The following is a 57,671-nucleotide window of genomic DNA, read 5'->3' as shown; positions in this document are numbered from 1 at the left end:
GTGCCAAGATTATCGAAACGGCTATTGCCCGCTATAATGAGCGCCGTGAGCAGATGGGAGAGACTAATGCCGCTCAGCTAGAGCGCCACTTTATGCTACAAAGCTTAGATCGGCACTGGAAAGAGCATTTGACGCAGATGGATCAACTGCGCAAAGGTATCCACCTGCGCGGCTATGCACAAAAAAACCCAGAACAAGAGTACAAACGTGAGTCGTTTGAGCTATTTCAAATGATGCTCGGCGCTATCAAGTCTGAAACGGTTCAAGATCTGTCACGCGTGCATATTCCAACTAAGGAAGAGATGGAGGCCCTTGAGGCACAGCAGCGCGCTGAAGCTGAACATATGCAAATGCACTTTGAGCATGATGACGTCGATGGCTTGACGGGAGAGACTCATGAAGGCCCGAAAATAGCAGCACGTAATCAAGCTCAGCGCTCACGCAGTCAGATGCAGGTCAATCTAGGTGGCGGCGCAGCCGGTATTGCATCTACAGGTGCTAACCATACCGCAGAGAGCCAACCATCGGCTGAGGGATCGGATAATCCATATGCCAAAATGAATATCAGCCGAAACGCTCCATGTCCTTGCGGCTCTGGCCTGAAATACAAGCAGTGCCATGGCAAGATTTAATTGATAAATTTACAGTTGATAATCAAGCAGATAAGTAGTGAATGATATTATGGCAGTAGCTTGGCGGCTAAGGCTATCCACAGATCGCCCCTTTCACCATTGTCTGATATAAGCATCCAGTCTTTTACAATATATAGTAGTATCGATATAGATAGTATCTAGGCGACAACTGAATAGTAATAGGATAATAACGCTGGCCAAAATTTATTGTGCTAATATGTTTATATCAATATATTAACTGTTTTAACCGTATTAATTGGAGATAAACGATGTCGTTACAGCAATCACGAGCTTCTTTAATGATGATGGGACTGCTTAGCGCAGTGGTCGGACTATCAGCTTGCCAAAAACAGTCAGAGCCTGAACCGACATTGAATGAAAAGATTGAAGCAGACCAAGATATTGCAATGTCAGCTGAGCCAGCTGAGCCTAATGATCCAGCCATCAATGACCCAAGTGCCACCGAAGTAGCGCAAGATACGGTAGCCAATGTTGAGACGCCGGTAGCTGAAGTTGCTTATGTTTGTAACCCTGAGCTTAAGTTAAATGCATTGTATAACGATGATGCGGATAGTGTTACGCTGACCACGCCAGAAGGTGAGATAACGCTTCAGCCATCAGGGGAGGGTGCTTATGAGGCTGCCACAACAATCGATGGTAAGGAAGGTATTACTCAGTGGCGAGTCGCGCATGGGCAAGAGCAGCGTGCTTCTGGGGTTCTACGTACTACCACGGGTGAGGGCAGCGATGTCACAGCTTATGAGTGTAATGCCTCTGGTAGCTAAACCTTAACCTTTCTCATGGAATCTAACTGAGCAGACACTACTCAATTAGAAATCAAAAAAGCAGCGTTTATACGCTGCTTTTTTTATCGATTAAGACCTTAGTAAGAACAAAACTACAGCTCTTTTTACTCTTTATGATCTAAAAAGCCTTCTTCTTTCACATCCAGCTCTTCGTATTTAAGCTCTACTGCGATATTGTCAGTATGGGTATGAACAGACTTTTCGACATCAATTTGCTGTACGGCGTAAGTCTCTTTAGCGATAGTGGCAACTTGACGCGACAGCACAATCTCTACTGGCTCATTGCCCACTTCGACTCTATTGCCATTAATGTTGACGACAGCCACGCTACCTAGGGCCGGCTCTACATGACGCAAGATATCTTTTTCATCGTATGCACCCGTCAATAGTGCTTCACTCTCCGCATCTTCGAAGAAAGTCTGAATAGTCAAGACTTCTTCGACCAGCTCAATAGGCACTTCGATGGTCTTAGTTCTTTGATGTTTGGTGACGGTGACTTTACCGACATCTAGACGCTCTTTATTAACCACAGCGCGCTCTTCTAGTAGCTCTAGGCGACCTACTTGCTCACGTTTTGGGTCAATCTCTAGATTAGTGGCTACCTGATTTGCCTCATCAGTAGAAGTGGTTGTGGTTGTGGTTTGGTTATTGATAGAGATGTCATCCGCTGAAAACAGTTTGTTAGGGGTGTTGTTTGGATCGTTGCTTTGGCTCACGAGAATCATCCTGTAATAAGTGATAATGAAGGGAAATGTGACTTATAAACTATCATAAAAAAAGGTCAGAGACTGGCTCTGACCTTCTTAATTGAGCCAAAAGACTCAATGCTTACTTAACGCATGAGCTTATGACTCAAGATTAAGCATTAAGCTTACTACTTACCACGAGCGCGGCGAACGTCATCAGCAGTGATACCTTCGCGGTCTACGATGTTACCTTCACGGTCAACAACGTTACCATCACGGTCAATATCAAGCTCTTCACGCTGGATAGTTTCGTTAATAGTCTCAGTGTGACGCTCAGTAGTCTTACCAACGTTCACTTCTTCAGTAACGTAAGTTTCTTTACCAACGCGAGCACGTTCAGCTTCTAGCTCAACTTCAATCGCAGCACCATTGTCATCACCAATGCGGCGGTCAGTTGGGCGGTCAACATTAGTACGTTCGATATGAGCATGCTCTTCTTCAAGCTCAACTTCAACGTTGCGCTCTTCAGTAACGACATGTTTGCCAACTTTTACAAGGCCGGCTACGATGCGGTCTTTATTAACAGTCAGACGCTCTTCTAGTAGCTCAAGAGTGTTTGGTGCGTCATAGTGTGTATCTGCAATTTCGACACGCTCTTCAGTAGGAACGGTATCCGCAACAAATGCTTGACGGTCTTTTTCATACTGCTCTTTATAGCTGTACTGATAGTCATGGTCATACTCTTCCATGGCTTCAGCTTGAGATTTAGTTAAGCTATCAAAGAATACGTCGTCGCCTACGATGCGAGCAAGGCCAGCAGGTACTAGAACTTCTTTAGAGCTAAACCAGCCACCAGCATCAACGATCAAATAACGAATACGGCCAGTGGTGTCTTCTACTAGAGCGCCTTCAATTTTACCGATTTTTTCTTCGTTAGCGCCGTAAGCAGTTTTACCTGTTGGGTCATAATAATCATCACCAATGAGGTCACGGTGAGTAGCTTGGATATCCTGTAAGCGAATTAATTGACTCATTCTTGTCATCCTTTTGTAGTTAGTGAAATAATTTAATTACCGTTAATAAAAGCACTATATAGGATTATTTAATAATTTACTTATTAGACTTATACCTATTCAGTCGTGAATATAGCGTCCTAAAAAACAACTTTTATATTTATCAAATTGATAATTTTTAAGTCTCTTAACAGTTGTTAATTAATAAGTTTTAATAATTCCTATGTGCAATCTAGCCTCATCAACTTAAGAGTATACTAGCACTCTGAGCTTGGCTTGCATATAGAATGCGAGTATCAAAATGTGCGTTACTCGTAAACCCGTGTTAATGGGTGTAAGTGATATAACATGCCGTAGAAGAAACTTAACCTTTCGTTACAGCACTTGTCATTAAGGCGTCACTATTGCTAATAATGCACCAAAATACTGCATCATTTAAAGTTAGGTTCAATTATGATTTAAGTATAAACAACAAATAAACTCTAATTAGATAGTGATTTCTAATTACTCACTTTAGGCAATATTGCCTTTAATTTACCAAAGATTCATAGCGTTGACGAGATTGAAGAGTCATTAAGAGGGTAGGAGTTCTTAGCAGTGTTGCTTATCAAAATATAGAGCTGAATAAGATAAGACTAAGGCAACATAGCGACTGCCTTAATTATGGCCGCTCACTGTGTAGCGAAGCTAGAATGGTCTACTTAAAATGATCATTGCCCTCTAATAAGCTAGACGGAATAACTGTACAGTCGATTCTCCTAACTGCGATTTTTAAAGGTGTAAGCTGTCTCATACTGTATGCATAGATAGGTAAAGGATAAATAAAAATAAGCGAGAAGTGAGAGCGTATAGTGAGAGGGGGGAGGTATCGAGGAAAATATCTACTAAGCAGAGTAAATACCTTACGGCGACCTTTTAGCAGCGTTAATTAAAAGTAGCGAGTTACAAGGACTCTGTCTCGCCCCTAAAAAATACTATAAAAAAACGCTCAATAATGAGCGTTTAGGCGTTAAATACACAATAATGAGTACTGTAACCTCAGCTAGTCTATACCCCACTATGTCTATAACGTCTCTATAGTAGAGCTAGATTGGCAGCGGCTTACAAGGCACAAGGTCTGCTTCTAGTGCTTTTGGCTGGATAGCCCAAGTACTAAGGCAATTCAATAGCAACCGCGACGGCTTCACCGCCACCGATGCATAAAGAGGCCACGCCTTTTTTACCACCAGTACGCTTGAGCGAATTAATCAAAGTCACTAGAATTCGTGCGCCAGAGCAGCCTACTGGATGACCTAAGGCACATGCACCCCCTTCAATGTTGACCTTATCGTGAGGAATGTTCATATCGTCCATAGCGATCATGGTTACCATAGCAAAAGCTTCGTTAATCTCCCATAGATCGACGTCTTCTACAGACCAGCCAGCTCTTTTTAGTACCTTTTCCATCGCTCCAACGGGCGCTAGTGTAAATTCGCTAGGGTGGCGTGAGTTTGAAGCTGTAGCAATGATTTTGGCCTGGTAAGACAAACCTTGCTCAGCGGCTTGGGATTCTTTCATGACTACGACGGCTGCAGCGCCATCAGAGATTGAGCTGGCATTGGCAGCGGTAATAGTGCCTTCTTTGGCAAAAGCAGGGCGCAATTTAGGGATTCGCTCGGCATTGGCATTGGCAGGCTGCTCATCAGTATCGACGACGGTATCGCCTTTACGGCCACTGACAGTTACTGGAACAATCTCATCTGCAAAGTGACCTTCTTTGATTGCGGTTAAAGCACGGTTTAGTGACTCAATGGCAAAATCATCCATTTGCTCACGGCTATAACCTCTGTCGTCTGCTTTTTCTTGAGCGAACTGCCCCATGAGCTTACCAGTATCAGCATCTTCTAGACCATCTAAGAACATATGATCTTTGACTTCTTTATGTCCCATTCGGTAGCCATTACGAGCGCCTGGCAAGATATAAGGAGCATTGGTCATCGACTCCATACCACCGGCTACTGCAATATCAAAACTACCCGCTTTAATGCCATTATAGGCTTGCATGACAGCTTTAAGACCTGAGCCGCAAAGCTTATTAATAGTGACTGCGCCAGTTGAGTCTGGTAGACCAGCTTTACGCATTGCTTGACGCGCAGGACCTTGACCCACACCGGCTGTTAGAATACAGCCCATAATGACTTCATCCACTTGCTCAGGCTTCACGCCTGAGCGCTCTACAGCGGCTTTGATAGCCGCCGCGCCAAGCTCAGTAGTGGTTGCATCTTTAAGTGCACCTTGGAATCCGCCCATAGGGGTTCGGGCACCATTTAAAATTACAATCGAATCATTTGACATAGTGAATTCCTTTTATGCGAGTCTATAAAGCAGTAACGTCTAGATAGTAGCTGTTAAATCTGCTAACTAACTCTCTACTGACTAACTATACGTCACTGAAGTAGTTGAATAATAAATAAAAATAGCTTGACGAAGATATAACGTTAGCCAAGCTCATCAAGGCGTATCCGTACAACCTTATCAGTAATAGCTTCTAGTTGCTCTATTTTATCAATTGCTAAATTCATCTGGCTCTCTACCACCGGAAGGGTCAAGATGATGACAGGTACCTGACCGACTTTACGCACAGGCTTTTGTAAGATAGCGTCGATATTAATTCCGGCTTCACTAAGAATTCGGGTGATATCAGCCAATACTCCTGGGGTATCTAAAGCATGCAAGCGGAGATAATAGCCAGTCACCATCTGCTCTGCTGCTAGTACTGGAGTATCAGATAGCTCATCGGGTACAAAGGCTAGATGCGGCACATGGTGACCTTGACCATTGGCACTAAGCACTCGCACGAGATCCATAACATCGGCCATAACTGCTGAAGCCGTAGCGCCAGCACCGGCTCCATCGCCATAATATAGTGTCTGACCTAGCGGATGGGAGTTGACCAAAACGGCGTTTTTAACCCCATTAACATTGGCCAGTAACTTATCTTGAGGAATCAAAGTAGGGTGAACACGCAGTTCAATACCTTCAGCATCATTACTCTGATTGCCGTTGTGACTACGACGAACAGCGAAGCCTAAGTGCTTAATCCGGTAGCCAAGCTCTTCGGCATATTCAACATCTTGCAGAGTAATATCGGTGATGCCTTCGCAATATACTTTATCAAACTGTAGTGGAATTCCAAAAGCGATAGAGGCAAGTAGAGCGAGCTTATGCGCGGCATCAATACCTTCAACATCAAAGGTAGGATCTGCTTCAGCGTAGCCAAGAGCTTGTGCCTCTGCGAGTACCTCAGTAAAAGGTCGACCTTTATCCCGCATCTCTGACATGATGAAGTTGCCTGTCCCGTTGATAATACCGGCCAGCCAGTCAACCGTATTAGCTGCTAAAGCCTCGCGCATGACCTTAATGATCGGAATACCACCGGCAACTGCAGCCTCGTATGCCACATGCACATTGCGCGCTTCAGCCGCTGCAAAAATCTCATTGCCATGCTCAGCCAATAAAGCTTTGTTGGCAGTGACCACATGCTTACCATGGTCGATCGCGTGCAAGATAACGTCTTTGGCTAGGGTCGTACCACCAATGACTTCAATGACAATATCGACATCGTCACTTGCGGCAATGGCCATTAAATCACTGCTTTGGGTAATATTAGGATCAATATCTTCACGGTGACGCCGCGTACCCACTTGACTGATACAGATGTTATAACCACTGCGGCGTTTTAGCTCAGCTAGGTTATCATTAATAAGGTTGACGACGCCGGTGCCGACAGTGCCAAGTCCAAGTATAGCTAGATTGATAGAGTTGCTCACAGTATCCTCAGGAATAAATAAAATAGATCAAGTTAAAGAAATCCAATAGCGTCACTTAGCTCTACATCACAGTATCCAACAACAAATAGCCAGAAGCTAGAATATATCAGACAATGACGCTATGCTCACCCTAAAAGTTAAAACACTTGTAAGTATAAATATCCTCGCTCAGAGTAGAGCGGGTGGTATCTTTATCACAAAATGTGAACGTTAAGAAATACCTAGGGCTGCTGCCATCTGCTCGGGCGGCAGGTAACCACCGATTTGTTGACCATTTTGATCAAAAATAGCTGGCGTACCACGCACGCCAAGGCTCATGCCCAACTGCCATTCAGACTGTACGGGGTTTGGACAATTGGCCGCCGTTATATTAGCCCCAGCTTTGGCCGCGGTTAATGCTGATTGACGATCTTCACTACACCAGATAGCCTCCATTTTAGGAAAGGTCTCCTCACTTCGAGGCCAAGCTAGGTAGCGAACTTCAATACCAAGGTTATTGGTCTCGTCAATATCTTGGTGCAGTTTACGACAATAGCCACAATCTGCATCCGTAAAGGCATAAACGACGCCTTTGGTCTGTCCCTTTGCAGGAAATATCACCATATCTTTTTCATCGACAGCCGCCAGCTTTTCTTTAGCGCTCTGGGCAATCAGCTTGGCACTAATATCGATAGGTTCGCCATCACCAACTTGGATGATCTGACCTTGAATGATGTGCTTGCCCTCAGCATCGGTAAAGAATGAAGGTAGTCCATCTGCACTTACCCAATAGATGCCTGGCATAGCAGTCGGTACCGCGGAGGTAATCGTCTCATCAATGCCAGATGCTTTTAGGTTGCTTTGTAAGGCGCTAACGATGGTCGCATCACTTTTGCTATCGACAGGCGCATTGATCGCCGTACTATCTGATTGAGCGATGTTTGACGTCGCGGCGTCATTTGCTGATTGCTCTTGGTTATTGTTGCAGCCCGCGCTAAGCATTGCAGTCATTATCAGCAATCCGATTAAAGGTTTGCGTTGGCTTTGAATTAGGGGCTTACGATATTTAGAAGGTAACGACAACATCATTCGAGGTATCCTTTGAGCACCTGCTCGATATTTACTAGGCATTCACTGGGTAAAAATTGCAAACTTAAGATACGATTATAGATGACTTTTGCTTATAAAAGCCTCCGTTACGCACCTTTAGTTAACAAGAGCCAGTCCGCCAATTATGGTAGCATAGTTTGGCAGTGAACATGCATTCAGTCAGAATAATTAACCAAGACTTCATTTATATTAGGTCATTAGCAATACAGATATAATCCTAACTACAACCAGTAAAACAGCTATAGAGCTTTCAGCAAAATGGCTAAAATAGGCTGTGATGCTGGCAAGCTTGACGATAACTCAAGGCAGCAATGATAGTTATGATACAGTAGCGAGCTATAACTTATATCTTAGTCCATTTACAGTGTAGCTTAGCGTATGGGAGACTAATGATATCTTTGTAGTTTGCTAGTTTAGCCAATGGCTTTTTCCAGTAATAACTATCGAGAGCTAGTTATTAAGCATTAGCTAATAAATAAAATAAACGCTAAAAAACAACAGTGACCAAGCGTATTTGGTTCAATTAAAGGAGTACTTATGGCAGGGGCCAGTTTATTAACGCTACTTGATGATATTAGCGTAATCTTAGATGATGTTGCTGTCATGACTAAGGTCGCCGCCAAAAAAACGGCAGGTGTATTGGGTGACGATTTGGCTTTAAATGCGGAGCAAGTGACCGGCGTGAAAGCGGATCGAGAGCTGCCAGTGGTTTGGGCAGTGGCAAAAGGATCATTAGTCAATAAGTTGATATTGGTACCAGCAGCTTTGTTGATTAGTGCTGTATTTCCGCCGCTGGTTACTATCTTATTAATGTGTGGTGGTCTGTTTTTATCTTACGAAGGCGCTGAAAAGGTTATTCACAAGTTTTGGCCACATCTGCTGCCGCATGATGAAGAGCAGCAAGCCATGATTAAAGCCAATGCAGACGAAAGTATTGATCTGGTAGCCTTTGAAAAAGAAAAAATAAAAGGGGCTATTCGTACAGATTTTATCTTGTCGGCAGAGATTATCGTCATAGCACTGGGTGCAGCCTCAGGGGCGACCTTGCTAGAGAAAAGCCTAGTGTTATCTATTATCGCTGTTTCTATTACCATCGGGGTTTATGGTCTCGTAGCTGGTATTGTCAAATTAGATGATATGGGGCTTTACCTTATCAAAAAGGACAGCCAAGCCAAACAGAAGCTCGGCAGGCTATTATTGGCAGGTGCGCCCAAGCTTATGAAGTTCTTATCCATTGCCGGTACACTAGCGATGTTTTTAGTGGGCGGCGGTATATTAGTGCATGGTATAGACTTTTTGCATCATAACGTTGAGGATTTAGCTCATCTTACTGGTATCTTTGATGGTCTAACTACTATGCTATTAAACGGTGTGGTTGGCCTTATCGTCGGTGTGGTTATTGTCGGGATAATTACCATCATTGGTAAGATGCGCGGTAGTCATTCGCAAGCACATTAGGTGTGACTCTTTTCTCACTTTTATAATAGGCCAATCCGTTAGCTAAAATCGAATCTGCATACGAAACGCATAAAGAAGCCTCATCATGATGATGAGGCTTCTTTATATTTAACGATATTATTTATAGAGGAGTGTTTATAAATAGCTGCTTTATGAACAGTCTCTACTTGTCGCTACCAGCCGTCGTACTTTGAGCATCAGCAGCAGCGCCATCTTGGCTTTGTTGTTCTGACTGGGTCGGCTTTTTATGCTCCGTCTTGGACTTTCGGCTACGAGACTTAGGCACTTTTGGCGTCGTTAGATTGAATAGACTGCTCTGCTGGGGCAATAATTGCTCAGCGACATTCTCAATCATATTTTTGTAGCTGGCGATAGTCGTTTTAGATGAGGCGGCGGCCTCGTCTCCACCATTATCGCTAGCATTTGCCTGCGGTTTATCGCCACCCACTTCTGAGGTCTGGCCTTGAGCTTGCTCATCAGCCGCATCGACGATCGTTTCGGCTTGCTCTGCTACTTCGGCTACTTTGTCTGCCGTAGCTATAGTGTCAGCGACATCAGTCTTTGTGGGACTATTCTGCTCGCTTGCTTCTGAATCAGCAGATGAGGCGACCTTATCATGGGAGGTGTCATGAGTAGCAACGTCACTATCTGCCGATTTAGCGCGAGCAGTAGCCAAGTGCTGCATCACTTCACTGTCTTCAAGTAGCAATGCAGCGCTCTCTTGAGTAACGTCTACTGTATTTAACTCTGCAGTTAAAGCGCTGGCTTCTTTGCGGTTAGCTTGGACAGTAGGCTGATAGTCAGGGTGCTGACCACGTGGATCATTACTAGCACGGCGCGTAACTGGACGCGGGCTTACCGAGGTCTTGCCTTGCTCGGTCGATACCTGACGCACGGCTTGCGTCATGCGGTTAAAGCGACCAAGGTAGGTAGCATCCAATGGGGCATAGCCATAATTGCTAAAGTCGAATTGATTCGCTAAGTCGTTTTGCTTAGCAGATTCTACCTCACTACCTTTAGCCACTGTGTCATTAAACGCTTGGACAGCACGGATAAAGCTATTGATGACGCCATTACCCTCTAGCTGTACTTTGGCATCGGGTAGCGTAGCTTGGATAAACTCACCAACCGTGCCACGGATTTTCGCTGTAGAGGTCACGAAGGTGTTATCCGAGGTGCTCTGAGCGCTAGTAGACTGCTCTGGCGCTTGATTCGCACGTTGGGCTTTTACTGCTCGTGGGTCGTTGCTGGCTAGACCATATTTTTTGGCCGTAACATAACGATCAGCGAACAATGAGGCCACGTCATAGCTAGGTGTGGCTGCAGTCTCAGTCTCATCAGCCTTTGGCGAAGCAGTACTTGACGCCTCAGAGTCAGCACTACTAGCAGAGTCCGTAGCTTTGATTTCAGTAGTAGATAAGTTAGGAGTCTGAGAGACTTCTGACTCAGCGCTGCTGTCCGCTAGGCTTTCTGACTTATCAGTAGCCACGGTAGCAGGCGCTTGCTTAACCTGACTGTTATTGCTGCCTTTATCATGGCCTTTATCGCTCGACTGAGTCGCCACTGGGGCTGCTGAGGCCTTACTGTCTTGCCCTTGGTCCGCACTTTTATGCTCAGCTGACGCCTTAGTCGCCGATTCAGGCGGTTGAGCTGCTGTTGATGAGTCTGTTTTAGCCTTAGCATCGGCAGCAGCCTGCGCTTTGGGATCAGCTGCATCTTTTGCAGGTTGCGGCGATGGTGAATCCGCTTTACTGTCATCTAAAGAGAGGTGTACCACTTCATGCTCTTTATGATGTACGGGAGATTCATTGACCTGAAGTGAGACTTCGTTAGGGTTTTGCGGTTTTGACCCTGAGTCAGACTTTCGACGATTAGCTTGAGATTGGCGCGAATTTGTATTTCTATCGCGTTGATTGCCTCGGTTTTTATCCTTTGTCGAATCTACTGATGATTTGCTATCTGCAGTAGCGCCAGTCGTATCAGGAGTTAGCGTCTCTGAGCGAGGCGTCTGACCACGTGAGTCACGGCGACTATTGGCAGGGCGACGGCTAGGCTTATCGCCATTACTGGACTCGGTGTCAGCCTGATTATTATGCTCTTGCTGCTTATCATCGTCGGTAGACTTGGCTGAATCATCGCGCTTGTCTTTTCTATGACGCGATTTGGATGACTTGCCTTTACGCGGTTTTCGGCGTTTTTTGTCATGTTCATCTTGCTCATTCGTGTCATCTTGGTAGCGATTGGTACTTGAAGCTGAGGGCGCTTCTTGGTCACGACGTTGGTTGCTGGCAGATTGGACCAAGGCACTAGGATCAACCTGACCTAATGCACCTAGGCTTTGAGCGCCAGAGTTAACAATAGCTTCAATAGCTTCGGCAGCCGCTTGGCTACTGACATTATCTACAGTTGTCGCTTGCGGGGTGGGGGCAAATAGATTGGACAGCCAAGCGACAGCGTGAGGCTTAGCCGCGTTTGCATTGGTCGTTGCCGGAGTGGTGTTGGCTACTACAGGAGTAGTTGGGGTATTGGCGGTGTTGGCCTTCACCGCTGTAGTTTGCGGCGCAGGCTTGGCAGCGGCCTCTACAGCCTTACCATTGCTACTAGCCACTTGTCGAGGCTGACGCGTGGGCTGCTGCTCAGGTCGCTCTTTTTCCGCTGTTTGCCAGTCGACATCATAGCCCAGCTCATTGGATTCTTGCTGCTGCGTGTCCGTGATACGCTCATAGCTTGAGGGAGCAAAACCATCGCGATTGAAGTGCAATTTAAAGTTAGGCGATTCAAGATGCGCATGGGGCAATATTGTAATGCGTGTGCCGCTATCTTGCTCAAGATAGACCAAACTATCACGCTTTTCATTAAGTAAAAAAGCTGCAATATCGGTAGGCACTTCAGCTTGGACTTCGCCCTGACGCTCTTTTAGCGCGATCTGCTCAATCTGACGCATGATAGATAATGATAATGAGCGTAGGTCACGAATCATACCGTTACCGTGGCAACGTGGGCAGATATAGCCAGTCGATTCTTCAAGAGAAGGGCGCAGCCGTTGGCGGCTCATCTCCATAAGACCAAAACGCGAGATATCTCCAAACTGGACGCGGGCGCGGTCGTATTTAGTCGCTTCGATTAAACGCTTTTCGACTTCCTTTTGGTGCTTGCTGTCATTCATGTCAATAAAGTCAATGACAATAAGCCCGCCCATGTCACGAAGGCGTAGCTGACGCGCAATCTCATCGGCGGCTTCTAGATTGGTGTGATAAGCCGTTTCCGCAACATCTGAGCCTTTAGTAGATTTGGCTGAGTTGATATCAATAGACACCAACGCTTCAGTCTGATCTATTACAATCGAGCCACCAGAGGGCAGACGAACTTCGCGCTGATACGCGGTCTCGATCTGCTTTTCGATACCAAAGCGGGCAAACATAGGCTCAAAATCGGTATATTTACGCAGTTTGTCTGCTTGCTTGGGCATGACAGCATCGATAAATCCAGCTGCTTCTATATAAGCGTTTTCGTTATCGATCCAGATCTCAGTGATATCATCGCGAAGATAATCACGAACAGCACGCGTGACAACGCCCGCTTCTTGATGAACCAAGCGCGGTGAAGGATATTTTTTGTTTTGTTCTTGAATGGCTTGCCAGATGTTTAATAGATGGTTGAGATCGTGCTGCAAGTCTTCTTGCGTCTTGCCGATACCAGCAGTTCGAATGATAACGCTCATGCCTTTAGGCAGATCAAGACTGCCCAGCATGCGCTTCATATCTTCACGAAGTTTGCCTGATATCTGGCGTGAGATACCACCGCCACGAGGATTATTCGGCATTAGGACCAGATAACGGCCGGCAAGCGACACATAAGTAGATAGTGCCGCGCCTTTATTGCCGCGTTCTTCTTTTTCGACCTGAACGATCAGCTCGTCGCCTTCTTTGATCAGCTTGCGAATATTTTCGTCGCGAGCGTTACCCTTTAGGTACTCATTAGCGATCTCGCGAATTGGCAAAAACCCCTGACGCTGTGAGCCGTACTCGACAAAGACCGCTTCAAGCGATGGTTCGACGCGGGTGACATGACCTTTATAAATATTGGATTTTTTCTGCTCACGGGTACGATTTTCTAAATCAAAATCATAAAGATGATTGCCTTTACATAAGGCGACACGAATCTCTTCGTTGTGAGTGGCGTTGATTAAAATGCGTTTCATATATAGATATCCTATGAATACGCTGACCGCTCAATTGTAGTTTTGTTATCTAACTTTATGGCTATATTGTCATCCAGATTTTATTAAGTGGTGGACAACATTAGCACTGAAGGGGCAGCGGCGTTCTACGGCGTACTGCTCAATCTTGCAACGAGTCGTGCGGCTGAGGGTAATCATAACTTACTTAAAGATCATAAGTCATGATAAAAGATAAATGTTAAATCCAGTACTTTGGTCAGCAAGGACCATGTCTATTGCAATAGCTACAATGGCAGACAAAACGTCATAAGGACAAAAGTGAGCAAATAATGACTTAGCAATAAATGACCATGAGTGATGATCATTTGCGGCAATAAATTTCGAGTATTACAAAATCCATTGAGCCGATAAGCTAAATAACTTTTGACCTTGCCCACAATGCTATTAACTCTAGCTGTGGTAAGTGTCTTAAGACGTTAAGCCTTAATATAAATTACTTAATATAAGTACCGGTATAGTATTTTAAAATAGTTTTTAAATACCCATAAAATGGTCGGCTAAAAAGTCTATTATTCATAGCGCTGCTATCAAAAACCTGCATTACTCTATTAACGGGGCGTACTTGGCAAATAAAGAACTCTTTATTTGACCGCTAATAAATGTCGCCATGATAGCTTGTGCTAACTATTAAACATTCATCAATTACTCTCAACTGCACACTCGCCCTAAGTTAGTAAAACTACCAATCGTTGTGACTACAGTCTTAGTAAGGGTGACTGCAAACACCAATGAGTGGGGTCAAGCGCATTATGAGTAAAAATTAAGCAATAAACAGTCTGTCGTGGCCAAGCCAGCTAGACAGTCTATTACTGATAGAAATAGCAGTATCCTGCTACTCCTTATTTAATTTTGTCAGTATGGCGCTCAAGTGTAAGGTGAGCATAAGACTGACGGCAAATGATAATGGTGGCTGAGTGGGCAATTAAAAGTCAATCTGATAGATTTAGCTGCTACCTGATGACACCACTATTATATAAGGTCATATAAGGCAGACTCTTGATTAGCAGTTGGCTTAAGTTAGGTAGCCAGTGTAGCATTCGGCTTATCGATAACTGCTTAATTGCATCTCAACGTGATAAACTATAACAAATCTTTGTGTAAACACCTAACTAAATATGTCAAACCCTGCCAATAGTAAGCCCACATCAAACAAACATTTTCCGCAAAGTGCGGACGATGAAATTGAAAACTTCAATCAAGTAAACTACCTTGAGGTCACGCGGCATCAGCATGAGCAGCGTGTTGATAACTTCTTATTAGCCCGATTAAAAGGCTTACCTAAGTCTCATCTATATAAGCTCATTCGCTCTGATGAGGTTCGGGTCAATAATAAGCGCTGCAAGCCCTACGACAAGCTATATCGCGGCGATATCGTTCGTATTGCTCCAGTGAAGCTTGCGACTCGTGAAAAGCCTATTATTAGTCAAGACTTTGCCAACAGTTTGCTAGAACGAGTGGTCTATGAAGATGACGGGCTTATCGTCTTAAACAAGCCTTCAGGGATAGCTGTCCATGGTGGCAGTGGGCTGGATTTCGGTATTATTGAAGCCATGCGTGAAGTGACGGGTAAAAAGTATCTTGAGCTAATACATCGCATTGATAAAGATACTTCCGGACTACTTATGATCGCCAAAAAGCGCTCAACGCTCAAAACTTTGCAAGAGTATTTGCGCGATAAAACGATTCAAAAGTCATATTTATGTCTCATTAAAGGTCAACCGGTATTGAATACGCAGCAGATTGATGCCCCACTGCTACGCTTTACATTGGCAAGTGGAGAGCGCCGGGTGAAGGTCGATACCCAAGACGAGCAGAGTAAACCTAGTCAGACTAATATTGAAGTATTAGCGCGTTTTAGTCTCGATGGTACGCCAGTCAGCTTAGTAAAAGCTATGCCACTAACAGGGCGCACACATCAGATCCGCGTACATTTAGCGCATATCGGCCACCCTATTTTAGGGGATGACAAGTATTATCCAGCGGATAACACAGGCGTGCACCGTCTATGTCTCCATGCTTGGCAGCTACAAATCCCTGATTATGATGTTATCCGCGCACCGCTGCCCAAAGAGTTGGCTAAGCTTTTGCCTGAAGAGGTAATACTGTAACGCCCCTAAGTTAATAAGGGTCGCTAATCAGAATCTAGGATAATCATCCACTAGCAAAAAAAGTACTGTGGCAATCAGGGGTAGGGTATAGCTATTGAGAGTCGCTAAGTGAAACAGCCAGCCCTGAAGCAACTAATCCTTTACTATCTTATTTTAAGACCCTGAATATTGAACCCCTGAACGAGATAGCCACTATCATGACCAACAAATCACTAATTATCTTTGACTGGGATGGCACCTTGATGGACTCGATTGGACTAATAGTCGAGTCGATGCAAGTGGCGGCGCACTCGCAAGGTCTGACGATTTCTAGCTCTGCGGTCAAAAGCATCATTGGGCTTAGCTTAATGCGTGGTATAGAAACTCTATTTCCAGCGGCTAGCAATCCGCAAAGGCAAGCCATTCAAGACCGCTACGCTGAGCACTATATTGCCAATAGCGCGAAAACGCCATTCTTTACGGGTATAGAAGAGATGCTTGCAGTATTGAAGGCCAGTGGAAAGCAGCTGGCGGTAGCGACTGGAAAGAAGCGAGTGGGGTTGGAGCGCGTATTAAACGCCTCCAATAGCCACCATTACTTCGTAAGCTCGCGCTGCGCTGATGAATCAGGGTCTAAGCCTGATCCGCAGATGCTATTGGATATCTTAGCAGAGACCAACTGCTCTGTAGAAGACGCGGTATTTATCGGTGACAGTACCCACGATATCGAAATGGCGACGGCACTTGGTATGTGCAGCGTGGCAGTCAATTACGGTGCTGCGGACGCCCATGAGCTAGCGACCTATAAGCCCACTTACCAAGTCGACTCCCCGCACGCGCTTATTGAGCTACTCACCAAAGATATCGCTAAGCCTGCTTAGATCAATCAGTAACGTCTGTGCTGTGACAATCCCGTATTGATCTAAGCTTGCGACTCTGGATTGGCAAAGTTAAGCCAGTTGCCCATAACGCCTGCTAATTCATCGATGCCGTCTTTTTTGAGCGCTGAAAACAATTGAATACTGCATGGTAGCTCGAGCTTTTTAAGCTCGCGCTTAATTTGTAATAAGGCATTTTTGGCCGCGCCATATTTAAGCTTATCAGCTTTGGTCAGTAATATATGCACAGGCAGCTCACCATCTTTTGCCCAGTGCAGCATCTGCTCGTCAAAGAATTTGAGTGGATGGCGGATATCGGTCAGGAGTACCAGCCCTGCTAGGCTAGAGCGTGATACCAGATACTCTTCAAGCTCGACCTGCCATTCTTTTTTCATCTCAAGCGGCACAGCAGCGTAGCCGTAACCGGGCAAATCGACCAACCGCGTCTCAGGCCCACCAATTTGAAAGAAGTTGATCATTTGCGTACGCCCTGGGGTCTTAGATGAGCGGGCAAGTTGACGCTGATTGGTCAGCGCATTGATAGCTGAAGATTTGCCAGCGTTAGAGCGGCCTGCAAAGGCGACCTCAAAGCCGTCATCGGCTGGACACAGTTTAAAGGTAGGTGCTGAGAGCATAAACTCAGTTTGCTGGAGTCGCTGCCGAGCTTGGGTGTTGAATGTGGCTGAATCAGCAGTATGGTCTTGAGGTTGGGTCGTCATAAGGCGATTTTTATCTCGTAAAATAGTCAGGAATAACTTGATATCGCCTATCATATCACGACCACTAGCAAACTATGAAAGTAGCTGCTTGAATGTCATCATTTATCGGTCCTATCATTAAATTTATAGCTATTTTTTTAGATTAACAATAATCCGACTCATATTAATATGGGCGTCAGGGTAGGTAAGTTGCAAAGAGTAGCTGTAGGAGGCTGATGAAATAGCCAAAAGCTAGCATGGCTCAATGATGCTATGGTCTTAAAAATTGTACCGCTCATAATTCTACAGCGTTAACTTCTTAGAACCGTCATTTAACTGTCGCTATCAAGAGACATAATATCAACAGTCGCTAGCTAAGTGAATGTATGTTCACTTAATTTGCCATGGTATAATGGCAGTTAGTACCACTAGCTAAATAGCCGAGTGGTTCTAATATAGGAGATTCCTTATGCGATCCATACTATTAAAATCAACAGTACTAGGCGCAAAAGTAGGCGGTATAAGATGGATGCCCAAAAATAACCTAACAATAGCTAAGTTGGCGATAGTTAAGCTAACGCTTTTAGGTGCTATATTTCTGGGCGCTGTTAATACAGCGCAAGCCGATGTTAAGCAAATTTATTTAGACTCTTGTGCAGCTTGTCATGATAGCGGCGCTCTTAATGCTCCTAAGAAGGGTGATAAAGCGCGCTGGCAAGCGTTGAAACAACAAAAAGGCATGGATGCCCTAGTTAAATCTGTTAAGTCAGGTATGGTGCAGATGCCAGCTGGTGGGCTGTGCAGTAGCTGTAGTGATCAGGACTACCGTGCTCTAATTGAATATATGAGCCAATAATACTGGTAAATTAATGATTGGTTAATGTCTAAAACTCTATTAATAGTAGGGTTCTTTAGCCGCTGTCTACTGCTCTGACTTAAGGGTATTCAATAAGTAGGCAAAATTTGTAAAGACTTGCTATAATAGCCATAATTAATCCCCAAATAATTTAGGGCTTACGTCGAGTTAGTAGGATCTTTAACAATGAAAAAGTTAATCGCTGCCGCCAGCTTATGCTTCGCCAGTTTCAGCGTCCAAGCTGTTATTACCGTTCCTGAATATGACGTGAATGCAGGGCAAAAAATTGCAGAGACAGTCTGCGCTGCTTGTCACGGTGTTAACGGCGTGAGTATCGTTCCCGCCCAACCGAATCTTGGTGGACAAAATGTCCGCTATTTGTATAAGCAACTATTGAACTTTAAAACGGGATACCGTAAAAACGGTATCATGCAGTCTCAAGTTGCACCTTTAACCCAGCAAGATCTTGCTAACGTGGCAGGGTACTATGCCAGTCAGCCAGCTTGGGGTGTCGCTAATGGCAATCCTGCGACCAATCAAGAAGCGACCAAGCTCTTTTTAGGTGGTGACAAGCATCGGGGAGTCATTCCTTGTGCAGGCTGTCATGGTCCTCAGGCAGGTGGTAATGAGTGGGCAGCATTCCCACGCTTGGGTGGTCAGCATGCAGAATATATTGCTACTCAATTGAAGCTATTCCGCGCTGCAGGGCGCGACGATGACATCGCTAGCGATGACCAAAAACGTGTCAATGATGCCGATAAAGAAGGTGACAAAGGCATGATGCAAATGGTAGCGGCTAGACTATCAGACCGCGATATTCGCATCTTATCTGACTACTTAAGTGCGGTTCACTAATCAGTCTTTAAGTAATGGCTGGCTACTCGCGAGATTAATGAGAATATAGAGCATTTGGTTCTATATTTTGCTAGTGGTTTTGCGCTTGTCAAAGCTTGATTTAAAGTATTGATTTGCAGCATCGACTTAACGCACGGACGTATAGCAATTAAACCCCGATTTCGGGGTTTTTTTTTGATGGTATCGCAAGAGTTATTTGCTATAACAAGTTAAAAAATTGCCTTAGGGTGTTTCGCAGGAAGCTATAAGAAGCTGTCGATAGAAACTTATTAATAAAAATAAGCTTTTCAATAAACGGGTAGGCTGCTATTGCTTATGGTAATAGTGCTACCATATAGTCAGTCAGTTAGTAAATTGACACTTGAAATGAGCAACTGCTAAGCGTTTATTGACTAGCCTTATACAAGGCCAAAGCTGTATAGATAATCCCTAACCGCGCTGCAATCTTTTGAAATTGTTTTACTAAAATTGTTTGACTGTAGGGTGGCTTCCTTTACTAAAATTGGTGCTTAGTGGGCTTAGAGTAGCTTGGGCTGAGATTCATTGGGTTAATCTTTGTAACTTTCTAGACAGTAGGCTCATAGTCTCAGCAAGGTTACCTGTGCTTGATAAGTATGACTCTCATTTTAAGCGTTATGAGTAAGGGTATGCCCCAGCTCGGCAAAACAAAGTTATCTTTTGCGATGGGCTATATCCCTACTTGCTGATATCACCTACTATATCCAATTGATATTCCACATTCCCATAGGTTGAGATTATGATGGTTCGTTACGCCTCTTATTTTATGGCTGCTATATTACCGCTGCTATTATTTCGTTGGTTTACACCGGCGAGTATCGGTCAAATAGATTTTTGGCTATTGTGGCTACTTGCTATGGTCATTGTGGCGCTACCCATGGTCTATGCAGAGGTAGCTCTGGCCTATCGCAGTCGTCAATCTCCAGTGGGAGGAATGCAAGTATTAACTCGCGAAGCAGATGCTAGTGTGTTATGGCGGAGCTTTGGATGGTTGGCTGCTTTAGTGGCTATCGTCATCGCAGCCTTGGCAGTAGCAGGTGCGGGAGCAGGTATTACAGGGGCGCTTAGCCAGCTCGGGATTGAGCTAAATATGCCGACTTTTGCATTGGTAGCAGGATTGATGGTAATCGCGCTGTTACTCAGTTTGCTGGGTGCTGGTACGCTACTGGTGGGCTTGGTGCTAATTGTAATAGGGCTTGCGCTCGGGCTGCTAAATGGTCAGTTGGCCTTGCAGTTTGCGATGACTGAGGTCAGTCTTAGCGAGTGGGGGCGGGCAATGGCGCTAGCTCTGGTGAGCGTTGGAGCCGGTACTGGTATATACTGGTATGCTCAGTTCGCTGCGCAAAGTCAAAGCTCAGGCGCTCACTACGATGGTCAAGTGGCGACTACAAACCAGTTATACCCTGCCTCTAAGCAGGTACTTCCTATTTGGGGGCTACAGTTGGTCGCAGGGCTAGTGGCACTACTGTTAAGCGGCGTGAGCTTGCCGGCTCTTGGTCAGCTATTCTATCTTATAGGTACGCTCTGCGTCGCTGCGTATCTACTTCACTATGCTGCCGAGCAGTTCAAAGTGAAGTTTGGGCTAATCGTCAGTCTAGTATTGACTTTGCTGCTTAGTGTGGTCATTGCCGCAGCACTCCCAGCCAAGCTTCTGGTAATTGTACTTATTATTATGAGTAGTGTCGCCGCTCTGCTGCTGTCGATATTTGCAGGCTGGCAAATGAAAATTAGTCATCTACGTAAGTCGCTAAATTTTAGCAAGGAAGGGGTGTATAATCTGTGGCGAGTGGCAATCCGTATCTTAGTGCCGCTAGCGATGATTCTAGGACTGATTGGCTGGATAAGTGAATGGATAGGGTAGAGGCATCTAAAGCGACGCATCAGATTAGCTTGGCCTATGCACCGAGTGCTGAGTGCCAGTATTATGAGCAGCTGACAGTCGTCGCCGGGACCACAATTTATGAGGCGTTAAAATTAGCGGGTTGGCTTGAGCGCTTTGCAGATTTGGCTCAATGGTGTGAGCAAACAGCGACTGTAGAGACGCCGACGGCTAAGGATTGGTATATTGGTATCTATTCACAAAAGCAGCCTCTTACCTATCAGTTAAAGGCCCATGATCGCATTGAGATATACCGCTCGCTCAGTCTTGATCCGATGAGCAAGCGTAAAAAAAGAGCCAAAAAGAAGCAGCAAGATCAATAGCATGATAGTTGCTGCTTTTTGTTATGAGCTACAAGAGTAATGATAGTAGAGTCTGCACAATCAATACCAACAGCTGTCTTTAATATAAATAGTAGCTGCTAAGCGGCAGGAAGGCTGTCAATACCTTCGATACGACTCACTTGTCCGGCCTCATTGAAATAGATGATGAGATGCTGACTAGCATTGGTAATATCCTTGTGGCCTGTCCGCTTGCCCTCTGTGCCTGCTTGATAGTCAAAAATATAATCCCAACGATTGGGAGCTAAAGTATCTCTGATAGCAGGACTGCCTAGCAAGTAGAGTACCTGACTCTGGGTCATACCCACTTGTAACCGGCTAGCCTGACTTTGAGTGATGGGCGTCCCTTGCGGCAAGTCAATCTTATAGACGCTAAATAGTGAGCAGCCAGGAAGTGCCAAAGTACCAACAAGCAGGCTGGTAGCTAGAAGACGGGTAGAGAGTAGCTTGAAAGAAGAATAGGGCTGGATCATAGGTTAAGTCACTCATTATTGTCAAATCATATCTCTTCATATCCGTAAAGGACTGCTGAGCTATAAATACTGAGTTCTCAAGTGCCCTACAAAATGCTTTGAGGACCTATAGTAGCTCAGCTATGTTATAGACAGGTTGTAACGCCATGAAAATAAGATATGAAAGTTTAATACGGATTTTACGATTTAAGAAAAGCTATTAGCTTCAAATGATACGTCATTTACTTGCAATTGCCTACCACTTGCGACATTATTTACTTAAATGTTGACTTATGAGTTCTTAATGTATGGATGTGGCGACCTAGCCTCAAACAAAGCTAACCTGATGGACTCATAAACTTGATCATTATTGAGAATAAATTTATCAGCAGTATTCAGAGCAAAATAATCAGTAACGCCTAGTCTAAACAATGCTTTAAACTACGAGCTCTTATAGTGGCACTCAAAGGCATACCTTAGGTTGCAGATACGTTTTATTTTGTCAGTTATTCATAATAAGGATGGATATAACCATGGGATTTACTAACCAAGATTTGCGCAAAGCTGGTCTCAAAGTGACCTTACCTCGAATCAAGATTTTAGAATTGCTTGAGCGCGATGAGCATCATCATATGAGTGCTGAAGAGGTCTACAAAGCTTTAATTGACCAAGGTGAAGATGTGGGTCTAGCGACGGTATACCGTGTTCTAACTCAGTTTGAGCAAGCTGGTATCGTCGAGCGTCATAATTTTGAAAATAATCTTTCAGTGTTTGAGATTATGCAAGATGAGCATCATGACCATCTGGTCTGTGATGTGTGTGGCAAAATCGTCGAGTTTCATAACGAAGTCATTGAAATGGAGCAGCTTAAAGTTGCCAAAGAATATGGTTTCAAACTCTCCGGCCACTCTCTAGTTATGTATGGTATCTGTAGCGATCAAGCTTGCCAAGATAGTATTAAATAGTAGTGTCAAATAATGCTAGCTGCTTCTAATCGAATCGCTATAGTCGAGTCTAAATAACATGGAGTCATCGGTGATGCGGAACGGGTATAAATTTTTCTGCCTTGCTGCGAGCGCGCCGACAAAGGCTGCGAAAAATTCATCCCAGTTCCGCTGTATTATTTTTATAATGAAATTACTATATTACTCAAACTCTTGGCTTGAGTAACAGTATCCAAAGCCATCTCTAAAGTGCCTCAGTGTCTAGGTTTGGGCTAGTCTATAGGTAAGTCGCTTATAAGTTAACGCCAAGTTAATGTTTAAAAACGTCTTACCATTAAACGCTGAGCCATTTGCGGCATTAATGACAACTACTTTTGGTTGGCTTTATTGCTATCTATTCACTATCTTCTAATGATAGATTATTACTAGAACTGTCATTGTCTTTAGAGGCGTTAGAACCTTCAAGCTTAATCTTTAAGCGTAAGTCATTGGGCGACTCAGCGTGTTTAATAGCTTCATCATAGGTAATATCATTGGCTTCGTACAGATTAAATAGAGCCTGATCAAAGGTTTGCATACCAATATCTGTGGAGCGCTGCATCACTGCTTTAATTTCGTGAATCTCACCTTTCCGGATATAGTCACCAACCAGCTGCGTATTGAGCATAATCTCTATTGCAGCACGCCTACCCTTAAGATCTGGGGTAGGAATAAGTTGCTGAGCAATTATTGCGCGTAAGTTAAGTGATAAGTCCATAAGTAGCTGATCATGGCGATCGGCTTCAAAAAAGTGAATGATTCGGTCAATGGCCTGACTGGCATTATTGGCATGCAGCGTAGCTAGTACCAAATGGCCCGTCTCGGCATATTGAATAGCGTAGCCCATAACTTCGCGGTTACGAATCTCCCCAATCAAGATGACATCCGGCGCTTGACGCAAGGTATTTTTGAGGCCTGCTTCAAAAGACAGGGTGTCAATCCCTACCTCACGTTGGGTGATAATACAGCCTTTATGCTCGTGCACAAACTCGATAGGGTCTTCAATTGTAATGATATGACCTCGAGAATTTTGATTACGATGGCCTATCATAGCCGCTAGGGTGGTCGATTTCCCAGTTCCAGTACCCCCTACTAATAATATAATGCCCTTCTTTTTCATCACCAGTGAACCTAGTACTGGTGGGGAATTAAGTACATCAAGAGTAGGGATGACGGTCTCAATTCTACGTAGTACCATACCGACCATATCACGTTGCACAAAAGCGCTGACTCGAAAACGCGCGGACTGAGCCTTGTCACTAATGGCGAACTGGCATTCATTGGTCTGTTCAAACTCTTGAACTTGACTGGCAGTCATAATGCTTTTAGCTAGTGCTTTAGTATGTTCGGCTGACAATGGTTTTTTGCCAACAGGAAGGATCTGGCCATTAATTTTCATTGAAGGAGGCACATTGGCAGTGATAAAAAGATCTGAGCCTTTTTGTTGAACCATGAGCTGTAAAAGCTTATCAAAATCCATGGGATACCTAACCGTACTATTTATATGAATAAAAAAATAACCAAGCGCAGTGGGGACTAACTGGCTGGTTAAGACTGAAATACATTGCTTGCATTAGTTTTGGTTTAATAAGTAAGGTCTAAATGCACAACGACCAACCTAGTTGTTTTTAACTTTAACGGATTGTTTGAGTGGGTTAACCTTCTAATTGACAGCCTGTTTGACCCACTCACTGGTTAATGATTATTTATGAGGGTATAAGAAGTAAATTATAAAAAGTTTTCTGGTACTTTGGCATAAGGCTGAGCCGCTTCTTTGCTAATGGTCCCACTACTGACTAAATTCTTGAGCGTTTGATCTAGGGTGATCATGCCGTCACCTGCGCCTGTTTGAATAGCTGAATACATCTGCGCAATTTTGTTTTCGCGGATGAGATTTCGAATCGCTGGCGTGCCGAGCATAATCTCGTGCGCCGCGACTCGTCCGCCATTCTTACGTTTGAGAAGGGTCTGTGAGATGATCGCTTGTAGTGACTCTGAGAGCATGGCGCGGATCATGTCTTTTTCAGCGGCAGGAAAGACGTCAATGACACGGTCAATGGTTTTGGCCGCGGAGCTGGTATGCAAGGTGCCAAATACTAAGTGACCTGTCTCGGCAGCGGTGAGGGCTAGGCGGATGGTCTCAAGGTCGCGCATCTCACCAACCAAAATAACATCGGGGTCTTCACGCAGGGCCGAGCGTAGAGCTGCTTCAAAGCCTAAAGTATCTCGGTGCACTTCACGTTGGTTAATAAGACTTTTTTTAGAGTCATGAACGAATTCGATAGGGTCTTCAATGGTTAAGATGTGCTCTTTTCGCGTCTCATTAATATAGTTAATCATGGCAGCTAGTGTGGTTGATTTACCTGAACCTGTCGGCCCTGTCACTAGCACCACGCCGCGCTTGAAACTTGAGATACGCTCAAAGACCTGTCCCATGCCTAGCTCATCCATAGTGAGTACCTTAGAGGGAATGGTACGAAATACTGCACCAGCACCGCGGTTTTGATTAAAGGCATTCACCCTGAAGCGCGCCAGATTTGGAATTTCAAAAGAGAAGTCAGTCTCAAAGAATTCCTCAAAGTCTGCCCGCTGCTTGTCATTCATGATGTCATAAATTAGCTTGTGGACACTTTGATGGTCTAAAGGGGGCATGTTGATACGACTGACCTCACCATCTACACGGATCATGGCAGGAAGTCCTGCTGAAAGATGCAAATCTGAGGCTTTATGTTTGACCGAAAAGCGTAAAAGGTCTTCAATACTGATGTTGCTTTTTCCAGTCATAATGTTGGTTCCTATAAAAAAGTAAAACAATGGGTGATAAGATTAGCGTTTATATGAGCTGTCTTAGCTAACAGCTACTAAAATAAGACATTGGAAGTTTTTTTGCTAACTATACTGTCAGGTTATGCTGCTACTAAGGTATTGATATTAATTATGACTATCATAGTTGAATCAGGCCAAATTGCATAGGGGAATGACTAATGTTAGCTTTGCGTAAGCTATAATTAATAAACTTTTTACAACTAGGGTTACTTATGACACCTACTAAAAATATACCTAATAGTGGCAGTACTGCCCCATCAACATTTACCAGTGACTTATCGAAGCGTGACGCTCAAGCTTTGCTGACACGCTGGCAACAGGTCACAGATAGGCTACATGCCGCTTGCGACAGTGCGGCATCAAGTAAAGAAGATACGAGAGATAAAGTGACCCTGTTAGCAGTATCCAAGACTAAGCCAGTGACTATGGTCGCAGAATTGGCCCAAGTAGGTCAGCGCCATTTTGGAGAGAATTATCTGCAAGAAGCCATCGAAAAGATAGAGGCGCTACAACAGTCGCCACTAACAGAGCAAATTGTTTGGCATTACATTGGTCATATTCAGCGTAATAAAACTCGAGATATTGCTGAGAATTTTGCTTGGGTACAGACCGTTGAGCGAGAGATTATTGCCAAACGCCTTAATGATCAGCGGCCAGAAGGTATGCCTCCACTGAATGTATTGATTCAGGTCAACATTGATAATGAAGACAGCAAATCTGGCTGTCTTCCTGAGGAATTACCCGCCCTGATTGAGACGGTTAAAGACTATCCAAATCTGCAGCTTCGCGGCTTGATGATTATCCCGGCCAAAGAGGATACCGATGCATTTTCGCGCACTAAGCGACTGTTTGATAGCATCCATGAGCAGTATCCTGATCTTCAACAGTGGGACACACTTAGCATGGGTATGAGCGGCGATATGGCGAAGGCTGTGGCTGAAGGCTCTACCATGGTCAGAGTTGGTACTGCCATATTCGGAGAAAGAGAGTAACGGTCAACTTAAGTATACAAGTATGGCCAATAGCTTGGTATTTTTCAGTTTCTCTCTCATTTGTGCGATTACGAAGATGGTTTAGGCAGCTCTATTTTGGTCACGAGTAATTGATTGATCTTTAAATGCTCGGTGTCTAATATCTCAAAGTGAAAGCCTGCATGCTCAATAGCATCTGTCTTTTTTGGAATCTTACGTAGCATATACATCATAAATCCGCCAATGGTCTCATAGTGTTCACTATGAGGTAGATTGGCGATACCAATAGTGCGAATAACATCTTCAATAGGGGTCATACCATCGATCAGCCAAGAGCTGTCCGAGCGCTGAACAATGGGCTGCTCTACCGTGGTCACCAGCTCACCCATAACAATACTCATGACATCTTTTAGGGTAATAACGCCCACCACTAGCGCATACTCATTCACAATAACGGCGAAGTCAGTACCGATGGTTTTGAAGGTCTCAAGTACCTCAAATAGAGACAAAGTATCAGGGATGAACAGGGCAGGGCGAATCAGCGTGGCATCAGTCAGTTGCACTTGCTGCTGATTGAGAATAAGCGCTAGATATTGCCGTGATTCGACATAGCCGATCGTTTGCTCAAGATCATCATTACGGCATACCAAAAACTTATGATGTGGTGAGCGAATCATAAGATCGACCACTTGGGTCTGATTGGAGCTTGAATCAAAGTATAGAATTTGCTCACGCGGAGTCATGACTGAGGTTACAGTGCGCTCTTGCATCTCAAAGATATTCTCTATCAAATGGTGCTCCTGCTGTTTGAGCACACCGGCTTCTGCTCCTGCATCCATAACCGCGTAAATATCCTCTGGCGTCATCTCATCTTGGCGCACGGTAGAGATGCCCATCAGCTTAAACAGCGCATCAGCAACGCCATCGAAAAGCCAAACTAGGGGCTTGAATATAAAGATGAGTAACAGCATGGGTCTGACCATCTTCAGCGCTATGGCTTCTGCGTGTGACATCGCTAGTCGCTTAGGCATCAGATCTGCAAAGAGTACAAAAACACTAGTCACGAGAATAAATGACAAGATAGAGGCGAATGATTCGCTACCCACTAAGCTGAGTAAATAGGGGCTGATAGCAGACTCGCCGATGACCCCAGCTAGGATTGCTACTGCATTGAGTGCCACCTGAACTACGGTAATAAAGCTGCCGGGCTGCTCCTGCATGGTCAGCACTTCTAGAGCACGAATATCACCTTCATTGGCCAATATTTGTAGTTTTATCTTTCGCGCGGAGGCTAGAGCCAACTCCGTGCTGGATACTACTGCACTCAAAGCAATCAAGATAATGACAGATAGACTGGCGCTAAGTAAGCTCATGAGGCTCTCGACAAGGCAGTTTGTGCGTTCTAAAAGAAGCACATAATATGGTCAGGAAAGTTAGGTAAGAAGATGTTTAATGGCAGATTGATGGCGGACAAATTATAAGTCACTGCGTATCAAGCTGTCTTTTGCTAGAGCATTAAAAAAAGCTGGGCGAGCACCCAGCTTGATAGTGTACGATTAGACGATACAGCTTTAGCTTAGCTATTAGCCTTTAATAGACCACTTGTTCACGAGCGGATAGCGGCGTTCACGGCCAAAGGCTTTTTGGCTAATCTTAGTGCCAATAGCAGCTTGACGACGTTTGTATTCGCTATTATCTACCATTTTTAGAGTCTTAGCGACCATATTACCATCAAAGCCTTTATCTAAGATGTCTTGGTAGGATAAATCCTCATCGATGTAGTGACGTAAGATAGCGTCTAAGGTATCGTAGTCAGGCAAGCTGTCTTGATCCTTTTGATCAGGACGCAGTTCAGCAGATGGGGGGCGAGTGATGACTCGCTCTGGAATGACCGGAGTATCTTCTAGACGATTGCGATAGTTGGCGAGGTTATAGACTTCCGACTTATAGACGTCTTTTAGTACGTCAAATCCGCCTGCCATATCGCCATAGAGTGTGGCATAACCAACAGCCATCTCAGATTTATTACCAGTAGTAATGACTAGGTGACCAAACTTGTTGGACAAGGCCATCAGTACCATACCGCGAGCGCGAGCTTGGATATTCTCTTCTGTCGTATCGGCGTGAGACTTATTAAATAGCGGCGCTAAGGTAGCACGGATGCCTTCGACTGCATCGAAAATCGGACAAACTGTATACGAGACATTAAGTCTACGTGCTTGAGCCTGCGCATCTTCTAAACTAATCTGCGAGGTATACTCATAAGGCATCATTACTGCATAAACCTTGTCCGCGCCTAAAGCATCTACTGCGATACAAAGCGTCAATGCAGAGTCAATACCGCCAGAGAGTCCGACGATCACACCACTAAAGCCCGAGTGATTGACATAATCGCGCAGTCCCACGACGAGCGCCTGATACATCTCAGACTCACGGCTCAGGCCTAATGGCGCCTTGTCTTGACTATCAAACTGTTTACTATTAACGTCATAGGTAGCCACCAGCATTTGATTCAAAAATCTAGGGGCTTCATGGGCGATGCTCCCATCAGCCTGTACAATCATTGAGCCGCCATCAAAGACCAAGTCGTCCTGACCGCCAACCGCATTAATATATAGTATCGGTAAGTTAGCTTCGCTACTGCGTTTGCTCAGTAACTGCTTACGCCGTGACTGTTTGTCGGTCTCAAAAGGAGAGGCATTGAGCGATATCACCACATCTGCGCCTTGTTTTTTTAGCTCAGCAATGGGGGACTCTTCCCATAAGTCTTCGCATATCAGCAGGCCGATGGTAATGCCTTTATAGTCGAATAAGACCTGATTGCGACCTTTATCAAAGTAGCGACGCTCATCAAAGACGCCATAGTTAGGTAAATACTGCTTATGATAAAAGCCTTTTTGTTGACCATTGTGCAAGATGGCAGCTGAGTTAAACGTACCGTGATGATCGACATGGGGGTAGCCGACGATCATAACGATATCTTCGACATCACTGAGTGCATTTAGCGCGCTTTTGACGCGGCCAGACAGACTCGGACGTAGTAGTAAATCTTCGGGTGGATAGCCTAGTAACGCAAGTTCTGGGAAGACAATGACATCAGCACCCTGATCGCGAGCTTCAATAGCAAGAGTCCGCATTTTATTGGCATTGCCAGTGATGTCACCAACTAAAAAATGCGACTGGGCAAGAGCAAAAGTGACTTTATCAGGTAGGTTAGAGGAAGTGGGGCTATTATTAGTGTCTTTAGACATCTTTATTGTTCCTATTTCTATAATACGAGTTTCTATCATTCAAGACTGAGTAATTTCAGACTTATGGTTAAGTAGAGGGTGAGTGAGCATTTATATCGACAGTGATTAGCGCAAGCTTAAGATTCGTCTAGCATTTTTTGGTTAGTAGCCGTTATATATTAATATATTAGCCGTTTATAATAGCAATTCTATGTCAGCTGAGAGTGAACAAAACCAAGCGGATTATCAAGTATCACTATAATTGTTAATCAGCAGTTAGCAATTATTAGTTGTGTATCTTCAGTCAAGAAGAATGCTACTTATCTCTTTCTTTAATTGTTGTAATATTATTTAGCAAGTCTGAATCACAATACTGCGCTTGCATGCTCGATAATTACACCATTCATACAGCCAGCCATCGATTGATCCATCAAAACAACGATGACTTGCAACTAAGCATGCCTAATCAGGAGATAATCTACTATATTGCACAGTTAGGTAGCGTATGAATACAGTTAGTATAACATCAATTATGGCAAGCTTTTTTTACTTAACGGTGAGATTAAACATCTGTGTTACATCGTTTCTTTGACCCCTATAATCAACAACAGTCTGTGTTATCTTGTTGAGTCAAGCTCTTTTTTTTGATGCTCGCGCCATAGAGGATGTATCAACTTTAAAATACTGTTTACTGACTTGTTATATAGTCTAATAAACCTTGAGTTTCATGACTATATTTAATAGTTAGACATTAATAAGCTTTGCTTGCTAGAAAATAGAATTAAGCCAGTGGCTGGGCAAAATTGTAAGTAATAATTACAAGTTATAATTATATATTCACGTAGACTTATAGCATAATATAACCCTACTCCATCCAATATCTTAGTGTCATTATTGAGCATTATTAAGGTAATGCCATGGATGGCCATTTATTTTGCAGTTTGGGTTATATGACATGATTGAAAGTTGGACAAGAGAGCTTGTGACACAGCGTCTGCTTGCCACAACGCTGCTAGTGATATTGTTCATCTTGTGTTTTCAGGTGATTCAGTTTTTCATTGTGCCAGCGTTGTGGGCTGCGATATTGGCGTATGTCACTTTTCCGGTATATACCTTTTTTCATAAAAAAGTCAGATTAAGCCCTAGTTTTAGTGCTGGCCTGATGACGGTCGCTATCTCATTGATGATTGGTGTGCCGTTAGTGATAGGTTTGTTTATCCTACAGCAAGAAGCGCTTAGCGTTTATGGTACATTACTACGACGACTAAAAGCAGGCTATGTCGATATGCCGCAGGCGATCAAAGACATGCCAGTTATCGGTCAGCAAATCAAAGACATTCTTTGGGAGATTAATAAGAATCCTGAAGCATCACTAGCAGCGTTTAAAGCTTGGTTACAGTCGCACTTATATTATGGCAAGATCGCCCTTGATGTGGCGCTCAGTAGCTTAGCGAAGCTAGGAATGGCTCTAATGACGCTGTTCTTTTTTTATCGTGATGGGGTTAGTCTGGTCAAGCAAATCCGCCAAGCTTTGCGTAATATTATCGGTAACCGAATAGATGGCTATATTTATTCAGTCGGCATGACCACGCAAGCGGTAGTCTATGGTATTGGTCTCACGGCGCTTGCTCAAGCGCTATTGGCAGGTATCGGCTATTATTTTGCTGGTGCACCAAGTCCTATCTTATTTACCTTAGTCACCTTTGTGGTGGCACTCATACCATTTGGTACGCCTTTTGCTTGGGGCGGAGTGTCTGTCTGGCTGCTCAGCCAAGGCCATACCACTGAAGGTATTGGTCTTGCGCTCTGGGGGGTATTCGTTATTAGCTGGGTGGATAATTTAATTCGCCCTATTGTAATCTCCGGCGCGACCAAGATTCCTTTTATTATTATCTTTATCGGTGTGCTTGGCGGACTTACTGCATTCGGGTTTGTTGGTCTGTTTATCGGTCCTGTTGTACTGGCGATTGGCCTTGCGGTATGGCGTGAGTGGATTGCCCAGCATAGAAACCAGATATTTGCGCCGCGCTTTATTCAGCTAAAAGATCATCAGTGGGTCCCTGTCCATAATGGTCTGGTGAAGCCATTGGCCAAAACGACCGATTTGGATGACACAATAGATTAGTGGTGTATCACCTCTTTTATTAGACTCTCCAGTTAATTGCTTAGCTTTAATACAGCGTTGTCTTCTAGCCCACTGTGATTGCAAGTGAATTAAGAGATAAACCAGTAAAAAGTAGAGACTGCCTGTTTAAGATAACGCCTTCATATAATAAGGATAAAAATAGCCTGCTATGCTTACCTTCATCGCTGATAGTAATATCGCCAATCTTGATGACTACGTCAATACGCAAGTTTTAGCCTATCCGGTCACTGTTATCAAGATGGCCGGTAGAGACATTACCGCAGATGTACTGGCTCAGTATCAGCCCGATGCACTACTTATCCGCTCGGTTACTAACGTTAATGAGCGATTACTCGCAAATAATGACAGTGTGAAGTTTGTTGGCTCGGCGACTATCGGTACTGACCATGTCGATCAAGACTACCTTGCCAGTCGTCATATAGCTTTTGCGAACGCTGCTGGTTGTAGCAAGCACTCTGTTGCGCAATATGTTATTACGGCTATCTTGACCCTACGTCCTGATTATTGGCAATGTCCTATCAAGCTTGGCATTATTGGACTGGGCAACATTGGCAGTACCTTAGCGCAGTATGCTCAGAATTTAGGTTGGCAAGTCTTGGGCTACGACCCATTTATCCCTCCATCCATGATGAATAATGCTAGCTTTGAGCAAGTGCTGACGCAAAGCAATGTCATCAGCCTACATGTCCCTTTAACCAGTGCTGAGGAGTCTAGCCACCCCACGCACCACCTTCTTGATGAAGCTGCTTTTGCTCAGATGGCAGCAGATACGCTATTGATTAATAGTGCTCGTGGCCCTGTCATTAGTGAGGCTGCGCTATTAGACGATTTAGCAAGCTCGCAGCGTGAAGTCGTGCTTGATGTTTTTGAGCATGAGCCAGAGGTGTCAGAGACGCTGATAAATCAGCTGGCAATTGCTACGCCGCATATTGCCGGTTATACCTTAGAGGGCAAGCTTCGTGGTACGCAGATGGTCTTTGATGCTTTCGTCGAGACTTTTAGTGAGCAGCTGCAAGTTAACGATACCCAGTTGATGGCCAAGCTACTGCCGGACAACCCTTATCGTTGGCGTGAGTTACAGTTGCAGCCTAGTAAGCTTGCTGATTATTATCATATTTGGGAAGATGATGCCTTGCTTCGTAACGTGGTTAATCAGGAATTACGGCGAGTTCAAGGCAATGATTTTGATGCGTTAAGAAAGGCTTATAAGCTGCGCCGAGAGTGGGTATTTTAGTCAGTTTCATTGAGTTTTGTTTAGCTTCATTCAGAGTGTCAACTTTGCTGCATTAGGCTTACGCCTATCAAAATGCAAGCGTATTATTACTCTTGGCTTTTTACCTTTAAGCTGCCCAACCTTTATGTATAGTAAATAAAGATTAGAGACAAGTATGAATTCTTCTAGCTTTGCGCCCAGTATGACCCTAGATATGGCCTATAATCGCGCCGCAATGCTAGCCAAAATCCGTCAGTTTTTCGCTGAGCGTAAAGTATTAGAAGTTCAGACCCCTATCATGTCGCAGGCGGGCAATACCGATGTGTTTGTGCCATCAGTCTCTACTAATGTCACGGTGCAAGACGTACCGAAGACCTATTACCTGCATACCTCTCCAGAATTCGCTATGAAGCGGATGCTTGCTAGCTGGCAAGTGCCTATTTTTCAGATTTGCTCAGTCTTTCGCGACAATGAAGTGGGCAGGCGGCACAATATTGAATTTACGATGCTCGAATGGTATCGACCGGATTTTACTTTGGATGAGCTGGGCAATGAACTGGCGGAGTTGCTCGCGGCAGTATGTGGTCATCAGGTCGTTTTAAATCATTGCAGCTATGTTCAAGCATTCATGGACTACGTTGGCATTCATCCACTGACGGCCAGCTGCGAGGTGCTATCGGCTATCGCAGCAGATAAAGGTATAAAAGGCATAGATTTTGGGGACGACCATCAGGGTTGGCTGGATATGCTATTTAGCCATTTAGTAGAGCCACACCTAGGTCATGATTTGCCGACGCTGATTACTGACTACCCGCCAGCGACAGCTGCACTCGCTAAGATTGTGGTGGATAAACAAGGCAATCAGGTGGCGCGTCGTTTTGAGCTATATATCAATGGCCTTGAGATTGCCAATGCTTATGATGAGCTAGCGGATGCAGCAGCGCTGAGGCAGCGCTTTGAGCGAGACAATCAACAGCGGGAAGCGCGTGGCCTGCCAGTTATGCCTATTGATGAGCATTTATTAGCGGCTTGTAGTCAGCTGCCACCCTGTAGCGGTATTGCTGTTGGTATTGATCGGTTATTGATGGTATTGACGGGTGCTCAAGGTATTACTGAAGTCATTGGTTTTGGGGTAGGACAAGCTTGATGGCGAACTAGCTATTTGAGTCTTTATTGATATCGTGACTTTGTGATTTCATGGTCTGCATCATTTGGCTTAGGGTATCGATATTTTTATAAAAAGCTCGGCAGCCTTGGCACATCATAATGTGGGAGTATAGCTGCAACTTTTCTCGGGTTCTGAGTTGACGGTCTTGCGCATCACTCGCAAGCTGCGTAATTTGCTGACAATTTTTCATAGTTTAGGTTTCTAAGGTTATAGGGCTTCAATAGGGTGAATGAGCTATTCTTGACCATGCGAATAGGCTAATAATTAACGAGGTTACTATTTCCTATTATCAAGACTCTGCCGGCTCAAACCACCGCAGGGTCAAGCAGGTCTGAAGTCGCAGCCGCGCTCTATGCATTAACACATAATAGTGACTGCTGTTAATGGCCATTTCTTGACAGATCTCATCCGTCTCTAAATCCATATACTCGCGCATTAAAAAAGCTCTAGCTTGGTCGCTTGGCAGGTTGGTCAAGCAGACTTCTAAAACTTGCCAAAAGCCATCACTGTGAACGTGAACTTCTGGATTGCACCAACTGTTATTAAATTGGCTAGGCATATTGTCTTTGTGCCAAAATCCTGCTTCATCAAACAAAGTGTCGAGTAAGATATCCTCGCTGCCTTCACTGTGATCATGCAAGCTAGAAAGGTTGGTATATTTGCTGTCTTTACGGATGTGATCGACAATTTTATTCTTTAAGATAGCAAATACCCAGCTTTTGAATGCGGCATTGCCTTTGAATTTATCACTATTTTGCAGTGCTGCCATTAATGCCTCTTGCACCACGTCCTCAGCCAAATGCGAGTTATTCAACTGTGATTGGGCAAACGCTAGCATTTGTTCGCGAACTGCGGTAATAAATTCTGGGGTAACTTGATCATGAGTGTTAGCCAAGTCAGGGTTGTGAGCGCTCATGAAAGATTCTCTTTATAAAAATTATTGTTCAGATTGACAGCCTGTGTAGACTCCCTTCAAATGATATAGTGAACCAACTAAAATAGGAGCACCGAAGTAGACGTACTAGAAGTACCCACTTTATTGTCTAGCGACTATCTAGACGCGCTAGACAATATATACGACGGTTATGCTGTAAACTGGCTTTATGTTTGCTTCATCATAGCCGTGATTATCGACGGCGGGTAGAGGCTGGATTTAGCCAATAATCTAAGCTGACATAGCGTCCTGCACCATAAAATATGATCACCAGCAACATAATAGCGTAAGTCACAGCAAACTCAATACCATTATTCAAGATAACAAAGTTACCAGTTTCAGTCAGCCAGTCGTAATTACCATGGGTTTGTAATATTTCACGGGCTGCCTCAAGTCTTTCACCAGCGGCTTGAGAATTAGCAAGGCTGGCGTCACTACCCCAAAAGCCTATGGTATTCATCACGCTGGCGATACTGGTATCAGGATCGGTAGGGGTGATCGCAAACCAACCATTTTGCCAGTGAACGCTAATAGCGGCCACCAGCATGGTTATCAGTAGCATCAACGAAAATCCGCGAGTACCGATGCCTAGTAACAGCGCAAAGCCGCCGACCAGCTCGGCAAAGATGACCAATACTGCCATGACAGCAGGCATAGGCAATCCTAGACCCCAGTCACTATTACCGAACCAATTAACAATATCCTCAAAGCCAGTGACTTTATTCCAGCCAGCACTAATAAAAATAGGGGCGAGGTACAAGCGAATAGCAAGAGGCGCTATAAAGTCCCATGACTCTACGCGCTCAATAGCAGTATTAAATGGTCGTAAAATGCGAGAAGTAGCACTCATGAAATTACCTTTACTTTAATATTATTAGAATTCGGTTAAATGTGATGACCAACTGTCTGGCTGTCATTGTCAAGACTTGGTTTGATGAATGCCCTGCAAGACGTCCTGCTGAATAAGCTGCTTAAGTAGCGGCAAGCCAAACTCTACCAATACGTTGCTATCGTCATAACCAAGGGCTTGGGAGAAGGTGCTTAATAAGTCGCTTAGCGTTTGGGTCAGCGTTTCCGGAGTCGTACTAATGGGCGCTTGGCTGTTAATATGATCAAGTAGTGCATGAGTTAAAGCGTTAACCTGCATAAACTCAACCTTATCCTCGGCGTTACGAAACACTAGAAAAAAGCTATCTTCAGGCGACTGTGGCTGCTCATCGTCGCTAATAGAGTGCACTGGCCATTCATAATGTAGATTTTGTAGGCTAGGATTTAGTAGTAACTTAAGGCTATTTGCTGGAGTTTGAGGCTTTACAGCAGAGTCACTTCTACTCTTAAGATCAGCCTCAGAGCTATTCTCATAGCTATCGTCAAGCGGCTGGTCCGTATGGGTATCGACCAGCAGCTCCACCCACTCATAGTGCGCCAACTCTGCAAAGTACGCGGGCAATCCTAACTGACTAAGCTGGTTGGGCTGCGCTAAAAAGTCTACAAAGCTTTGATTAATCTCTGTAAAGTAGGGACTGTGGCACGACTGCTGTGCAAAAAACTGCTGGCAGACGTCCAACCACTGCTCATCATCTATCAAGCTTTGACAGACGGGGAAACATTGATCTAAAAAACTACGGATATTATTAAACACCAAAGACTGATACAGCTTAGCAACTCGCGATGACGCGCCTGGGGCTGCTTCCGCTAATGAGAGAGTAGGACTTTGAACACTGGCATTAGCATCTTGGTTATGAGGCTGGCGCAAATACTGACCAAATCGCCGCTGAAAATTCGCTAAGCTTGGTGCATAGTTAGTTGGGTTAATTGGCTTAAGCGGTCTAACTGAATGGTCTGCTACAAGTAGCGTCTCAGAGACCACTGGTAAAGTCCGTAATTCATTAGCTGAGCACATGATGACTTTCCTTATGCTGGAATGCGAGCGCGCTTGTAGGACAAGTATCATTTTGCAGCGCTCGAATATGTTCGACCTCAGCAGTCAGGTCACGAAAATCAGGGAAGTTAAAGTCCCGCTCAAGACAAGTGGGTAAGGTGCTGGCAGCTTTGCCCGTTTTGAATTCAATTAGCGCGTAAGCATCTGCTAAGAGTGCCCAAACAGGGTCAATCACGGTATTGCCATGGGTATCAACGACAAAACCATCGTCTTCTACATAGTGGCCTGCGACATGTAGATAGCAGGTGCGCTCAAGCGGCAACTGGCGAAGATACTTATGAGGATCAAAGCCAAAGTTTTGGCTATTCACATAGATGTTATTCACATCTAAATGCAGTAAGCAGTCGGCTTCCTCTGCTACTGCGCTGATAAATTCGGCGTCGCTCATATCGCTGTGCGCGGGAACAAAATAGTAGGAGGCGTTTTCGAATCCAATCTGTTGACCCAAAATATCTTGGGCGCGCTTGATACGGTCTGCAACCCAGTACACCGCTTCGCTGGTGCAAGGGATAGGGAGCAGATCGTATAAGTGACCTGCCTCATCACTACACCACGATAGATGCTCAGTGTATAAGCCAATATTATGAGTCTGCATAAAGGTTTTTACGTTATTTAATAACTTGATATCCAGCTCGGCAGTACTACCGATAGATAATGACAAGCCATGACAGACAAAAGGATAGCGCTCTGTAAACGCTCGTAGCATCTTGGCATACTGCCCCCCCATTTTTCCCGACGAATTGAGCCAATTCTCAGGAGAGATCTCAAAAAAGTCTATCGCTGATAAGTCCGCTTGACCCATAGCTGGCAACAGCTCTCGGCGAAAGCCTAGCCCTGCCCCAGTAGGGGATGTGGGCGCGCTAAACGCATTGCTAGCTAGCGCGGTAGTGGCTGTTACTGCTGGCGTTACCGTTGAAAGGGTCATAATTATCCTTAGTAGCTTAGCGCGCTTAAGTCAGAGATGGGCGAGACGCTAGAAGTTTGGTTAACTAGGTTATCTAGTAGCAAGTTACAGAGTAGCAAGTTACTTGGTAGCGCCGCACTTGGCTTCACCACATTTACCGTCAGCCTTTTTGTCCATAGCAGTGGCATGGCCAGCACATGAGCCATCTGCTTTTTTATCCATCTTTTTGCCATCAGCGCCGCACTTACCTTCACCGCATTTGCCGTCGGCTTTCTTGTCCATATCGGTAGCATGACCGGCACAAGAGCCGTCAGCTTTTTTGTCCATATTGCCAGCACAGCTGCCTTCTTTGACTTTGCTGCTGTTTTGATAGCCATCTTGCATCGGCTCAGCTGAGAATGGGTTGTTGGTGGCGCAGCCGCTCAATGTCACTAAAGAACCAAGGGCAAGGCTAGCAAGTACGGTAGATTTTTTCATGTGAAGCTCCAAAAGGGGTTAGCTCGATGTAAGGTCATCGTCGCTTTTTATTAGTATGGTCAACCCCCTATGTTGATAAGGAGATTGATTTATTAGTAACGGTATAAATAGGGATTAAAAAATATTACTGACTAGCCGCCACATTTACCTTCGCCGCACTTGCCTTCGGCTTTTTTTACGACTTTTTTGGCACTGCCGCCGCATTTACCATCTGCTTTTTTCACGACTTTTTTAGCGCTACTACCGCATTTGCCTTCACCGCATTTGCCCTCTTTGGCTTTGGTTGAGTTTTGATAGGCACTGCTCATTGTCTTAGCCCCAAATGGGTTGCTATCGGCGGCATGCGCGCTACCCATTGCTACTAAAGAGCCTAGGGCTAAACTGGTAATCATCGAAGTCTTATTCATAATGTCGTCCATTTTAAAAGTGAGGGTTGATAGCTCTCCACCTCGTCACACTACTGAAGTTACTCAGTATCTGATTTAGCTATCGAGCTATTACCCCTTAGTCGTAGCAAACGGCTGATTTCTTACAATTAATTTTATTTTTTATATAAATAAATTTTAAGTTATTGATATTTAAAGATAAATTTAACTACAGTTAATCCAATTTAAAACTGATACGTAAAAGAGTCGTTGGTATAAATTTATTGGCTAGAGTCATGAGATGACTGAAGTGGGCGGAAATTTATACCAGCGACTTTTGTCAGATATAAAATGGATTGACTATATTTATGTTTTACTTAATAAGATTGAAATTCGATTAATCGTGTTGGAATTGGGAAGCTAACTTAGGCAGGAGCAAGTTAATCAGCTACAAGTTGAGAAGAGAAGGAGGCGTCCTAGACGGCATAAGGTAAACGTTATAGATAAAAAAACCTCAGACTTTTAAGGACTGAGGTGATGAGGGTTTGATTAGGAGCGCCTAGATTAAAGGCACGTAGAAATTAAAAAATATTAAACGGCAGTCATATTAACTCTAGGCGTAATGGGAGGTATCAAGAATTCGTTTAGGCGATTAGCCCCCAACTGTATGGCGGCTTCACAAAGTATCCATCATCGCACCAAGCGATTAAGCCCATCGGCAAAGGTCTTTTTATCTTTGTCGCTATACGGCTTTTGCCCTGCCATTTGCGTGAGGTCTATCGCCCCAGTGCCGCGCATCATATCCATAAAGTCGCGGCCATTGAGCTTTTGCTTGATGTTGTTCTTGTCATAAATGACACCGTGCGGGGTCATGACTTGACCACCATTGTCGAGCACATCATTAGCAAGAGGGATATCGCTGGTGATAACTAAGTCACCTTCTTCGACATTGTCAGCAATATAATCATCAGCGATATCAAAGCCTGATGAGACGACGACCATGCTAATGAGCGGCGATTTACGAACCTTAATAGGCTGATTAGCGACAAAGATAGCTGGCGTCTGCGTGCGCAGGGCCGTCTTAATCACCAACTCTTTGACCACTAAGGGGCAAGCATCGGCATCTATCCAAATTTTCATTGCATCCTCATCAGGTTGTTAATAGCTAAAGTGATTGGTGCTAAAATTGATGCTCTTTCTTGGTCTAAATCGCCCTCCAACCTTCTCCCTAAATAAGAAAGGGAGAAAATGCGGCAAAATAAACGCCAGTTACTTATCGAGGCCAACTTTATTGGGGAGCACTTTAACCAGTGCTGATAAGGCCTTGTCTAAGTCCGCCACATCCGGCGGCATCAGGGTAATGTGCCCAATCTTACGGTCAGCACGCTCTTCTTTGTGGTAACTGTGATAATGAGTACCATCGATAGCAAGGGTATCTGCGACATTAGGATATTGACCCAAGATATTAATCATTACCGAAGGATGAACATTGTCAGTATCACCTAGGGGGAGTCCTACGACAGCGCGGATATGATTCTCAAATTGACTGGTGACTGCGCCCTCGATACTCCAATGACCTGAATTGTGCACACGCGGGGCAATTTCATTAGCCAGTATGGTCTCTTTACCATCATCATCCTTACTTACAAACAATTCTAGCGCCATGATCCCCACATAATCCAGATGGGCCATTAGCGTACTGATAGCGTCTTTGGCGGTAGCCAATAGATGGCTTGCGCCGACAGCTGGGGCTTGCGTCTTGGCTAAAATACCATGGTGGTGATGATTCTCTACCAAGTCATAGCAGCGGACCGTGCCGTCTTGAGCGCGGCCAGCAATGATAGAGACCTCACGGCTAAAGTGAATAAAGCCTTCAGCGATAAGCGGTGCTGGGTGTGGGACCAAGTCATTGTCACCCGTTACTGCGCCGCCAAGATCAGCCCAAGCCGCATCGATATCAGACGTAGATTTAAGTACAAATTGCCCCTTGCCGTCATAGCCGCCACGACTGGTCTTGAGTACCAGTGGTAATCCTAATTGAGCACAAGCGTCTTTTAGCTCATCTTTTGAAGAAACCGCTAAAAAAGGTACGGTGGCGATGTCTAATTCGTTAAACAAAGCCTTTTCTTTTAAGCGGTCTTGTGCCACGGCTAATGCTTGTACGGGTGGGAACATACCCTGCTTATTACCTTCATTAGACAACTTTGTTAGATGTTCTACGGTCTCGACTGGGGTGTTTTCAAACTCTAAGGTAAAGACATCGGCAGCAGAGATAAAGTCATCGAGCTGTTGAGTACTATAGACTTTGCCATATAAGGAGGCGGGGCAGTCAGGCGTATCTTCCAAAAAGATGCAGCGATAACCTAAAGGTAGGGCGGCCTCAGCGAGCATCATCCCGAGTTGACCGCCTCCTAAGATACCGATAGTGCGAATAGACTGGCTAGCAGGGTAGGCGTTGGCATTAGTCATGGCAGGCTCTTAACAAACAAATGGAAATGAAAATTAAAAAAGGTGCCAAAGCACCTAGCGAAATTATAACAAAGATTGACCATAAATAGAGCCAGAGGGTTTTTACCTTATATGGCAATTGTCTCTTAAAAAGAGAGCGTCAACACACTCAAGATTGGGCACAGGCCCCCTGATATAAGTTTGCCACTGCCTGAGTCATGTGACTTCTAGCTGGCTACTTTATATCAGAGGCTCGAGACGGACCAGTTATAAATAGGTTTGACGATACAAATCAGGTCAAAACAAAGAAGGTCAAGCGCGATACTGGTATCAGTATCTTTAACGTGCTGCGAGCAACCTGATAGAGGCCACAACAAATTCATCCCAGTAGCAGTAGCACTGAACGCTTTTTAGATTGAGTTCACTGTACTCTAGCTGCTTATTCGTGCAGCGTATAACATCATTAATTGATGCTTCCGGGTGTGGGGCTAGCTAAGACTGTGTCTGTTTGGTCTTGACGAAATATTTCAAGCTTTTTTGCAAGCTGTGAATCGTGAAGTGCAAGGATCTGGATCGCGAGTAGGGCAGCATTAAAAGCACCGGATGAACCAATAGCCAGTGTTCCTACCGCCACGCCTTTAGGCATTTGGACAATAGAGAGTAAACTGTCCCAACCACTTAGCGTTGAGGACTTTACAGGGACGCCAAGCACAGGAAGGGGCGTCTGACTGGCGCACATTCCAGGCAAATGCGCCGCGCCGCCAGCACCAGCAATGATAACTTGTAGGCCACGACCTTGTGCCGATTTAGCATAGTCAAATAGCTTGTCAGGCGTTCGATGGGCAGAGACTACCTCACATTCAAAGGCGATATCAAAGTCAGCGAGTAGTTGTGCGGCTAGGCTCATCGTCGCCCAGTCAGACTGAGAACCCATGATAATACCCACTTTGGCATTGCCAGCAGGAGAGGCTATTGGGGCAGGGGAAGCAGCTTGCGACATAGTATAAAATCCTTAAAATGGTTCATCATACAAAAAAAACTCTGGGATAAAAAGCAACAATGTGATTGGTGAGCACTTACCAAACAATTAGTAACCGTCAATACTAGGAGCTGCTGTTATTAATAGGAGACATTGTTGTTAGTATTGTCATGGATGTACTGGACAAAATTATCAGCGGATAAGGGTAGGGGGTTATTCGTATCAAGCTGATAGGCGGTTAAATAACCACTCCCTGCTGCAGAATAGTCAGTACAAACGACTTGCTTACTCAGTGGCGCGGGCTTACCCGTTAACCAATAATGACCAATGAATACGGGCTTGTCAGTCTGCAAAGTAAAATCTATCTCTTTAGCGATAGCATCAGCTGGCAGTTGCAATAAGTCTGATGATGGCGCACGGGCAATATCGACGATATGCCTACCATTTAAGACATCCAGCCACCACTGCACCCGAACACGGCTTCTGACGGCGCCATCCTTATCGGTAAATGTCAGCCCATCGGGCAGAGGCATCTCGACGCCTTTTAGGACCCGCTCTAGCGCATCATATTCCGCAGAGTCTTTTTGTCCTGTGCGCTGGAGAGCCTCAGGTGTTAGGCAGTTATCCTTAGTCAATAGCGGCTGTAGCACCTGCATTTTATCTTGATGCCAGCAAGCATGGACAAAGCAGGCGTGATCGGTCTCAAGCCAAAGTGGTAGCTCGTAAAGTCGCGATAGCCAATATCGATGAGCTGCTGAGCCAAACGGTACTTCCTCCAAAAACTGCTGATGCTGACGATAATGCGTCGTATTATGCTCGCGCAAATAGCTACCATCTGCGGCGGACTCGTCCAAGGTGGCATAGGCCAAAGCATTGTATTCATGATTGCCCATCACAGCATCAGCGACGCCTGCATCGATCATAGCAAAGACGATATTCAGCGTCTCGACCTCTTGTGTACCGCGATCAATCAGATCGCCGATGAACATGGCTCGGTGACCAGCAGGTGGGGCAAAATAAGTCGTGCCAGTTTTTGGTTGAGTAGTTAGCGTATATCCTAACTTGGCTAGCAAGCTTTTGAGTTTGTCTGCATTGCCATGAATGTCGCCAATGACATCATAAATCATAATTTGCTTACATCTCCTATTAAGTTGCTAGTGTCTGCTCAAAGGATACTAATAACTTTTTCGATTCGCTACAGAACAAAGGGGGTGATTTGTTGAGATTTGAGCTTTCTATGACTGATGGCTAACGAATTTTCCCCGTTACTTGTCTTGTATAGCGATGCTATGTGCCGGTTTTATAGCTGCTGCAATACAGTTTAGCATTAACATAAAAAAGCGCTCTTAAAAAACTATTTGTAAAAGATAGGGCGGTATAAAACAACAGTCAATAAAAAAGGCATCAATAAGATGCCTTTCTCATGTAATTAGAATTTGCTCATGACTTCATTGGTATGAGATATGCTTTAAATCTAAATTGTTAAAACCAGTCAGCAACACTCAGATTCTATTAGGTTCTACGCGAAATAAACCCAACAATAAATAGAATCACAGCGATAACTAAGAAAATATAAGCAAAGTTTTCACTTAGCCCTGCGACACCACCAAAACCAAGAAAGCTAGCAATTAGCGCAATAACAGCAAAAATAATAGCCCACTTAAACATAGCAAACTCCTATAAGGGATAAATTAACGTTATCTATCAAAATTTTATTAGTATGATCAAATCGTCACAATAAAATGAACCGCTAGCTTGTCGCTAGGTTACGCTGAACTATCATTTTGTGAGCGTGTTTGAAGGCCTCTAAGATAACATTGAAAGGTTTGCTTGATATGGATATTTTAGTAAACCTTTGTTCGTTATGTAACTACAATGTAAAATTAACTCTGTCTTTGGCATCACTCAGTCTAATTAGGGTAACGATAGCGACCCGCACTATACCTTTTATGTAACCAAAGATATTGAGTACTAAAAAGTATTACTGGTAAGTTAGTAATGCTTGTAGTGTAATATGGTCAATCCATCTTAGCTTTGACACAAAGGCGCTGGAATAAATTTACGCTAGTCCCAGTCACCTCATGACTTCTAGCCAACAAATTTATACCAGCGACTCTTTTATATGTCAGTTTTAAATAGCGCTAACTGTAGTTTTAACAAAGCAACTTATACGGATGAGTTGCTGCTTTTAATAACTGCTTAATAGCAGCGACTTATCAAGAGTTCTTTTTTCAGTTGATTGGCCTAAACTTACACCTAGATACAAAGTTACTTATAAGTAAAATTATTTCTAATAGTAAGCCATAAAAACTGATTAAAGGCAGTTGTAAATAATAACAATTATCGTTACTATGTATACTACACTATGAAATTACTAGTGGTTTTACTAGCAACCATGTCAGTAAGGTCTAATCAATTTTAGTATAGGTCTATAAAGTCGATACCTGCTAGCAAGCGCTATTGATGGCTAAGAGGCTCAGCAGTCGCAATACCATCTCACAGCAGTATTTATCGATTAGCTGATGTTCAGGAGCAATAAAATGTACGTCTGTATCTGTAACGATGTCAAAGAAAAGCAAATTAAAGCCGCTATAGCCTCGGGTGTCGATACGCTAGATGGGTTAAAAAATACGCTTGATGTTGCCACCTGCTGTGGATGCTGTGAGCCGATGGTTAATGACTATCTAGATGAGCATCATACGATGATGGCCGACACTGCTCTAATCGAACAATTGGCCTATGCGGTATAACGCTCAGTAAAATCAAAAATAGCGCGCAATGCTCTCTTTTTTGATTTTGCTTAAACATCTTTATTAAGTTGAATTAATAAGTAATAGATTTGACTTTAGTGGTGTTCTTTAACGATCGACAAATAAATACCCTTGTAAACACTCAGCTTGTCACTTTTTTTTAGCCAATTAATTATTCTAGTTAATGGCTCAATCTATAGTTTATTCTGTTATAAATCTAATCAATTCGCATTTGCGATTCTACCTCCATTCCCAGTTCTAAATAACACTGGTGTCTTATCAGGTGTGTGATACCATCATGCCTACAAATTGTTATTGTATTTACCATTCTTATTGATAGGAGCTACCATGAAAGGCAGCCAACAAGTTATTGATTACTTAAATTTCCTTCTTGGCGGTGAGCTTGCTGCTCGCGATCAGTATTTCATCCATTCTGAGATGTATGCTGAGTGGCATTACGGCAAGCTGTATGACCGTATCCATCATGAAATGGAAGATGAGACTCTCCATGCTCAGGCTATTATCCGCCGGATAATGATGCTCGGTGGCAAGCCAAATATGACTGTTAATGACATCAATATCGGTACTACCGTACCAGAGATGTTGCAGTCAGATTTAAACCTTGAATATGATGTGCAAAAGCATCTCAAGCAGGGTATCGCCATTTGTGAGCAAGAACACGACTATGTGACCCGTGATATGTTGGTCGCTCAGCTTGAAGATACGGAAGAAGATCATGCACATTGGCTCGAGCAGCAGCTGCGCCTAATTGAGATGATCGGTCTGCCCAATTACCTTCAAAGTCAGATGGGTGAAGTCACTGCTTAATCGTGGCTAAGTAGCCTACAAGTAATGTTAATGATATTGATAGTAAGGGGTAGAGTATGAAAGGGGATAGAGAAGTCATCCGCGCATTAAATCAAGTATTGGGCCAGTCGTTGATTGCGATTAATCAGTATTTTTTGCATGCTCGTATTGCTAAAAACTGGGGTATCGAAGAGCTCAATGAGAATTTCTATAAGCAGTCTATTCAAGAAATGAAATGGTCAGACGCTATTATTGAGCGTATCTTACTGTTAGAGGGCCTGCCCAATCTACAAGATTACGGCAAGCTATTTATCGGTGAAGATGTCGAAGAGATGGTTGAGTGTGATGTGCGACTAGAAGACCAGAAGTTTGCCATTATCACTGATGCCATTAGCTTATGTGAGCAAAAGCAAGACTATGTCTCACGCAAGCTGCTACTCGGTATCAAAGATGGTAATGAAGAGTATATTGATTGGCTAGATACGCAAAAAGACCTTATCAAAGATGTGGGATTAGAGAACTATATTCAAGCTAAAGTAGAGGACTAATTAACGTCCAAGCGCCTATAAAGTGCTTAGCGTCTTGTTAGTCCAATAAAAAGCCAGTATCTCAATTATGATACTGGCTTTTTTTATCTTAAGTGGGTAACTTTAAAGCCACATAGAGTATGGTTGTGGCCTATCGATATAAGCCTTAATCTTTAAATTGATGTTGATTATTATTATGTTGCCTGTGCTAGTCGAGTCTAAATAAAATAGAGTCATCGTAATATCATGCGTAACTGGTATAAGTTTTTCTGGTCTGCTGCGAGCCTGCCGACAGAAGCCGCGAAAAATTCATCCCAGTACTGCTGTCGCGTTTTTATAACGAGCCTACAATAGGCAATAGCGGCCCTGAGCTTCGATTAAAAGCTAGGGTGCAATAAAACATTTAAGAAGTGGGGGATGACAGCAGGCTCTAGTGCTATGGTCGCGATAATCCCAAATGCACCGCCCCAGAGGTGAGCCAAATGATTGATATTGGAGCCGCCTTTATGATTGGCATATATGCTATACGCTACGTAAGCGATGGCAAAGACAATAGCAGGAATAGGTACGACGGCGAATAGATAGAGCATGTCCCATGGTGCCATCAAGATATAAGCAAACAATACGGCAGAGACGCCACCTGAAGCACCGAGACTTAAATACATAGAGTCTTTACGGTGCTGAACATAACTGGGCACAATAGCGACTACAATAGCGATAAGATAGAATAATATAAAACCTAGACCACCAAAGTACTGAGTATAAAATCTTTCAATGGCGCGGCCAAAGAAGTAGAGCGTAAACATATTAAACAGTAGATGCATACTGTCTGCATGAATGAAGCCATGCGTCAAGAATCGATACCATTGACCTTTTGCGACCGCAGGTGGATAGAATATTAGGCGGTTAAATAGTGCTTTACTTTGCCAAGCGAGCAAGCTGATGATAACCGTCACTATAATGATTAAAGTGGTATGATCAAAGTTGAACAAGAGTAAATCCTTCAGGCTAATTTTTAACTAAAAAACATCAATGGTTGGTCTTAAGTCGCTACCATAATCTTATTGCCGAGAGCGCGATTATTAGGCTAAAAGCGCGAGTAGTTTGACACACTTAGGGGATATATAGCATAAATCGTTGGTCTAGATAACGAAAGCGCACAAAAAATAACTCTTATGCTGTCTGGACAAATGACTGAGTGCTACACTTTATTGCTTCAAGAGTTACATACTTTAGGCTATTAAAAATAAATAATATTTTAAAGTTTGTACAGTAGGCTCGGCTCTATTGCATAGCCAATCAGTCTATTAGCGATGAGCAGCTCAAGTATAGATTTAGGTAAGTGTGGTCCGAGGGCAACCCTTTACGGACTGAGTGACTTACTATAAAGATTTTTCTATGGCTGAGATATAACGGTTAATTCGTGTCCTATCTGCGGTTAATTGTCGTATGGTGCAATTATGATAGATTGACTATAATTAGAATTAGTATAACTGGATAAGATGCTTAGCAATTTTAAACTTCTATAAAACTGGTTAGCGGTCATAATATAGTTTGTCATAATCAATCTAGCCATAGCCATATCTAGCGGATTGTGTTTAGACCATTATGCTGATGGACAATTTACCAGATTGTGTAAGTAGACTTATTATACAAGTAGGCTTAGTGAGTAGAGAGCAAGGCGCTAGCGGCTCTGCTAAATTGCTATTTGGCCGACTACTTTTAGATCATTTTCCCACGGTTTTTAAAACTTATATATGACCCTTATTAAACATCTAACCGACCATGTCACTCCACAGGTATGGAGCAGCAGACCATTAACTGAGGATGCTGATCCTTTTTATGAGCAGCTATTACTTGAGCAGTTCTATGCCATTGTTATGGCCAGACTCGAGGAGCAGTCTGTGGCCGAGAGCATAGCCACTCAGCTAGCTGACCCTGCATCTAGGTTAGAGCGTAATAGAGAAAATAATGATTTATTGAATAATGATAGGCTGCAAGAGGACAGCCCCTTTAATCAGGCTGCCAAAGATTTATTTGCTATATTGTGGCCTGATGCAAGGTCACGTCAGCAGATTATAGCCTCTCTTGCGGACACTTATTATACTTCGTACGCGCATACCTCTCAGTTAATAAGCTTATCATTACCACTTCTCTACGATGAGCTTAACCGCATCAGCCAAAGCAAAGAGATATCTGTTCATCAGCTGGTCACGCAGCAGATAGAGACCATTCGTGCTTATGTGCCATCATGGGCCCTGCCATTTACACACAATGCTATAACTGATATCGCTATTGTTGACTCACCAGCTGTTAGTGCCATTGATAATAGTGGCGTTGATGACAGTGCTGCTATCAGCTCTATCACAGAGAGTCTCAATAAAGTCATTCCCAGAGCCTCATTAAATGAGCAACATCATTTTGCAGACGATGGCCCACGCACTGAACCACTGGTAGATAGCCCAACCTCCATACTTACTCAATCATCGCCATTAGCTGAAGAAAGCCATGCTAATGAGTCACTATTTGCAGATCAAGATATCCGCTCTACAGTTGAGACAGATATCAGTGAGGATACAGCGGTACACGCCAGTCCTAATGAGTACCGTGACGATTTAAAACCGCCCAGCTCAGTAGCGTCTAAAAAGGCGTCAAGCCTCGTTATCTTGCGAGTGCTAATAGCAGTGGCAATCTTCAGCGGTCTCATTTGGTTAGCACTGCGCTACTATCAGAATGCCACTAACACCGCGCCTCAAGAGCCTCAGGATGAGATAAGTGACGTTAATACAGTACCATTGCCACAAAATGAAGCATCACCGACTACGGCCACAAGCTTAAGACCAGTAGAGCTGACGATAAAAATGGATATCAATCAGCTGTATGTCTGTCAAGGGATAGTCGGTAATGAAGCACTACAGGGGGCAGTACTACAAGCACTGCACAGTGCGATGGCTGATCAAGCGGGACAGTGCCAAATCACTATCGACCCAGAGGTGGCTACTGAGATGTCCAACTTGCATAGCCTATCTCAGATAGTGACTGTCGTTCAGTCCGTGCCCTTTGCCACGCTTGAGTTACGGGGTAATAATCTCAGCCTATCCGCACCAGATCCCAATGTGCTATCACAAATGACAGCACAGATTCAAAGTATAGCGCCTGCAATCCATATTGAAGTGTTAGCGCCTATTGAGCCGAGCGGCACTATTAATGCACCGATGGGATCAGGTATCGCACCTAATATGGATGGGCAATTAAATAACGCTAATTCAATGCCGCCTATGACCGAATATCAGCCGAATGGCAGTGTGAACGCAAATATGAACAACTACTACGAGGGTAATAGCCAATTGCAAGATGATGCTTCTCAGTATGGCAGCCCGAACCCAAATATGGACCAATCACGCTCTGCTATCCCTAACACTGGCGCCCCAGAGGATCAATTCCCGGCTAATACTGGATCAGGGAACGATGCAGACAGTATCTCGGAAAAAGAGTTGGAAAACATGCTCAATACAGTGATTGAAGTCGCCCCTAATTAAAAGCTTTATGAAGAATTAATTGACAGCGCTACTTATCGAATCATTAATAAAACTAAACAAAGGATGCTAAAAAGACTTATTTTAATAGACTTAAGTTTATAATCTAATTAAAAGTAACAAAATAAGTTACGTGGTTTGACGCAATCACTACTTAAAGTAGCAATTGCACAACATCTAACTTATTGAGTACTCCCCAGTTATGTCTCTATAATCAGTATAATGGTTACATAACCAAGTATGAGCATTTGACTTAGAGCTTGTATGTGCACTAAAAATTTAGTCACTAAATCATGTCATTAGTGATTATGAGGGATTGTTAAGAAAAATTGAACCTTGGATTTTTATTACTTCTCTTGATTTTGCCTAATGACGGTTTTTGAAAAACTTAGTAGGTAATGCTAGTTAAAATTGGCATTGCTCTTCTAAAGATATTAACAACTTATTATCAACTATAGTGACAGTGCATCAAAAAAGTTTTATTAAAATAGAACTCAAACACTTATTTTCTGGAGGAGCAAATTTATGGATATTATTAATCATCTGGCCCGTACCGTAACCCCTGCTGTATTAGGGGACAACCGCACGCCACAAAATGAGAGCCTACTTGAGCAGTTCTATGCTATCTTCGCTGCCCGGTTGGCAGACAACGATACTTATAGCCGCTTCTCAGGTCAAGAGATAGCTCGTGATGATGCTGGCTTTTATGATCGAGTTTGGACAGATCAGTCGCATCGTAGCAGCATCTCTCGTGAGTTGGCGAACACTCATAAAGTAGACGAATCTTCAGTTCAAGGTTTAGTAGCCGCTGCGGCGCCGCTTGCTTATCATGAAATTAGTAGCTTAGCCGGTAGTACACCAGTACCACAGTTTTTGCGCGATAACCTATCGACCTATCGTAGCCACATCCCAAGCTGGGCGACGACTGTGGTTCCTGCAGGTGTCCTAGTAACTGATCAGACCACAGCAGCGCCAGCAGGTGAACGTATCTCTGATACGGTCAGCACCGCCCCGCTACAACGTGAAGAAGAAAAAGGTGGTAGCTTCATGAAAGCCTTACTGCCAATTATTGGTCTAATTATCTTAGGTGCTTTGGCTTGGGCATTGCTTAAAGGCTGTCAAGAAAAGCCTGAACCTGTCGCTACACCAGTGGTCACTGAAGAAGTCGTGGACAATGATACCCCTGTTGCAGCAGTAGCAGCGGATGCTGAGCCTGCGTCGCTTCGTATCGCTACGGGTGAAGACAATATGCTATATGCATGTCGTATCAATGCCGGTGACCAAGCTCTTAGTGATCAAGTCATGGGCGCTATGCAGAATGTCTTTGGTGACGAAGCCGCTAAATGCCGTGCAGACGTAGATGATAGCTTTGCTACTGATATGCCAGCTGCTGAGCTACTTTCCGCAATCTTGCCTATCGTTAAGAGCTCACCAAACGCTAGCATGATCATTAAGGGTGATGAAATTATCGTCAACTCTCCAGATGCGGCGTCGTTAGATCAGTTAGTGTCTGATATCCAAGCTGCTGCACCGGGTATGAAAGTGACAGCGGAAGGTCCACTAGATCTACAAAACGAGATTGACAATAGTCTAGTTGCTGCTGATGCTGCTATCGATAGACTGGGTGAAAACCCAGATCCACGTGATGTGGCTCGTGCATTAAGCTTGCAGGTTATTAACTTTGAGCTTGATAAAGCCTTCATTCCTGATGCTAACAAGCCATTCCTTGATCGTGCTGCCAAGATCATTCAGCAAGTGCCGGATATGGAGCTTATGATTATCGGTCATACTGATAGTCAAGCTTCAGATGCTTATAATATGGAGCTGTCACGTGAGCGTGCAGAGGCTGTTAAAGAGTATCTAGTATCAAAAGGCGTAGATGCGAGCAAGCTGCAAACTAAAGGTATGGGCGAGAGCGATCCAATCGCTGACAACTCTACTGAGCAAGGCCGCTTCCGTAACCGTCGTATTGAATTCACTGTCTATGATGAAAGCATGGCAGCCGATGACAATGGTATTGCCGTAACTGCTGGTAATGGCGGTGATGTGGGTATGGGTACAACGGTCAAAGATGGTGTTAATTCTGCTGTTGCAACGGCTGGTAGTGCTGTGAATTCAGCAGGTAACGCCGCTCAGAATGCAGGCAACGCTATTGTTAATGCTGACCCAGATCTTAACCCACTAGATGGCAACAACGATGACTTGCTTCCAGATAGTGATGATCCTACTCAAGGTACTGCTCTAGATCCTAAAGCTAATCAGTAATTTAAGGTTCTAGAAGTCGCTCGCTTATTGCCCAAAGTGGGGCAATAAGTAGACAATATAAAAAGACCGCCCCATTTGATTGAGGCGGTCTTTTTTATGGCGTCAGTTTTGCATCTTTAATACCGTGTTTTTAACATTGTGTTTTTAACTAGGTGTTTTTAACTAAGTATTATGTTTTTCACTAGGCCTTACGGTGATAGTCTGTTGGATCACTGTCGGTATTGCTGCCCGTAGCCGTTAGGATACCATCGGTATCTTGCGTGGGAGCAAAAAATGCCGCTTGAACATTTGCCCTAGCTTGCTCCCAATAGTCAAACTGACGGCAGGTAGCTTCAAAGTCAGCTTGCCACTTAGGAATCTTGCCACACAGCGCCCGCAGTCTATCTTGGTCTGGATAGGGAAGCTCTTGCGCACTGAGAGCGGCTTCATGAGCGGCGATGCGGTCATTGCAGACCAGTGCCATATCACAACCAGCTTGAATAGCAGCTTTGACGCGCTCACTTACGCCGCCTGCGGTATGCGCGGCTTTCATAGACAGATCATCTGAAAATAATACCCCATTAAAGCCCAACTGTTCGCGGATAATATCTTGAAGCCAGTGAGCAGAAAAGCCTGCAGGCTTATCGTCAACTTGCTCAAAGATAACATGGGCAGGCATCATGGCATTAAGCCAAGGTAGGGTATTGATAAACGGTTGCATATCTTGCGCTTTGATTTCAGCAAAGCTTCGTGAGTCAATCGCCTCAGCCACATGGGAGTCGGGCGCCACTGAGCCATGACCTGGGAAGTGCTTGGCGGTAGTAGCCATGCCAGCCGCCTTCATACCCTGCATAAACCGAGTCGTTAGTGCCGTTACCACTTCAGGATCGGCATGAAAGCCGCGATCACCGATGACCTGACTGATGCCATCAAGATCTAACACGGGCGCGAAGCTCAAATCGATGCCCACAGCCAGCACTTCAGTAGCCATAAGATAGCCGCAATCATACGTCAGCTTGAGCGCTGAGCTTGGGTTTGAATTAAAACGCTCGCCCAAGCGTCCCATAGCTGGCAGAGGACTAAACCCTTGTCTAAGCCTTGCCACGCGGCCGCCTTCTTGATCAACCCCGATCAATATATCAGGGTTGTGGTGACGAATATCATCACAAAGCTTGCGTACTTGCTGAGGTGACTCGACATTGCGCGCAAACAAAATTACTCCGCCGACCTGTGCCTGCTTAATTAAAGAGATATCATCTGCGGTTAGGGCTGTATTGCCCACATCAATCATTAATACACCGAACATAGTTGTTTATCCTTGACCCTAAATCATGCGATATTATGACAGCTCTGACGTGCCTGCGTATACACTATGCCAAAGTTAGGACAAACTATAGTATGATAAATATCCGTAAGTATTGACATGATTCTGCTAACGATAACTTTGGAGAAGCTATTTAGACGCTATTAACCACATATCATTTAGGGTTAGATCATTTAACGCTAGGTTATCCCTAGCTCAAGATAAATAGCTTAAGAAAAATCACTATAGGTAGCCAGCTATACAACGGACCTATTATAAGCCTAATGATTACTGATAAAGGGGCAGCATAACTCTTTAAGAGTTGACATACAGATTGGTCACATTGGCTCCAACATTCTTGTGATAACATTCATAAAAATCTGCAACTAATAGCCTGAATATGAATAACCTAGCGCCTAAAAACTAAGCCACTAATAGCTTTGAATTTAATAGCCTAAATTTTAGCTAAATAGAATTAAGCCTTAGTAAGTTTAGGCACTCAAAAACTAGGACTAAAAAGTGGGCGACAGGCCTAAAGAGCTGAGTCGTAAATTCAAGAACACAGTAGATAATCACTACGCTAACGTTTTGGTAGCTTACCGTCAGTTAGCATAATCACTCACTTGTATGACAGTCTGAGGCTAAAATTATAATTACGCCCTATGGCAAACTCAATCAACGATTAATGACACAACGAATTAGGTAACAATGATGAAAAAACAATCTACACAATGGTTATTAAGTGCTGCTGCCGTCGGGGTCGCTGGGATCGTCTTTTCTCAAAGCTATGGCGTAGCAGTCGCTAAGACAGATATGGATGGCTTTCAAGTCACTCCCGAGCAGCAGATGACCACACGACAAGTGGCCGCTTTATTAGACCGAAGTCACTATCTCAACCAGCCACTTGATAAAGAGATGGGCCGTAAGATACTGGCAATGTACATTGATAACTTAGACCCTAACCACACATTATTCTTGCAGTCAGATGTCGATGAGTTTACCAAAAAGTATGGCGATAACTTTGCCGAACGGCTAAAACGCGGTGACTTATCGGCGGGGGTCGCTATTTTTGAGCGCTATCGAAAGCGCTCAAATGAGTATTTTGAGCTGGCGAAAAAACGCCTCAATACTAAAGTTAATCTAAAACGCAATGATACGATTATCTTAGATAGAGAAGACGAGCCACGCTTTAAATCTGTCAAGGCTCAACGCGACTATTGGGAGCGACAGATCGCCTTTCAGCTGATGAGTATCACCTTAGGTCAAGAAGATGAAAAGGCCAAAGAGAAGGTATTCTTAGATAATCCTGATATCACCCGTGGTCAAGATCTCGTGCGCAATGATCAGCGCAGTCCTAATGAGATATTGCTCAATCGTATCACTCGGCAGCAAGCACAGATGCAGCGCTTAAAAGATGATGAAATCATGGAGACCATCTTGAATACAGCGATGCTGACTTATGACCCACATAGCAACTACTATGCTCCTATTCAAGCGACTGAGCTACAGATTCAGTCTAGCTTGCAGCTTGAAGGTATCGGGGTGTCTATTCGTCCAGACCGCAAAAATCCTGATTATACCCGTATCGTCACCTTAGTAGATGGTGGTCCTGCTGCTAAGACAGGACAGATTAAGCCTAATGACTTAATCATCGGTATCGCAGAGGATGGTAAGACCATGCAAGATGTGGTGGGCTGGTCCACCCGAGAGATCGTCGCGCTTATTCGCGGTAAGCGTGGTACTTCTGTCACCTTAAAGGTACGTCAACCTAATGCTCCAGAGGCTAGCGCTCGTACAGTCTCTATAGTTCGTGATGTGATTGAACAAGAAGAGTCTGGAGTGAAGCACCGAGTGATAGAGGTTCAGCGCCCTGGTATTGATGATACTCCTAAGCGTATTGGCGTATTAGAGATTCCAAGCTTTTATCTAAACTACCGTGCTCGCCGTAGTGGTCAAGACTACCGTAGTGTCAGTATTGATACGCAGCGGGCGATAGAAGCGCTAAATAAAGAAAATATCGACGGTATGGTAGTCGATTTACGTAATAATCCAGGTGGCTCACTAGATGAAGTGGCAAGAATGCTAGGCTTATTCATTAAAGAAGGGCCATTGGTACAGATTCGAGACAACCGTGGTAACGTTCAAGTCTACAATGACGAAGATGGTGGCAAGCAGCTTTATGATGGCAAGATGGTGGTCATTACCAATCTAGCCTCAGCCTCAGCCAGTGAGATCTTTGCAGCAGCTATCCAAGATTATGGTCGAGGCTTGGTGGTAGGCAGTACGACGACGGGTAAAGGCTCAGCGCAGATTCAACTGGACAACTTAGCACTGGGTTCAGCGACCCTAACGCAGCGTAAGTTCTACCGCATCACTGGTGGTAGTACGCAGAATAAAGGCGTCGTACCTGATGTCGAGCTGGTGAATATCTATGATGATGCTACCTTTGGTGAGCGCTCGCAGAAATACCCACTTAAGTGGGATACCATTAAGACGGCGGCTTATAAGCCTGAAGGTAAGTTTTCCTCTGACACCCTAGCCACTCTTAATCAGCAGTCAAAGATTCGACAAACGACCAACCCACAATTTGTCTATCTATCGACGCTAAACAAAATCCGCAAAATGGAAGATGAGAAGAAGCCGATTAAGATAAATATCGACAGTCGCCGTGCGAAGATGAAGCAGATCGAACAACAGACATTAGCGGCTGAAAACAAACGACAGATTGATTCAGGGGAAAAACCGTACGCCAACTGGAATACCTATCAAGCGGCTATCGATGCTAAGTTTGAAGAGCGTAGCCAAATGAAAGCAGATGAGCGTCCTGAATTGCCTGAAGATGAGGCGTTTGTGAAGGAGGCGGCATACCTCATGCTAGATGCTAGCCCTAAAAGTCCAAAAGTTGCCGGAGAAGAGCTGGATAATGACTCAATAAAAATTGACGCTGAGACTAATAAAGCGGTTGTGGTCGAATAGGACAAGGGAATAAGGCGGTCGCATCAAGCAGTGGCATAGATAGTCACTGCTTGCTTGTCAGGCTTATAGCCTAATATATAAAGCTATAAGCTCGTCCTTTATTAAACTCATTACTGATCATATAAAAAAGCCAGCAAATTTGCTGGCTTTTGTCTTACTCAAGTGTCATGTCTGTCAATAGGATGGCTGCTTAATGAGGGTAATCAATAAGAGACATCGTAGTTTATGACATTGTTTTAGCAATTAGTGCTCAACGCCGCCAGCACCATGGACGTGACCATGGCTAAGCTCGTCTTCAGTCGCTGCGCGAACTTCAACGATATCAACATCAAATGTCAAAGTTTTGCCGGCTAGCGGATGGTTCGCATCAACAGTAACGGTGTCGTCATTGACGTCTTTAACAGTGACTAGCATCACTTGATCGCCAGACTGTGATTGGAACTGCATACCAGGCTGGATGTCTTCAACACCTTGGAAGTTAGCACGTGGAATCTCTTGAACTGCTTGGTCGTGGTACTCACCGTAACCATCAGCTGGGGCAACAACGGCGTTAACTTTTTCGCCAGCAGATTTGCCTTCTAATTGTGACTCAAGACCTGGGATGATATTCGCATGGCCATGAAGGTAGGCGAGAGGCTGACCCTCTGGAGACTGATCAATAATATTGCCTTCTTCGTCTTTTAGCGTGTAGTTAAACAAGACGGCGGAATCTTTTGTAATGGTAGTCATAAATTATCCTAAATTGTGTCTGATTATGAAAATGAATCGAAAAATTAACCGCAAATAAGAATGCAATCACTCAACATATAAGACTAGCATAAAGAGTAAGTACAAAAGTTATAACGGCCTTTTATTCGGCGATTAACGCGAATCAATCGTCTACTTTGCCAATTTATATGCATAACTTTAGCAGTTACCCCCATTAATAGCGATGGTTGCATACAGTTTCAAGGTAAAATGTTAAAAAGATGGTACAAAATTTAATTGACTCGTTACGAGCTCATAACTTTATTCTAGTAGCGAAGCGACAATTAAGGCTCTATGCTAAAAGCAGGTAACTGACTGAAAAATTACAATAAATCGAAAGCCATCATTTAACTTGGTCTTTAATAGCTTTTTGCCTACATTATCTTTTAGTGACGATA

Annotated in this window: 47 protein-coding genes (1 of these 47 cut by a window edge); 20 read left to right on the top strand and 27 right to left on the bottom strand. The window is 44.1% G+C overall.

The genetic code is table 11. The features are described 5' to 3' along the window. Both secA and EGV92_RS06450 read left to right on the top strand, forming a co-directional pair. Positions 1-632, top strand: partial view of a preprotein translocase subunit SecA gene (gene secA, locus EGV92_RS06455; RefSeq protein WP_131668412.1) — the 3' end only. The gene continues 2,206 nt to the left of window position 1, outside the view; the window shows 632 of its 2,838 coding nt (coding positions 2,207-2,838); the start codon falls outside the window, past its left edge; it ends in the stop codon at positions 630-632. A gap of 269 nt (positions 633-901) precedes the next feature. Further along, positions 902-1,417, top strand: coding sequence for a hypothetical protein (locus EGV92_RS06450; protein WP_131668411.1), 516 nt, complete (start codon positions 902-904; stop codon positions 1,415-1,417). 125 nt (positions 1,418-1,542) lie between these two features. On the opposite strand, the gene EGV92_RS06445 is transcribed toward EGV92_RS06450, so the two are convergent. The 5 genes from EGV92_RS06445 to EGV92_RS06425 all read right to left on the bottom strand — a co-directional run bounded on the left by EGV92_RS06445 (position 1,543) and on the right by EGV92_RS06425 (position 8,014). Beyond that, complete coding sequence (locus EGV92_RS06445) at positions 1,543-2,154, bottom strand: YsnF/AvaK domain-containing protein (RefSeq protein WP_423227895.1); 612 nt, start codon at positions 2,152-2,154, stop codon at positions 1,543-1,545. A 158-nt stretch (positions 2,155-2,312) separates the two neighbouring features. Next, entirely contained in the window at positions 2,313-3,158 is an 846-nt protein-coding gene (locus tag EGV92_RS06440) for a DUF2382 domain-containing protein (RefSeq protein WP_131668409.1), read from the bottom strand. A gap of 1,131 nt (positions 3,159-4,289) precedes the next feature. Beyond that, complete coding sequence (locus EGV92_RS06435; protein WP_131668408.1) at positions 4,290-5,471, bottom strand: thiolase family protein; 1,182 nt, start codon at positions 5,469-5,471, stop codon at positions 4,290-4,292. A gap of 143 nt (positions 5,472-5,614) precedes the next feature. Then, a complete protein-coding gene (locus EGV92_RS06430) occupies positions 5,615-6,946 on the bottom strand; it encodes a homoserine dehydrogenase (protein ID WP_131668407.1) in 1,332 nt (443 codons plus the stop codon). Positions 6,947-7,156: 210 nt separating this feature from the next. Further along, positions 7,157-8,014 (bottom strand): DsbC family protein, encoded by an 858-nt coding sequence (locus EGV92_RS06425; protein ID WP_131668406.1) that lies wholly within the window; start codon positions 8,012-8,014, stop codon positions 7,157-7,159. Positions 8,015-8,572: 558 nt separating this feature from the next. Here EGV92_RS06425 and EGV92_RS06420 point away from each other — a divergent pair. Further along, positions 8,573-9,493, top strand: coding sequence for a DUF808 domain-containing protein (locus EGV92_RS06420; protein WP_131668405.1), 921 nt, complete (start codon positions 8,573-8,575; stop codon positions 9,491-9,493). Between the two features lie 163 nt (positions 9,494-9,656). On the opposite strand, the gene EGV92_RS06415 is transcribed toward EGV92_RS06420, so the two are convergent. Then, the gene (locus EGV92_RS06415; RefSeq protein ID WP_131668404.1) at positions 9,657-13,694 is read right to left on the bottom strand and encodes an Rne/Rng family ribonuclease; all 4,038 of its coding nucleotides are present in this window, start codon (positions 13,692-13,694) and stop codon (positions 9,657-9,659) included. A 1,154-nt stretch (positions 13,695-14,848) separates the two neighbouring features. Here EGV92_RS06415 and EGV92_RS06410 point away from each other — a divergent pair. Beyond that, positions 14,849-15,841, top strand: a complete 993-nt coding sequence (locus tag EGV92_RS06410) for an RluA family pseudouridine synthase (protein ID WP_131668403.1) — start codon at positions 14,849-14,851, stop codon at positions 15,839-15,841. 197 nt (positions 15,842-16,038) lie between these two features. After that, positions 16,039-16,701: an HAD family hydrolase gene (locus EGV92_RS06405; RefSeq protein WP_131668402.1), complete on the top strand. Its 663-nt coding sequence runs from the start codon at positions 16,039-16,041 to the stop codon at positions 16,699-16,701. A 41-nt stretch (positions 16,702-16,742) separates the two neighbouring features. Here EGV92_RS06405 and yihA read toward each other — a convergent pair whose 3' ends face one another. Continuing rightward, complete coding sequence (gene yihA, locus EGV92_RS06400) at positions 16,743-17,417, bottom strand: ribosome biogenesis GTP-binding protein YihA/YsxC (RefSeq protein ID WP_207401748.1); 675 nt, start codon at positions 17,415-17,417, stop codon at positions 16,743-16,745. A 448-nt stretch (positions 17,418-17,865) separates the two neighbouring features. On the opposite strand from yihA, the gene EGV92_RS06395 reads away from it, so the two are divergent. From EGV92_RS06395 to EGV92_RS06380, 4 genes are all read left to right on the top strand, one after another. Beyond that, positions 17,866-18,252 (top strand): c-type cytochrome, encoded by a 387-nt coding sequence (locus tag EGV92_RS06395; RefSeq protein WP_131668400.1) that lies wholly within the window; start codon positions 17,866-17,868, stop codon positions 18,250-18,252. A 186-nt stretch (positions 18,253-18,438) separates the two neighbouring features. Continuing rightward, positions 18,439-19,107, top strand: coding sequence for a c-type cytochrome (locus EGV92_RS06390; protein ID WP_131668399.1), 669 nt, complete (start codon positions 18,439-18,441; stop codon positions 19,105-19,107). Positions 19,108-19,864: 757 nt separating this feature from the next. Further along, complete coding sequence (locus EGV92_RS06385) at positions 19,865-20,986, top strand: hypothetical protein (protein WP_131668398.1); 1,122 nt, start codon at positions 19,865-19,867, stop codon at positions 20,984-20,986. After that, positions 20,974-21,327, top strand: a complete 354-nt coding sequence (locus tag EGV92_RS06380) for an RnfH family protein (protein WP_131668397.1) — start codon at positions 20,974-20,976, stop codon at positions 21,325-21,327. The genes EGV92_RS06385 and EGV92_RS06380 overlap by 13 nt, the downstream gene beginning before the upstream one ends. 98 nt (positions 21,328-21,425) lie before the next feature. On the opposite strand, the gene EGV92_RS06375 is transcribed toward EGV92_RS06380, so the two are convergent. After that, positions 21,426-21,818, bottom strand: a complete 393-nt coding sequence (locus tag EGV92_RS06375) for an outer membrane protein assembly factor BamE (RefSeq protein WP_131668396.1) — start codon at positions 21,816-21,818, stop codon at positions 21,426-21,428. Positions 21,819-22,330: 512 nt separating this feature from the next. Here EGV92_RS06375 and fur point away from each other — a divergent pair. Beyond that, positions 22,331-22,762 carry a ferric iron uptake transcriptional regulator gene (gene fur / locus EGV92_RS06370; RefSeq protein ID WP_131668395.1) on the top strand — a complete coding sequence of 144 codons (432 nt, stop codon included), beginning with the start codon at positions 22,331-22,333 and terminating at the stop codon, positions 22,760-22,762. A gap of 373 nt (positions 22,763-23,135) precedes the next feature. Here fur and EGV92_RS06365 read toward each other — a convergent pair whose 3' ends face one another. Next, positions 23,136-24,260 carry a PilT/PilU family type 4a pilus ATPase gene (locus EGV92_RS06365; RefSeq protein WP_131668394.1) on the bottom strand — a complete coding sequence of 375 codons (1,125 nt, stop codon included), beginning with the start codon at positions 24,258-24,260 and terminating at the stop codon, positions 23,136-23,138. Positions 24,261-24,508: 248 nt separating this feature from the next. Then, positions 24,509-25,546, bottom strand: a complete 1,038-nt coding sequence (locus EGV92_RS06360) for a type IV pilus twitching motility protein PilT (protein ID WP_131668781.1) — start codon at positions 25,544-25,546, stop codon at positions 24,509-24,511. Between the two features lie 362 nt (positions 25,547-25,908). On the opposite strand from EGV92_RS06360, the gene EGV92_RS06355 reads away from it, so the two are divergent. Further along, positions 25,909-26,598 carry a YggS family pyridoxal phosphate-dependent enzyme gene (locus tag EGV92_RS06355; protein WP_423227903.1) on the top strand — a complete coding sequence of 230 codons (690 nt, stop codon included), beginning with the start codon at positions 25,909-25,911 and terminating at the stop codon, positions 26,596-26,598. A gap of 68 nt (positions 26,599-26,666) precedes the next feature. On the opposite strand, the gene paeA is transcribed toward EGV92_RS06355, so the two are convergent. Beyond that, the gene (paeA, locus tag EGV92_RS06350; protein ID WP_131668392.1) at positions 26,667-27,950 is read right to left on the bottom strand and encodes a polyamine export protein PaeA; all 1,284 of its coding nucleotides are present in this window, start codon (positions 27,948-27,950) and stop codon (positions 26,667-26,669) included. A 210-nt stretch (positions 27,951-28,160) separates the two neighbouring features. Beyond that, on the bottom strand, positions 28,161-29,828 hold the full coding sequence (locus tag EGV92_RS06345; protein ID WP_131668391.1) for an NAD+ synthase: 1,668 nt from the start codon (positions 29,826-29,828) through the stop codon (positions 28,161-28,163). A gap of 934 nt (positions 29,829-30,762) precedes the next feature. Here EGV92_RS06345 and EGV92_RS06340 point away from each other — a divergent pair. The 3 genes from EGV92_RS06340 to epmA all read left to right on the top strand — a co-directional run bounded on the left by EGV92_RS06340 (position 30,763) and on the right by epmA (position 34,313). Then, a complete protein-coding gene (locus EGV92_RS06340) occupies positions 30,763-31,932 on the top strand; it encodes an AI-2E family transporter (RefSeq protein ID WP_131668390.1) in 1,170 nt (389 codons plus the stop codon). 169 nt (positions 31,933-32,101) lie between these two features. Continuing rightward, positions 32,102-33,187: a 4-phosphoerythronate dehydrogenase gene (locus EGV92_RS06335; RefSeq protein ID WP_131668389.1), complete on the top strand. Its 1,086-nt coding sequence runs from the start codon at positions 32,102-32,104 to the stop codon at positions 33,185-33,187. A gap of 154 nt (positions 33,188-33,341) precedes the next feature. Beyond that, complete coding sequence (gene epmA, locus EGV92_RS06330) at positions 33,342-34,313, top strand: EF-P lysine aminoacylase EpmA (RefSeq protein ID WP_131668388.1); 972 nt, start codon at positions 33,342-33,344, stop codon at positions 34,311-34,313. Between the two features lie 7 nt (positions 34,314-34,320). Here the strand turns inward: epmA and EGV92_RS06325 are convergent, their stop codons facing one another. The 12 genes from EGV92_RS06325 to EGV92_RS06270 all read right to left on the bottom strand — a co-directional run bounded on the left by EGV92_RS06325 (position 34,321) and on the right by EGV92_RS06270 (position 44,051). Next, on the bottom strand, positions 34,321-34,524 hold the full coding sequence (locus EGV92_RS06325; protein ID WP_131668387.1) for a zf-HC2 domain-containing protein: 204 nt from the start codon (positions 34,522-34,524) through the stop codon (positions 34,321-34,323). A gap of 99 nt (positions 34,525-34,623) precedes the next feature. Then, positions 34,624-35,250 carry a sigma-70 family RNA polymerase sigma factor gene (locus EGV92_RS06320; RefSeq protein ID WP_131668386.1) on the bottom strand — a complete coding sequence of 209 codons (627 nt, stop codon included), beginning with the start codon at positions 35,248-35,250 and terminating at the stop codon, positions 34,624-34,626. A 211-nt stretch (positions 35,251-35,461) separates the two neighbouring features. Continuing rightward, complete coding sequence (locus tag EGV92_RS06315; protein ID WP_131668385.1) at positions 35,462-36,118, bottom strand: HvfX family Cu-binding RiPP maturation protein; 657 nt, start codon at positions 36,116-36,118, stop codon at positions 35,462-35,464. Positions 36,119-36,187: 69 nt separating this feature from the next. Beyond that, a complete protein-coding gene (locus EGV92_RS06310; protein WP_165525573.1) occupies positions 36,188-37,171 on the bottom strand; it encodes an HvfC family RiPP maturation protein in 984 nt (327 codons plus the stop codon). Further along, positions 37,158-38,135, bottom strand: coding sequence for an HvfB family MNIO-type RiPP peptide maturase (locus EGV92_RS06305; RefSeq protein WP_131668383.1), 978 nt, complete (start codon positions 38,133-38,135; stop codon positions 37,158-37,160). The genes EGV92_RS06310 and EGV92_RS06305 overlap by 14 nt, the downstream gene beginning before the upstream one ends. Positions 38,136-38,234: 99 nt before the next feature. Continuing rightward, positions 38,235-38,591 carry an HvfA family oxazolone/thioamide-modified RiPP metallophore gene (locus EGV92_RS06300; protein WP_131668382.1) on the bottom strand — a complete coding sequence of 119 codons (357 nt, stop codon included), beginning with the start codon at positions 38,589-38,591 and terminating at the stop codon, positions 38,235-38,237. 131 nt (positions 38,592-38,722) lie between these two features. Continuing rightward, positions 38,723-38,998, bottom strand: a complete 276-nt coding sequence (locus EGV92_RS06295; RefSeq protein WP_131668381.1) for an HvfA family oxazolone/thioamide-modified RiPP metallophore — start codon at positions 38,996-38,998, stop codon at positions 38,723-38,725. Between the two features lie 648 nt (positions 38,999-39,646). After that, positions 39,647-40,096 (bottom strand): YaiI/YqxD family protein, encoded by a 450-nt coding sequence (locus EGV92_RS06290; protein WP_131668380.1) that lies wholly within the window; start codon positions 40,094-40,096, stop codon positions 39,647-39,649. 129 nt (positions 40,097-40,225) lie between these two features. Then, positions 40,226-41,425, bottom strand: a complete 1,200-nt coding sequence (locus EGV92_RS06285) for a 5-(carboxyamino)imidazole ribonucleotide synthase (RefSeq protein WP_131668379.1) — start codon at positions 41,423-41,425, stop codon at positions 40,226-40,228. Between the two features lie 442 nt (positions 41,426-41,867). After that, positions 41,868-42,404, bottom strand: a complete 537-nt coding sequence (gene purE, locus EGV92_RS06280; protein ID WP_131668378.1) for a 5-(carboxyamino)imidazole ribonucleotide mutase — start codon at positions 42,402-42,404, stop codon at positions 41,868-41,870. Positions 42,405-42,523: 119 nt separating this feature from the next. Next, a complete protein-coding gene (locus tag EGV92_RS06275; RefSeq protein WP_131668377.1) occupies positions 42,524-43,510 on the bottom strand; it encodes a metallophosphoesterase in 987 nt (328 codons plus the stop codon). Between the two features lie 385 nt (positions 43,511-43,895). Continuing rightward, complete coding sequence (locus EGV92_RS06270) at positions 43,896-44,051, bottom strand: DUF1328 domain-containing protein (protein ID WP_131668376.1); 156 nt, start codon at positions 44,049-44,051, stop codon at positions 43,896-43,898. 872 nt (positions 44,052-44,923) lie between these two features. Here EGV92_RS06270 and EGV92_RS06265 point away from each other — a divergent pair. The 3 genes from EGV92_RS06265 (at position 44,924) to bfr (EGV92_RS06255) (ending at position 46,488) form a co-directional block, all read left to right on the top strand. After that, positions 44,924-45,133, top strand: coding sequence for a (2Fe-2S)-binding protein (locus EGV92_RS06265; RefSeq protein ID WP_131668375.1), 210 nt, complete (start codon positions 44,924-44,926; stop codon positions 45,131-45,133). A gap of 348 nt (positions 45,134-45,481) precedes the next feature. Continuing rightward, the gene (bfr, locus tag EGV92_RS06260; RefSeq protein WP_131668374.1) at positions 45,482-45,961 is read left to right on the top strand and encodes a bacterioferritin; all 480 of its coding nucleotides are present in this window, start codon (positions 45,482-45,484) and stop codon (positions 45,959-45,961) included. A 56-nt stretch (positions 45,962-46,017) separates the two neighbouring features. Next, the gene (gene bfr, locus EGV92_RS06255) at positions 46,018-46,488 is read left to right on the top strand and encodes a bacterioferritin (RefSeq protein WP_131668373.1); all 471 of its coding nucleotides are present in this window, start codon (positions 46,018-46,020) and stop codon (positions 46,486-46,488) included. Between the two features lie 356 nt (positions 46,489-46,844). Here the strand turns inward: bfr (EGV92_RS06255) and EGV92_RS06250 are convergent, their stop codons facing one another. Next, entirely contained in the window at positions 46,845-47,459 is a 615-nt protein-coding gene (locus EGV92_RS06250) for a rhomboid family intramembrane serine protease (protein WP_131668372.1), read from the bottom strand. Between the two features lie 765 nt (positions 47,460-48,224). On the opposite strand from EGV92_RS06250, the gene EGV92_RS06245 reads away from it, so the two are divergent. After that, positions 48,225-50,006, top strand: a complete 1,782-nt coding sequence (locus EGV92_RS06245; RefSeq protein WP_131668371.1) for a hypothetical protein — start codon at positions 48,225-48,227, stop codon at positions 50,004-50,006. Between the two features lie 522 nt (positions 50,007-50,528). Beyond that, a complete protein-coding gene (locus EGV92_RS06240; protein ID WP_131668370.1) occupies positions 50,529-52,268 on the top strand; it encodes an OmpA family protein in 1,740 nt (579 codons plus the stop codon). Positions 52,269-52,449: 181 nt separating this feature from the next. Here EGV92_RS06240 and nagZ read toward each other — a convergent pair whose 3' ends face one another. Beyond that, positions 52,450-53,553 carry a beta-N-acetylhexosaminidase gene (gene nagZ, locus EGV92_RS06235; RefSeq protein WP_131668369.1) on the bottom strand — a complete coding sequence of 368 codons (1,104 nt, stop codon included), beginning with the start codon at positions 53,551-53,553 and terminating at the stop codon, positions 52,450-52,452. Between the two features lie 708 nt (positions 53,554-54,261). Between nagZ and EGV92_RS06230 the strand changes: the two genes are divergently transcribed. Continuing rightward, entirely contained in the window at positions 54,262-56,526 is a 2,265-nt protein-coding gene (locus EGV92_RS06230; protein WP_131668368.1) for a carboxy terminal-processing peptidase, read from the top strand. A gap of 243 nt (positions 56,527-56,769) precedes the next feature. Here EGV92_RS06230 and EGV92_RS06225 read toward each other — a convergent pair whose 3' ends face one another. Next, positions 56,770-57,255 carry an FKBP-type peptidyl-prolyl cis-trans isomerase gene (locus EGV92_RS06225; RefSeq protein WP_131668367.1) on the bottom strand — a complete coding sequence of 162 codons (486 nt, stop codon included), beginning with the start codon at positions 57,253-57,255 and terminating at the stop codon, positions 56,770-56,772. Positions 57,256-57,671: the final 416 nt, after the last annotated feature.

It is taken from the genome of Psychrobacter pygoscelis (assembly GCF_004335015.1).
Classification (GTDB): domain Bacteria; phylum Pseudomonadota; class Gammaproteobacteria; order Pseudomonadales; family Moraxellaceae; genus Psychrobacter; species Psychrobacter pygoscelis.
This window is presented reverse-complemented; position numbering and strand designations above follow the sequence as displayed.

What these genes read in the sequence shown, in the direction of transcription:
- paeA (WP_131668392.1), bottom strand. Translation starts at nt 27,950, where the DNA reads ATGAGCTTACTTAGCGCCAGTCTATCTGTCATTATCTTGATTGCTTTG.
- EGV92_RS06305 (WP_131668383.1), bottom strand. Translation starts at nt 38,135, where the DNA reads ATGACCCTTTCAACGGTAACGCCAGCAGTAACAGCCACTACCGCGCTA.
- EGV92_RS06320 (WP_131668386.1), bottom strand. Translation starts at nt 35,250, where the DNA reads ATGAGCGCTCACAACCCTGACTTGGCTAACACTCATGATCAAGTTACC.
- EGV92_RS06240 (WP_131668370.1), top strand. Translation starts at nt 50,529, where the DNA reads ATGGATATTATTAATCATCTGGCCCGTACCGTAACCCCTGCTGTATTA.
- EGV92_RS06285 (WP_131668379.1), bottom strand. Translation starts at nt 41,425, where the DNA reads ATGACTAATGCCAACGCCTACCCTGCTAGCCAGTCTATTCGCACTATC.
- EGV92_RS06315 (WP_131668385.1), bottom strand. Translation starts at nt 36,118, where the DNA reads ATGAGTGCTACTTCTCGCATTTTACGACCATTTAATACTGCTATTGAG.
- EGV92_RS06420 (WP_131668405.1), top strand. Translation starts at nt 8,573, where the DNA reads ATGGCAGGGGCCAGTTTATTAACGCTACTTGATGATATTAGCGTAATC.
- EGV92_RS06395 (WP_131668400.1), top strand. Translation starts at nt 17,866, where the DNA reads ATGCGATCCATACTATTAAAATCAACAGTACTAGGCGCAAAAGTAGGC.
- EGV92_RS06435 (WP_131668408.1), bottom strand. Translation starts at nt 5,471, where the DNA reads ATGTCAAATGATTCGATTGTAATTTTAAATGGTGCCCGAACCCCTATG.
- EGV92_RS06300 (WP_131668382.1), bottom strand. Translation starts at nt 38,591, where the DNA reads ATGAAAAAATCTACCGTACTTGCTAGCCTTGCCCTTGGTTCTTTAGTG.
- EGV92_RS06385 (WP_131668398.1), top strand. Translation starts at nt 19,865, where the DNA reads ATGATGGTTCGTTACGCCTCTTATTTTATGGCTGCTATATTACCGCTG.
- EGV92_RS06295 (WP_131668381.1), bottom strand. Translation starts at nt 38,998, where the DNA reads ATGAATAAGACTTCGATGATTACCAGTTTAGCCCTAGGCTCTTTAGTA.
- EGV92_RS06290 (WP_131668380.1), bottom strand. Translation starts at nt 40,096, where the DNA reads ATGAAAATTTGGATAGATGCCGATGCTTGCCCCTTAGTGGTCAAAGAG.
- purE (WP_131668378.1), bottom strand. Translation starts at nt 42,404, where the DNA reads ATGTCGCAAGCTGCTTCCCCTGCCCCAATAGCCTCTCCTGCTGGCAAT.
- EGV92_RS06270 (WP_131668376.1), bottom strand. Translation starts at nt 44,051, where the DNA reads ATGTTTAAGTGGGCTATTATTTTTGCTGTTATTGCGCTAATTGCTAGC.
- EGV92_RS06225 (WP_131668367.1), bottom strand. Translation starts at nt 57,255, where the DNA reads ATGACTACCATTACAAAAGATTCCGCCGTCTTGTTTAACTACACGCTA.
- EGV92_RS06405 (WP_131668402.1), top strand. Translation starts at nt 16,039, where the DNA reads ATGACCAACAAATCACTAATTATCTTTGACTGGGATGGCACCTTGATG.
- EGV92_RS06415 (WP_131668404.1), bottom strand. Translation starts at nt 13,694, where the DNA reads ATGAAACGCATTTTAATCAACGCCACTCACAACGAAGAGATTCGTGTC.
- EGV92_RS06365 (WP_131668394.1), bottom strand. Translation starts at nt 24,260, where the DNA reads ATGGATTTTGATAAGCTTTTACAGCTCATGGTTCAACAAAAAGGCTCA.
- nagZ (WP_131668369.1), bottom strand. Translation starts at nt 53,553, where the DNA reads ATGTTCGGTGTATTAATGATTGATGTGGGCAATACAGCCCTAACCGCA.
- EGV92_RS06375 (WP_131668396.1), bottom strand. Translation starts at nt 21,818, where the DNA reads ATGATCCAGCCCTATTCTTCTTTCAAGCTACTCTCTACCCGTCTTCTA.
- EGV92_RS06425 (WP_131668406.1), bottom strand. Translation starts at nt 8,014, where the DNA reads ATGATGTTGTCGTTACCTTCTAAATATCGTAAGCCCCTAATTCAAAGC.
- EGV92_RS06380 (WP_131668397.1), top strand. Translation starts at nt 20,974, where the DNA reads ATGGATAGGGTAGAGGCATCTAAAGCGACGCATCAGATTAGCTTGGCC.
- EGV92_RS06245 (WP_131668371.1), top strand. Translation starts at nt 48,225, where the DNA reads ATGACCCTTATTAAACATCTAACCGACCATGTCACTCCACAGGTATGG.
- bfr (WP_131668373.1), top strand. Translation starts at nt 46,018, where the DNA reads ATGAAAGGGGATAGAGAAGTCATCCGCGCATTAAATCAAGTATTGGGC.
- EGV92_RS06345 (WP_131668391.1), bottom strand. Translation starts at nt 29,828, where the DNA reads ATGTCTAAAGACACTAATAATAGCCCCACTTCCTCTAACCTACCTGAT.
- EGV92_RS06275 (WP_131668377.1), bottom strand. Translation starts at nt 43,510, where the DNA reads ATGATTTATGATGTCATTGGCGACATTCATGGCAATGCAGACAAACTC.
- EGV92_RS06265 (WP_131668375.1), top strand. Translation starts at nt 44,924, where the DNA reads ATGTACGTCTGTATCTGTAACGATGTCAAAGAAAAGCAAATTAAAGCC.
- EGV92_RS06390 (WP_131668399.1), top strand. Translation starts at nt 18,439, where the DNA reads ATGAAAAAGTTAATCGCTGCCGCCAGCTTATGCTTCGCCAGTTTCAGC.
- bfr (WP_131668374.1), top strand. Translation starts at nt 45,482, where the DNA reads ATGAAAGGCAGCCAACAAGTTATTGATTACTTAAATTTCCTTCTTGGC.
- EGV92_RS06450 (WP_131668411.1), top strand. Translation starts at nt 902, where the DNA reads ATGTCGTTACAGCAATCACGAGCTTCTTTAATGATGATGGGACTGCTT.
- EGV92_RS06230 (WP_131668368.1), top strand. Translation starts at nt 54,262, where the DNA reads ATGAAAAAACAATCTACACAATGGTTATTAAGTGCTGCTGCCGTCGGG.
- EGV92_RS06335 (WP_131668389.1), top strand. Translation starts at nt 32,102, where the DNA reads ATGCTTACCTTCATCGCTGATAGTAATATCGCCAATCTTGATGACTAC.
- EGV92_RS06310 (WP_165525573.1), bottom strand. Translation starts at nt 37,171, where the DNA reads ATGTGCTCAGCTAATGAATTACGGACTTTACCAGTGGTCTCTGAGACG.
- EGV92_RS06440 (WP_131668409.1), bottom strand. Translation starts at nt 3,158, where the DNA reads ATGAGTCAATTAATTCGCTTACAGGATATCCAAGCTACTCACCGTGAC.
- EGV92_RS06325 (WP_131668387.1), bottom strand. Translation starts at nt 34,524, where the DNA reads ATGAAAAATTGTCAGCAAATTACGCAGCTTGCGAGTGATGCGCAAGAC.
- epmA (WP_131668388.1), top strand. Translation starts at nt 33,342, where the DNA reads ATGAATTCTTCTAGCTTTGCGCCCAGTATGACCCTAGATATGGCCTAT.
- yihA (WP_207401748.1), bottom strand. Translation starts at nt 17,417, where the DNA reads ATGACGACCCAACCTCAAGACCATACTGCTGATTCAGCCACATTCAAC.
- EGV92_RS06410 (WP_131668403.1), top strand. Translation starts at nt 14,849, where the DNA reads ATGTCAAACCCTGCCAATAGTAAGCCCACATCAAACAAACATTTTCCG.
- fur (WP_131668395.1), top strand. Translation starts at nt 22,331, where the DNA reads ATGGGATTTACTAACCAAGATTTGCGCAAAGCTGGTCTCAAAGTGACC.
- EGV92_RS06340 (WP_131668390.1), top strand. Translation starts at nt 30,763, where the DNA reads ATGATTGAAAGTTGGACAAGAGAGCTTGTGACACAGCGTCTGCTTGCC.